53 protein-coding genes (1 of these 53 running past the window's edge) are annotated in these 57307 nt (G+C 56.4%); 30 read left to right on the top strand and 23 right to left on the bottom strand.

Annotation, left to right across the window (positions count from 1 at the left end; all coding sequences use genetic code 11):
- A protein-coding gene (locus ACEWL3_RS10495) for a 4Fe-4S dicluster domain-containing protein (RefSeq protein ID WP_386183293.1) crosses the window boundary here: on the bottom strand, window positions 1-1802 show its 5' portion. The gene continues 1402 nt to the left of window position 1, outside the view; only the first 1802 of its 3204 coding nucleotides appear in the window; its start codon is at window positions 1800-1802; its stop codon lies off the left edge, out of view.
- Between the two features lie 123 nt (window positions 1803-1925).
- On the opposite strand from ACEWL3_RS10495, the gene ACEWL3_RS10490 reads away from it, so the two are divergent.
- Both ACEWL3_RS10490 and ACEWL3_RS10485 read left to right on the top strand, forming a co-directional pair.
- Window positions 1926-2141 carry a hypervirulence associated TUDOR domain-containing protein gene (locus ACEWL3_RS10490; RefSeq protein WP_386183482.1) on the top strand — a complete coding sequence of 72 codons (216 nt, stop codon included), beginning with the start codon at window positions 1926-1928 and terminating at the stop codon, window positions 2139-2141.
- A 5-nt stretch (window positions 2142-2146) separates the two neighbouring features.
- Window positions 2147-3112, top strand: a complete 966-nt coding sequence (locus ACEWL3_RS10485) for a DNA topoisomerase IB (RefSeq protein ID WP_386183295.1) — start codon at window positions 2147-2149, stop codon at window positions 3110-3112.
- A gap of 20 nt (window positions 3113-3132) precedes the next feature.
- Here ACEWL3_RS10485 and ACEWL3_RS10480 read toward each other — a convergent pair whose 3' ends face one another.
- A complete protein-coding gene (locus tag ACEWL3_RS10480) occupies window positions 3133-4488 on the bottom strand; it encodes an MmgE/PrpD family protein (RefSeq protein ID WP_386183297.1) in 1356 nt (451 codons plus the stop codon).
- 227 nt (window positions 4489-4715) lie between these two features.
- On the opposite strand from ACEWL3_RS10480, the gene ACEWL3_RS10475 reads away from it, so the two are divergent.
- Both ACEWL3_RS10475 and ACEWL3_RS10470 read left to right on the top strand, forming a co-directional pair.
- Window positions 4716-5639, top strand: a complete 924-nt coding sequence (locus tag ACEWL3_RS10475) for an aminotransferase class IV (RefSeq protein WP_386183299.1) — start codon at window positions 4716-4718, stop codon at window positions 5637-5639.
- Between the two features lie 24 nt (window positions 5640-5663).
- Entirely contained in the window at window positions 5664-6776 is a 1113-nt protein-coding gene (locus tag ACEWL3_RS10470) for a pyridoxal phosphate-dependent aminotransferase (RefSeq protein WP_386183301.1), read from the top strand.
- Between the two features lie 6 nt (window positions 6777-6782).
- Here ACEWL3_RS10470 and ACEWL3_RS10465 read toward each other — a convergent pair whose 3' ends face one another.
- The 6 genes from ACEWL3_RS10465 to ACEWL3_RS10440 all read right to left on the bottom strand — a co-directional run bounded on the left by ACEWL3_RS10465 (window position 6783) and on the right by ACEWL3_RS10440 (window position 12881).
- The gene (locus tag ACEWL3_RS10465) at window positions 6783-7787 is read right to left on the bottom strand and encodes an ABC transporter ATP-binding protein (protein WP_386183303.1); all 1005 of its coding nucleotides are present in this window, start codon (window positions 7785-7787) and stop codon (window positions 6783-6785) included.
- Window positions 7784-8812 (bottom strand): Gfo/Idh/MocA family protein, encoded by a 1029-nt coding sequence (locus ACEWL3_RS10460; RefSeq protein WP_386183305.1) that lies wholly within the window; start codon window positions 8810-8812, stop codon window positions 7784-7786. Before ACEWL3_RS10460 ends, ACEWL3_RS10465 begins: the two co-directional genes overlap by 4 nt.
- A complete protein-coding gene (locus ACEWL3_RS10455; protein WP_114879581.1) occupies window positions 8809-9648 on the bottom strand; it encodes a carbohydrate ABC transporter permease in 840 nt (279 codons plus the stop codon). The genes ACEWL3_RS10460 and ACEWL3_RS10455 overlap by 4 nt, the downstream gene beginning before the upstream one ends.
- 11 nt (window positions 9649-9659) lie before the next feature.
- Window positions 9660-10586: a carbohydrate ABC transporter permease gene (locus tag ACEWL3_RS10450; protein ID WP_386183308.1), complete on the bottom strand. Its 927-nt coding sequence runs from the start codon at window positions 10584-10586 to the stop codon at window positions 9660-9662.
- Between the two features lie 127 nt (window positions 10587-10713).
- A complete protein-coding gene (locus ACEWL3_RS10445; protein ID WP_386183310.1) occupies window positions 10714-11967 on the bottom strand; it encodes an ABC transporter substrate-binding protein in 1254 nt (417 codons plus the stop codon).
- A gap of 32 nt (window positions 11968-11999) precedes the next feature.
- On the bottom strand, window positions 12000-12881 hold the full coding sequence (locus ACEWL3_RS10440) for an N-acetylmuramic acid 6-phosphate etherase (RefSeq protein ID WP_386183312.1): 882 nt from the start codon (window positions 12879-12881) through the stop codon (window positions 12000-12002).
- 218 nt (window positions 12882-13099) lie between these two features.
- Between ACEWL3_RS10440 and ACEWL3_RS10435 the strand changes: the two genes are divergently transcribed.
- The 11 genes from ACEWL3_RS10435 (at window position 13100) to ACEWL3_RS10385 (ending at window position 24629) form a co-directional block, all read left to right on the top strand.
- Window positions 13100-13867, top strand: a complete 768-nt coding sequence (locus ACEWL3_RS10435) for a GntR family transcriptional regulator (RefSeq protein WP_386183314.1) — start codon at window positions 13100-13102, stop codon at window positions 13865-13867.
- Window positions 13864-14895 (top strand): SIS domain-containing protein, encoded by a 1032-nt coding sequence (locus ACEWL3_RS10430; RefSeq protein WP_386183316.1) that lies wholly within the window; start codon window positions 13864-13866, stop codon window positions 14893-14895. The genes ACEWL3_RS10435 and ACEWL3_RS10430 overlap by 4 nt, the downstream gene beginning before the upstream one ends.
- The gene (gene nagA, locus ACEWL3_RS10425) at window positions 14892-16055 is read left to right on the top strand and encodes an N-acetylglucosamine-6-phosphate deacetylase (RefSeq protein ID WP_386183318.1); all 1164 of its coding nucleotides are present in this window, start codon (window positions 14892-14894) and stop codon (window positions 16053-16055) included. The genes ACEWL3_RS10430 and nagA overlap by 4 nt, the downstream gene beginning before the upstream one ends.
- 101 nt (window positions 16056-16156) lie before the next feature.
- Window positions 16157-17110, top strand: a complete 954-nt coding sequence (locus ACEWL3_RS10420) for a sugar-binding transcriptional regulator (RefSeq protein WP_386183320.1) — start codon at window positions 16157-16159, stop codon at window positions 17108-17110.
- 109 nt (window positions 17111-17219) lie between these two features.
- Entirely contained in the window at window positions 17220-18536 is a 1317-nt protein-coding gene (locus ACEWL3_RS10415; RefSeq protein WP_386183322.1) for an ABC transporter substrate-binding protein, read from the top strand.
- A 131-nt stretch (window positions 18537-18667) separates the two neighbouring features.
- The gene (locus ACEWL3_RS10410) at window positions 18668-19534 is read left to right on the top strand and encodes a carbohydrate ABC transporter permease (protein ID WP_114879572.1); all 867 of its coding nucleotides are present in this window, start codon (window positions 18668-18670) and stop codon (window positions 19532-19534) included.
- A 13-nt stretch (window positions 19535-19547) separates the two neighbouring features.
- Window positions 19548-20378 (top strand): carbohydrate ABC transporter permease, encoded by an 831-nt coding sequence (locus tag ACEWL3_RS10405; RefSeq protein ID WP_114879571.1) that lies wholly within the window; start codon window positions 19548-19550, stop codon window positions 20376-20378.
- A 12-nt stretch (window positions 20379-20390) separates the two neighbouring features.
- Window positions 20391-21395 carry an ABC transporter ATP-binding protein gene (locus ACEWL3_RS10400; protein WP_386183325.1) on the top strand — a complete coding sequence of 335 codons (1005 nt, stop codon included), beginning with the start codon at window positions 20391-20393 and terminating at the stop codon, window positions 21393-21395.
- Window positions 21392-22165: an L-iditol 2-dehydrogenase gene (locus ACEWL3_RS10395; protein WP_386183327.1), complete on the top strand. Its 774-nt coding sequence runs from the start codon at window positions 21392-21394 to the stop codon at window positions 22163-22165. Before ACEWL3_RS10400 ends, ACEWL3_RS10395 begins: the two co-directional genes overlap by 4 nt.
- A 1-nt stretch (window position 22166) precedes the next feature.
- The gene (locus ACEWL3_RS10390; RefSeq protein ID WP_386183329.1) at window positions 22167-23642 is read left to right on the top strand and encodes a mannitol dehydrogenase family protein; all 1476 of its coding nucleotides are present in this window, start codon (window positions 22167-22169) and stop codon (window positions 23640-23642) included.
- A gap of 51 nt (window positions 23643-23693) precedes the next feature.
- A complete protein-coding gene (locus ACEWL3_RS10385) occupies window positions 23694-24629 on the top strand; it encodes a carbohydrate kinase family protein (RefSeq protein ID WP_386183331.1) in 936 nt (311 codons plus the stop codon).
- A gap of 101 nt (window positions 24630-24730) precedes the next feature.
- On the opposite strand, the gene xylA is transcribed toward ACEWL3_RS10385, so the two are convergent.
- From xylA to xylF, 4 genes are all read right to left on the bottom strand, one after another.
- A complete protein-coding gene (gene xylA, locus ACEWL3_RS10380) occupies window positions 24731-26032 on the bottom strand; it encodes a xylose isomerase (protein WP_386183333.1) in 1302 nt (433 codons plus the stop codon).
- 66 nt (window positions 26033-26098) lie between these two features.
- On the bottom strand, window positions 26099-26848 hold the full coding sequence (locus tag ACEWL3_RS10375; protein WP_386183335.1) for an ATP-binding cassette domain-containing protein: 750 nt from the start codon (window positions 26846-26848) through the stop codon (window positions 26099-26101).
- The gene (locus ACEWL3_RS10370) at window positions 26848-28140 is read right to left on the bottom strand and encodes a sugar ABC transporter permease (RefSeq protein ID WP_386183337.1); all 1293 of its coding nucleotides are present in this window, start codon (window positions 28138-28140) and stop codon (window positions 26848-26850) included. Before ACEWL3_RS10370 ends, ACEWL3_RS10375 begins: the two co-directional genes overlap by 1 nt.
- 150 nt (window positions 28141-28290) lie before the next feature.
- Window positions 28291-29319 (bottom strand): D-xylose ABC transporter substrate-binding protein, encoded by a 1029-nt coding sequence (gene xylF, locus ACEWL3_RS10365; RefSeq protein ID WP_386183339.1) that lies wholly within the window; start codon window positions 29317-29319, stop codon window positions 28291-28293.
- Window positions 29320-29521: 202 nt separating this feature from the next.
- Between xylF and ACEWL3_RS10360 the strand changes: the two genes are divergently transcribed.
- Both ACEWL3_RS10360 and ACEWL3_RS10355 read left to right on the top strand, forming a co-directional pair.
- On the top strand, window positions 29522-30796 hold the full coding sequence (locus ACEWL3_RS10360; RefSeq protein ID WP_386183341.1) for an ROK family protein: 1275 nt from the start codon (window positions 29522-29524) through the stop codon (window positions 30794-30796).
- A complete protein-coding gene (locus ACEWL3_RS10355; RefSeq protein ID WP_386183343.1) occupies window positions 30793-32277 on the top strand; it encodes a CRTAC1 family protein in 1485 nt (494 codons plus the stop codon). Before ACEWL3_RS10360 ends, ACEWL3_RS10355 begins: the two co-directional genes overlap by 4 nt.
- Here ACEWL3_RS10355 and ACEWL3_RS10350 read toward each other — a convergent pair.
- Window positions 32274-33599 (bottom strand): cytochrome-c peroxidase, encoded by a 1326-nt coding sequence (locus tag ACEWL3_RS10350; protein WP_386183484.1) that lies wholly within the window; start codon window positions 33597-33599, stop codon window positions 32274-32276. The two genes, ACEWL3_RS10355 and ACEWL3_RS10350, sit on opposite strands and share 4 nt — an antisense overlap.
- Window positions 33600-33815: 216 nt before the next feature.
- Here ACEWL3_RS10350 and ACEWL3_RS10345 point away from each other — a divergent pair, with 216 nt between their 5' ends.
- Window positions 33816-34598 carry an inositol monophosphatase family protein gene (locus ACEWL3_RS10345; RefSeq protein WP_386183345.1) on the top strand — a complete coding sequence of 261 codons (783 nt, stop codon included), beginning with the start codon at window positions 33816-33818 and terminating at the stop codon, window positions 34596-34598.
- Here the strand turns inward: ACEWL3_RS10345 and ACEWL3_RS10340 are convergent.
- The 6 genes from ACEWL3_RS10340 to ACEWL3_RS10315 form a co-directional block, all read right to left on the bottom strand.
- Window positions 34586-35659: an ABC transporter ATP-binding protein gene (locus tag ACEWL3_RS10340; RefSeq protein ID WP_386183347.1), complete on the bottom strand. Its 1074-nt coding sequence runs from the start codon at window positions 35657-35659 to the stop codon at window positions 34586-34588. The genes ACEWL3_RS10345 and ACEWL3_RS10340 overlap by 13 nt on opposite strands.
- A 9-nt stretch (window positions 35660-35668) precedes the next feature.
- Entirely contained in the window at window positions 35669-37882 is a 2214-nt protein-coding gene (locus tag ACEWL3_RS10335; protein WP_386183349.1) for an ABC transporter permease, read from the bottom strand.
- Between the two features lie 2 nt (window positions 37883-37884).
- Window positions 37885-38907 carry an ABC transporter substrate-binding protein gene (locus tag ACEWL3_RS10330; RefSeq protein ID WP_386183351.1) on the bottom strand — a complete coding sequence of 341 codons (1023 nt, stop codon included), beginning with the start codon at window positions 38905-38907 and terminating at the stop codon, window positions 37885-37887.
- A 95-nt stretch (window positions 38908-39002) separates the two neighbouring features.
- Window positions 39003-39596 (bottom strand): histidine phosphatase family protein, encoded by a 594-nt coding sequence (locus ACEWL3_RS10325; RefSeq protein WP_386183353.1) that lies wholly within the window; start codon window positions 39594-39596, stop codon window positions 39003-39005.
- A 54-nt stretch (window positions 39597-39650) separates the two neighbouring features.
- Window positions 39651-40763: a Gfo/Idh/MocA family protein gene (locus ACEWL3_RS10320; protein ID WP_386183355.1), complete on the bottom strand. Its 1113-nt coding sequence runs from the start codon at window positions 40761-40763 to the stop codon at window positions 39651-39653.
- Between the two features lie 7 nt (window positions 40764-40770).
- Window positions 40771-41481, bottom strand: coding sequence for a GntR family transcriptional regulator (locus ACEWL3_RS10315; RefSeq protein ID WP_386183357.1), 711 nt, complete (start codon window positions 41479-41481; stop codon window positions 40771-40773).
- Window positions 41482-41594: 113 nt separating this feature from the next.
- On the opposite strand from ACEWL3_RS10315, the gene ACEWL3_RS10310 reads away from it, so the two are divergent.
- The 6 genes from ACEWL3_RS10310 to ACEWL3_RS10285 are packed head-to-tail and all read left to right on the top strand — an operon-like array spanning window position 41595 to window position 47116.
- Entirely contained in the window at window positions 41595-42749 is a 1155-nt protein-coding gene (locus tag ACEWL3_RS10310; protein WP_114879553.1) for an LLM class flavin-dependent oxidoreductase, read from the top strand.
- Entirely contained in the window at window positions 42749-43639 is an 891-nt protein-coding gene (locus ACEWL3_RS10305; RefSeq protein WP_386183360.1) for an aldo/keto reductase, read from the top strand. Before ACEWL3_RS10310 ends, ACEWL3_RS10305 begins: the two co-directional genes overlap by 1 nt.
- Window positions 43640-44155, top strand: coding sequence for a flavin reductase family protein (locus ACEWL3_RS10300; RefSeq protein WP_386183362.1), 516 nt, complete (start codon window positions 43640-43642; stop codon window positions 44153-44155).
- Complete coding sequence (locus tag ACEWL3_RS10295) at window positions 44155-44736, top strand: TRAP transporter small permease (RefSeq protein WP_386183364.1); 582 nt, start codon at window positions 44155-44157, stop codon at window positions 44734-44736. Before ACEWL3_RS10300 ends, ACEWL3_RS10295 begins: the two co-directional genes overlap by 1 nt.
- On the top strand, window positions 44737-46026 hold the full coding sequence (locus tag ACEWL3_RS10290; RefSeq protein ID WP_386183366.1) for a TRAP transporter large permease: 1290 nt from the start codon (window positions 44737-44739) through the stop codon (window positions 46024-46026). It begins immediately after the preceding gene.
- Window positions 46027-46057: 31 nt separating this feature from the next.
- Window positions 46058-47116 (top strand): TRAP transporter substrate-binding protein, encoded by a 1059-nt coding sequence (locus ACEWL3_RS10285; RefSeq protein WP_386183368.1) that lies wholly within the window; start codon window positions 46058-46060, stop codon window positions 47114-47116.
- Between the two features lie 67 nt (window positions 47117-47183).
- On the opposite strand, the gene ACEWL3_RS10280 is transcribed toward ACEWL3_RS10285, so the two are convergent.
- On the bottom strand, window positions 47184-47654 hold the full coding sequence (locus ACEWL3_RS10280; RefSeq protein ID WP_386183370.1) for a tetratricopeptide repeat protein: 471 nt from the start codon (window positions 47652-47654) through the stop codon (window positions 47184-47186).
- 21 nt (window positions 47655-47675) lie between these two features.
- Between ACEWL3_RS10280 and ACEWL3_RS10275 the strand changes: the two genes are divergently transcribed.
- Complete coding sequence (locus ACEWL3_RS10275; RefSeq protein WP_386183488.1) at window positions 47676-48980, top strand: cytochrome-c peroxidase; 1305 nt, start codon at window positions 47676-47678, stop codon at window positions 48978-48980.
- 18 nt (window positions 48981-48998) lie between these two features.
- On the opposite strand, the gene ACEWL3_RS10270 is transcribed toward ACEWL3_RS10275, so the two are convergent.
- The 3 genes from ACEWL3_RS10270 to ACEWL3_RS10260 all read right to left on the bottom strand — a co-directional run bounded on the left by ACEWL3_RS10270 (window position 48999) and on the right by ACEWL3_RS10260 (window position 51909).
- On the bottom strand, window positions 48999-49769 hold the full coding sequence (locus ACEWL3_RS10270) for an ATP-binding cassette domain-containing protein (RefSeq protein WP_205389825.1): 771 nt from the start codon (window positions 49767-49769) through the stop codon (window positions 48999-49001).
- Window positions 49769-50788, bottom strand: a complete 1020-nt coding sequence (locus ACEWL3_RS10265; RefSeq protein ID WP_254693292.1) for an ABC transporter permease — start codon at window positions 50786-50788, stop codon at window positions 49769-49771. The genes ACEWL3_RS10270 and ACEWL3_RS10265 overlap by 1 nt, the downstream gene beginning before the upstream one ends.
- 101 nt (window positions 50789-50889) lie before the next feature.
- Window positions 50890-51909 (bottom strand): sugar ABC transporter substrate-binding protein, encoded by a 1020-nt coding sequence (locus ACEWL3_RS10260; RefSeq protein ID WP_386183373.1) that lies wholly within the window; start codon window positions 51907-51909, stop codon window positions 50890-50892.
- A gap of 170 nt (window positions 51910-52079) precedes the next feature.
- On the opposite strand from ACEWL3_RS10260, the gene ACEWL3_RS10255 reads away from it, so the two are divergent.
- The 5 genes from ACEWL3_RS10255 (at window position 52080) to ACEWL3_RS10235 (ending at window position 57300) form a co-directional block, all read left to right on the top strand.
- The gene (locus ACEWL3_RS10255; RefSeq protein WP_386183375.1) at window positions 52080-53270 is read left to right on the top strand and encodes an ROK family transcriptional regulator; all 1191 of its coding nucleotides are present in this window, start codon (window positions 52080-52082) and stop codon (window positions 53268-53270) included.
- A 98-nt stretch (window positions 53271-53368) separates the two neighbouring features.
- On the top strand, window positions 53369-54793 hold the full coding sequence (locus tag ACEWL3_RS10250) for a circularly permuted type 2 ATP-grasp protein (RefSeq protein WP_386183377.1): 1425 nt from the start codon (window positions 53369-53371) through the stop codon (window positions 54791-54793).
- A 1-nt stretch (window position 54794) separates the two neighbouring features.
- Entirely contained in the window at window positions 54795-55736 is a 942-nt protein-coding gene (locus tag ACEWL3_RS10245) for an alpha-E domain-containing protein (RefSeq protein WP_386183379.1), read from the top strand.
- A complete protein-coding gene (locus tag ACEWL3_RS10240; RefSeq protein WP_386183381.1) occupies window positions 55737-56534 on the top strand; it encodes a transglutaminase family protein in 798 nt (265 codons plus the stop codon).
- Window positions 56535-56568: 34 nt separating this feature from the next.
- Window positions 56569-57300 carry a proteasome-type protease gene (locus tag ACEWL3_RS10235; protein WP_386183383.1) on the top strand — a complete coding sequence of 244 codons (732 nt, stop codon included), beginning with the start codon at window positions 56569-56571 and terminating at the stop codon, window positions 57298-57300.
- Window positions 57301-57307 lie beyond the last annotated feature (7 nt).

Genomic DNA, 57307 nt, shown 5'->3' with positions numbered 1-57307 from the left:
TGGTTGGTTATGCGGTACGTGGCGCATTTCTGACTGTCGGATTTCCAGATTTCATAGCCGTTGAACATCTTTTTCGGTCCGGCAGTGATCGCACCAGAGGGACATTCACGCGCGCATTTGTTGCAGGCTTCGCAGAATTTCTGCAGGCCAAAATCGATGGGTCTGTCGTGCGTCATCGGCAGGGTTGTCGTGACCACGCCGGATTTCAGGCGCGGTCCGAGGAACGGGTTCAGGATCACCTCGCCGATGCGGCTGACCTCACCCAAACCGGCAAGCAACAGCAGCGGCGGTTGCAGCACATCGCCGTCCATCACAGTATGTGCTTTGGCAGGATAACCCAGATTGCGCAGGTGCTGTGCGATCACACCGCCCAGCATCGAAAACCGCAGATAGGCGCGCATGGATTGCGATACTGCAATCCAATCATCGCCTGATGATCCTTCCATGGTGTCGAACCCCTGATCGATGATCATGCTCAGCGCCTGATCATGGGGCGGCGTGATGGGGGTGCCGGTGGCGTCATGGCTGTACCATGTCCAGTCGGGACAAGCTGAAAGGCCCGCGGCATCTGCCCCCAGAAAATAGCTGGTGGCCTTGAGGTTGGCGGCGTTGCGGGCGGGGTCAAGCTGTGCTGCGTCAGGGGCAACGGTGCCGTCCTGCAACAGAATGAGCGCGCCCAGCAGGCGGCGTTGCGCGGCGGAGGGTGCGGATTTGACCACGTGATGGCCGCCCTTCATCGCATCCTGAACCTTTGGCCCCATGTCACCAAACTGTCCGCGCGCAAACATGTCGGTGCGTTTCGGGATACGCGGAACGTTGGGCGCGTCGATGTAGGTGGTGGGATTGTCGACCCGCTTGAGATCCTCAAAGGGGTGCGGTCCGGCGGCAAAATCACGGCTGGCATAGGGATCATGGCTGCGCGCGTGCACGCCGCCGTGGGAGCCAAGTTGCCAATGCGGTCCTTTGAGCGCGGACCACGGCTGATCCTTCATCGGGGCCAGCGGCAGGTCGGGGGCCAAAGCCATGTCCGTGCTCACCACGGCAAGCCCGAAGCCTATGCCGATCCAAGGCGCGCTGATTGCAGCGTTTTCGCACACAGCCAATCCTGCCGCCACGGCCAGTTTGCCCAGATGCACGTCGGATGTGGTGGCCGAATGCACCCGCGCATCAAAGCCCAACTGGCGGATGTATTCGCCAAGCACCGTGGCGTTTTCAGTAGCACGCAGGCAGGCGCGCTGGGCTTGGGCGTTGATAATCCAGTCGCTGCCCGGTTCCCCTATGCGTGGATCACGGGGGAACGCGGTCAGGATCACCAGCGCATGGGTATGAGCACCAAGCGGTGGTACAGGTGCGGCGGCCGCATCGCGCAAATTGGCCATGATCACATCAACACCAGCGGCAAGCGTCTTGGTCTGGCGGGTTTTCAGGTCGTTGGCCAACTGGTCCGTTTCGCGATTGCGGCGCGGCGTGGCCAGTCGGGCGTCATCCGGCAAAGCGCAGATCCCCATCATTGAGGCGTCGTTGTAATAGCCAAATGCCTTGAGGTGATTGGCGCGTGTCACCGGGTCACCGGGAATATTGGCCCGCGCCGGGTTCACCTTGCCGCTACGCAGCACATCCATCATGGCCTGAAACGGCCCCATCGCATTTACGATGCTCTCAGGTTGATCAGGTCGGGCAAAGCTTATGGTGGGGAACGGCATTTCAGGCAGGCGCATGTGCGCCTGACCAAGCCTGTGCAAACGTTCCATGGGATAGCCGCCCATATGAACCGGGCGCGATCTGGATGAGAAAATCTTCATCCTGCAGACGTGCCATAGGCCGCTGAAAAATGCCAGACAGCGTGGCTGGATTAAATCATATCGGGAACCAGAGCGTTTGGCGGCGCGTTGCAAAACAGGATCATGTAAATGAGGGGAACTGTGATGGCTGACTTTGGCAAAGGCGACAAGGTCGAATGGGACTGGGGCGACGGTACCGCAGTGGGCACCGTTGAGAAAACCTATGACGGCAAAGTCACCCGGACATTGCAAGGCACTGAGGTCACGCGCAACGGGTCAGTCGATGATCCGGCACTTTATATAGAGCAGGAAGATGGCGCAGGCGTGCTCAAGCTCTCCTCCGAAGTCCGCAAAGGATAGCGGGCGTGGTGCCAAGTGAGCTGATCTACGTGAGCGATGATCAACCGGGGATCACCCGGCGTAAGCGCGGGCGCGGGTTTAGTTATACGGCACCGGACGGCACCACGATCGCGCAAGGCGCTGAACGCAGGCGGCTCGAGGCTTTGTCGGTGCCGCCCGCCTATGAAGACGTCTGGATGTGCGCGTTGCCCAATGGTCATCTGCAGGCGACCGGGCGCGATGAACGTCGGCGCAAGCAATACCGCTATCACATGGAGTGGACCGCAGCACAGGCGGAAACCAAGTTTGCAGGTCTGGTGGGTTTTGGTCGTGTATTGCCCCGCATCCGCCGGCGGGTGATGCGCGATCTCAAGGGCGATGCAGGCGAGCAGAGTTTCGCATTGGCAAGCGCTGTGGCGCTGATTGATCGGACAGCGATTCGGGTGGGCAACCCGGATTACACCCGCGAAAACGGCAGCTATGGGGCGCTTACGTTGCGGAGCAAACATGTAAATTTGAACGGCAATACGATTTCTCTGCGGTTCACTGCCAAGGGGGGCAAAAAAGTCCGCAAGCAGATGACTGACCGCACACTGGCGCGGATATTGGACAAGGTGAACGATCTCCCCGGTGCCGAGGTGCTCAGCTGGCTCGATGATAATGGCACACCGCAGAGGCTCAGTTCCGCCGGATTAAACAACTATCTCGCAGACGCCTCCGGGCAGGATGGCATTACCGCCAAGACCTTTCGCACATGGACTGGTACGTTGGCCGCGTATGAGGTGGCAGAGAAAGGCGCGGCCACGATCAAAGCGATGGCAGAGGCCGCAGCCGAGCGGTTGCACAACACGCCAACAGTTGCGCGCAACAGCTATATCCATCCGGCAGTTATTGATCTGGCCGGGGACGAGGTTTCGATGCCGAAGGTGCGCAGTGTGTCTGACCTTTACGCCTCGGAAGAGCGGATGCTGGCCTTTCTGAAGGATCAATAACAGCGCGCAGGATCAACCTGCTACGGGGCGTCTTTCAGATGATCGAGCAGCGTTGAAAACGGCGTGGTGCCGTCTGTCAGGGACAGGCAGGCATCGCGGATCGCTTCTGCACGTTGCTCGCCCAGGACAGGCACAGCGAACGACATGTATTTTGCGATGATGTCGCCTGCGTCAAACGGGCGTTCCGGTCCGCCGCGCGCATGCACATCGCCCGAAGTCAGGACGCGTCCATCTTTCAGCGTCATTGTCACATCGGCCCAGCGGCCCGCTGGAAAACGCGCCTCGTGGTGCGCGGCCTCCTGCATCTGCGTTCGCGCAACAAGGTTTGCGACAACCGGATCAGACAGACCATTGTCCGAGATATGCTCCAATCCAATCGCCCCATGGGCGACCATCGTCGCCACGGCAAAGGGCAGGGAGTATTGTGCCTTGGATGTCGTGTTGGGCATCGTCGCAAAAAGCTGTACGGCATTGTGAAAGCTATGAATTTCGATCTTGTCGACCTGATCAGCGGTCACGCTGCCTGCCAGACAGATTTCAAGCGCGGCATCAATGGCCGCATGTGCCCACCGACAGATTGGATAGGGTTTGATGTATTGGTGCTTGACCTGCCAGAATGTCCCAAGATCGGCCCAATGGTTCGCGACCTCAGCCGCTTCGACGGTGATTGCCGGTGCGCCGGTGAACCCGATCTCAGCCATGATCAGCGAGGACACTCCCACCAGCGCGCCCATGCCAGAGCCATCGTGCAACATGGTTGGGTTGGCAATCTCGCGCATCATCTGGCTGCGCGGTCCGTGGTATTCGGCAATGCCTAGCGCCTCGCGCAATTGAACGGCGGACGTGCCACGCAACCGCGCGCCAAGTGCAGCGACGCCAAGCGCGTTCCATGCGCCGGACGTGTGGTAATCGGGCGTGGTGGCGTGCAGTGCAATGCCCGCGCGTCCGGCGATTTCATAGCCGACCACAAGAGCCGCCAGCGCGTCCACGCCGCTCAGATTGGGGATGCGTTGGGCAAAGGACACAAGTGCGGGAACCACGGCCACACCAATGTGGCCTTTCGTCGGGTTATATCCATCGTGCCCATCAAGATTGTCGATCTGACTGGCCGTGGCAAAGGCAGCGCCGGCAAGGCTGGCGTTGCGCCCGTCAAACATCATCCACGCCGTATCATGAGGATCGGCCGCCCCATAGAGCCGTCGCGCGGTTTCGCGGGCCAGAACGCCTGCCTCCATCGGGGTGGCGGCGATGGCGATGCCAAGCGTGTCGAGCAAAAGCAGCGCGGCTTGTTTCATGACAGAGGCCGGGATGCCGTTGCTGTCAGTGGATCGGATGAAGGCGTCAATCGCAGGTGGCAGCGTGGATGAAGTGGCCATGGCAGATCCTTAAGGCTGGCGGGTCTGGGTTTGATGATAGAAACCGGAACTGGCAGCCCACCCGGAAAAAACGACATTTCAGCGCGATGCCTGTCGCGGACTGGTTCTGACGACCGGTCCGTTGCCGGTTAGGGTGGGGCAAAAATTGATCATTTTGATTTGCCCTTGGTTCGGGCATCTATGCGGGTAAAGTCAGATCGGCCCCAGCAAAAATCAGAAAGCAACATATGACTGACCATAAAACCACCCACGACGCGGATGCAGATATCCGCAACCGCGACATCAAGATTTATGTAAACGGGGACATCGTGCACCGCGATGCGGCCAAAGTGTCGGTCTATGACGCGGGCTTTATGCTGGGTGATGGGATATGGGAAGGGATGCGGCTTTATCACGGGACATGGGCATTTTTCGACGAACACATGGACCGGTTTTTCAACTCGTGCAAAGCCATCGCGCTGAATGTTGGCATGGACAGGGCGGGCATAATGGATGCGCTGACCCGCACGGCAGCGGCGAACGACATGACCCATGATGTGCATTGCCGCCTGATGCTGACCCGCGGCATCAAGGATAAGCCGTTTCAGCATCCCGCGCTCAGCACCTCGGGCCCGACACTGGTGATCATCATGGAACATTCAAAGCCCGTGGATCGGTTGCAAAGCGCCGGTATCCGGCTGGCAACGGTGCCGCAGGTGCGCGGGTTGCCGCATGCGCAAGACCCCAAGCTGAACAGTCATTCCAAGCTCAATTGCATCATAGCCTGCCTTCAGGCCGAGGCGGCGGGCGCGGATGAGGCATTGATGCTGGACCCGCATGGGTTTGTGAACACCACCAACGCCTGCAATTTCTTCATCGTGCGGCGTGGTGCCGTTTGGACCTCGACGGGGGATTATTGCATGAACGGCGTGACGCGCCAGAAAGTGATTGATTTGTGCCGCGACAACGACATTCCGATCTATGAAAAGAACTTCTCGCTTTATGAGGCATACGGCGCGGATGAGGCGTTTTTGACAGGGACGTTTGGGGCGCAGACGCCGGTGGCTCAGATTGATGGCAAGCCCATCGGTGATGGGGACCGGCCTTTGACCAAGATCATTCAGGGCCTCTACAAAGACCTGATCGCGCAGCATGTGGGCGGTGCTGTGTGATCTGCAAAACGACAGGACAGTGAGATGAGCACAGACGGAGTGACCACAGCCAAACCGCAGTCATATCTTACACCGCTGGTAGTGCGCGGGCGCATTGAAAGGCCGCAGCCAAAAGGACTGCCAACCGTCAATCTGGGCTACAATGAACTGCCTTACGGGCCGACGCCCTTGGTTGCCGCTGCGTTGGACAAGGCCGCGCAGAATGTGAATGCCTATGGTGGTGCGACCTGTGACGCGCTGCGCGCGGCTTTAGCCCGGGCCAATGGTCTGGACGCAGATGACATCATCTGTGGTAACGGGTCCGAGGAATTGCTTGACGTGATCGCCCGCAATTTCGCGCGCGCGGGTGACGAGGTTCTGATCTCGGCTTACGGATATATCCAGTTTGAAATGACCACCCGACGGCAAGGGGCGGCGTTGGTCAAAGCACCTGAGACCAATTTCACCACCGACGTTGATGCGATTTTGTCGGCGATCACGGCGCGGACAAAACTGATCTTTCTGGCCAACCCGAACAATCCAACAGGAACGGTATTGCCGTTTTCAGAATTGGCAAGACTTGCGCTGAACACCCCGCCACATGTCGTGCTGGTACTTGATCTGGCCTATTGTGAATTTGACGGATTTGACAGCGCTGCGGGTGTTCATGATCTGGCCAAAGCATACGATAATGTCATCGTCACCCGCACCTTTTCCAAAGCTTATGGGTTGGCGGGCGCGCGCGTCGGGTGGGCGCAGGCACCGCGCCAGATGTTGCCGGGGTTTTATGCTGCGCGGGGTATGGCGAGTGTAAACGCACTGGCGCAGGCCGCGGCCCTGGCGTCGCTGGCCGACATTGACGTGGTACGCGACCGGGTCGCTGCATTGGTCCTGGAACGGGAACGGGTCGCGGTGTCCTTGGCGGCTTTGGGTATCAGTGCCCTGCCCAGTGGCACCAACTTTCTGCTGGTGTCAATCGATGGCGCAGATGCAGAGGTGATCGAGGCGCTGGTTGTGCATTTCTTTGATGATGCCGGGCTGATTGTGGGGCGTACCCGCGAGGCAGGACTGGAAACATTCCTGCGCTTTTCGCTTGGCACGCCCGCACAAAACGACCTGCTTTTGCAAAGCGCCGCACGGTTTATGGCGGCGCTTTGAGGAATGCTATTTCTTGTTGATGCGTTTGCCATCGGCATCAAAATGGAATGTATGTGCCGGATCAAAACCCAGCGTCACCGCATCCCCGACATTTGCCATATGCTGCCCAAATAGGCGCACGGTCAGCGTTTCATCCTGGTCCGTGGTGACAAGCAAGTTGGTGTCGCCGCCCAAGCGCTCCACATGGGTGATGCGCCCCTTGATCTGACCATCATCAGTCAACGCCAGATGTTCTGGCCGCACGCCCAGGGTCGTGCCCTGTGGCAGGCCAGCCACTGAACGGGTCAGGAAATTCATTGAGGGCGATCCAAGGAAACCTGCAACGAATTGATTGGCAGGATTGTTATAAAGCTCCATCGGGCTGCCGGTCTGTTCGACACGTCCGTCGCGCAGCACGACGATCTTGTCCGCCAAAGTCATGGCTTCGGTTTGATCGTGGGTTACATAGATCATCGACGCACTGAGCTTGCGGTGCAGATCAGCAATCTCGATCCGGGTGTTCATCCGCAGTGCGGCATCCAGGTTGGACAGGGGTTCGTCAAAGAGGAACAGTTTGGGTTCGCGCACAATCGCCCGGCCAATGGCAACTCGCTGGCGTTGGCCACCCGACAGGTCCGAAGGTCTGCGATCGACATAGGCGGTCAGATCGAGCATTTGAACGGCTTTGTTCACCCGTTCGTCAATCACGTCCTTTGGCTGCTTTTCCTGCTTGAGGCCAAGCGTCATGTTATCGCGCACCGTGAGGTGCGGATAAAGCGCGTAAGACTGGAACACCATCGCGATGCCACGCTTGGAGGGGGCAGTGTTGTTCACCACATCACCGCCGATGGCCACGGTGCCAGAGGTTGCATCCTCAAGCCCCGCAATAACCCGCAAAAGGGTGGATTTGCCACAGCCCGACGGGCCGACAAAGACAACAAATTCACCGTCTTCTACGACCAGATCAATGTCTTTGAGGACTTTGACAGAGCCAAAGGATTTACAGATTTTCTCAAGTTTCAGAGCGGTCATTTGCGTTCTCCCAGAGTAACGGGTTGGCCGGTGCGGATGCTTTCGTCAGCGGCAAGACAGATCGCCAGCGATTGCACGGCGTCATTCATGTGGCGGGTCAGGTCGGTGTCATCGGCGATGGCGTTCACCATATAGGCCTGTTCGGTATCACAGAGTTCCTGGTGCCCCGGTTCATCAGGCATTTCGATCTCGCGATCGCCCGCCGGGGTGTGGACAAGCAGGGTCCCGACGCGGGTATGGCCATCAACATCATCGGATGCGCCTTTGTCGGCATCGCGGATCGACACGGACCCCTTCGGCGACACCACGTCTTTCACAAAGAAGGCGGTTTCGGACATCATCGGTCCCCATCCAGCCTCGTACCAGCCGACAGATCCGTCCTCGAACACCACCTGAAGCTGGCCGTAGTTGTACATGTCGGGGGCAATTTCATCCGAGAGGCGCAGGCCCATACCGTTGACACGCATAGGTTTGGCATCGGTGATCTGGCACATCACGTCGACGTAGTGCACGCCGCAATCCACCAACGGCGAAGTGGTTTGCATCAGCGCCTTGTGGGTTTCCCATGTGGGGCCATCGGATTGCTGGTTCAGGTTCATCCGGAATACGAAAGGACCACCAAGATTGCGGGCCTCGGCAATCAGGCGCTGCCACGAGGGGTGATGGCGCAGGATATAGCCGACAACCAGCTTTCGGTTGGTCTGCACAGCCTTGTCTACCACAGCCTGAGCATCGGCCACGGTGGTTGCCAGCGGTTTTTCTACAAACACATGCGCGTTCGCGTCCATCGCAGCGATGGCATATGCCGCGTGGCTGTCGGAATAGGTGGCGATGCACACGAGGTCGGGTTTGGTTTCGGCCAAAGCAGCATGGTAATCGGTATAAACCGGATACCCTTGCAAGTCAGGATGATCGACTGTGCCGGATCGGTTAACCAGCCCGACAATCTCTGCGTCGGGGTGGTTGTGGTGGGCCAGCGCATGGCTAAGCCCCATGTTGCCCAGACCGGCAATGAGAACCCTCATTTCACCGCCCCTGATGTGATGCCGCGGATCAACTGACGCGAGAAGATCACGTAGAGCGCCATGACCGGCAGGATGGCAAGCGACAGGGCAGACAGAACCGCGTTCCAGTCGGTGACAAACTGCCCGATAAAGACCTGCGAGCCGAGCGTTAGCGTTTTCACTTCTTCGGCAGGCGCAAGGATCAGCGGGAACCACAGGTCGTTCCAGATCGGGATCATGTTGAACACCGCGACCGTCGCCATGGCCGGGCGCACCAGCGGCAGGACAAGGCGGAAAAAGATGCGGTATTCTGACAGGCCATCAATGCGGCCCGCGTTTTTCAGATCGTCACTGACCTGGCGCATGAATTCGGACAGGATGAAAACAGCCAGCGGCAAACCCTGAGCGGTATAAACCAGGATCAGCGCCCAAAGCGTGTTCACCAGCCCGGTTTGCACCATCATTTCAAGGATTGCGACTGTGCCGATGCGGATCGGGATCATGATGCCAAGCGCAAGGTAAAGCCCCATCACCATGTTGCCCTTGAACCGATACTCGGCCAGCGCAAAGGCGGCCATTGCGCCAAAGAGCAGGATCAGGGTGAGCGAGCCCACCGTCACAATCATCGAGTTCTGAAAGTAGAGGAAAAAATCGCCCTGCTTCAGCACTGTCTGATAGCCGATGAGTGAAAAGCTGTCTGCGTCGGGCAGGGACAGGGGTTCGCGAAAGATTGCTTTGCGGGTCTTGAAGCTGTTGATCACAATCACAAAGACCGGGAAGAGCGCGATCAGTGTATAGAGGATCAATGCGCCGTGAGCGGCAAAGGTGTTGAGGCGGTTCTGACGTGCGGTGTTCATTTGCTTTCTCCTCAGAACTGGTAGCGGCGCATGCGCGACTGGATGCCAAAGAGGTACAGACATACCCCCACCAGGATGATTGCAAACATGGCTGACGCGATGGTGGATCCCATGTGCGGATCACCCAATTGCAACTGAAAGCCAAAGAAGGTGCGGTACATGAAGGTACCCAGAATATCGGTGCTAAAATTCGGTCCGGCCAGCGCGCCCTGGGCGGCATAGATCAGATCGAAAGCGTTGAAATTGGCCACAAACGTCAGGATCGAAATGATGCCGATGCTGGGCAGGATCAGTGGCAGCTTGATCTTCCAGAATGCGGCCAGCCCGGTGATGCCTTCGACCTCGGCGGCCTCCAGAATCTCATCGGGGATCGACAGCAGCGCGGCGTAGATCAACATCATCGGGATGCCGACAAATTGCCAGACCGAGACCAGCGAAAGGGCGGTAAGCGCGTATTCTTCTTTGCCCAACCAAGGCGCATAAAGGAACTTGAGGCCAATCGAGTCCAGCATATCCGGCGCAATGCCCCAGATCGGCGACAGGATCAGCTTCCATGCAAATCCGACAATCACAAAGGACAGGATTGTGGGAATAAAGATGGCAGAGCGGTAAAATGCAGCAAAGCGCAGGCGCGGGTGGCTGAGGATCGCGGCAAGGGCCACACCGATGGGGTTCTGCACCAGCATATGGACGATGAAGAACCAGAAGTTGTTGCCAAGCGCATTCCAGAATTGGCTGGACCAGACGGTATCGCCGAACAATGTGCGGAAATTCTGAAGGCCGACGAACACGCGGCTCTGGTCAACTTCGGTGAAAAGCGACAGGCGCAATGTGTTAAAAAGCGGATAAATCATCACTGCCGTATAAATCAACACGGCTGGGGCCAGAAAAACGGCGATGTGCCAACGGGTCCGGCGCTTGGGTAGCTCATGTGACATGGGGGAATCCTACGGTTGATGACTGCGTGGGGGTGAGTTCGTTCCGCGCCGGCCAACGCGCCGTCGTGAAACCACTGATCAAAGCGGTGGCTGCCCCAAAGATGTTCAACCTTTGGGGCAGGTCGTCTTACTTTTGTGGGTCGTACCAGCTGGCAAGGCCATCCTGCAGACGCTTGCCCGCGTCTTCAGGGGTTTCTTCGCCCTTGATCACCTGGACTGAAGCATTCCATGTTTCGTTTTCGAGGTTTGGCGTGCCGCGTGACAGGACCTGATAGGTGGACCGGATCGAGCTTTCACATTCGCCGCGCCATGAGATGAACTCTTGTGCGAGCGGATCTTCGAGCGCGACCTCGCCGTTGGACAGCGGGAAGAAACCGGGCAGGGCGTTTGCATAAAGTGTCGCAAATTCAGTCGAGCCAACCCAGTTCAGGAAGGTTTTGGCCGCCTCAGGATGCGCCGTTTTTGCATTCATGCCGATGCCGATGTCGGTGTGATCCGAAATGTAGCATGTGTCGCCCGCAGCTTGGACAGGCGGATAGAACGCGCCCATTTCGAAATCAACAAGGCTGTTGAACCCAGACACTTCCCATGATCCCGCTGGATAAATCGCAGCGCGGCCAAGGGTGAAGATGTTCTGGCTGTCAGGATAGGTCTGCGCCTCGTAACCGTCACCCAGATACGGACCCCACTTTGCCAACTGGCGGTAAGGGGCAACCCATGCCTCGTCGGTCAGCTTCTGGTCGCCTGCCAGCAATGCAAGACGACCTTCTTCACCTTTCCAATAATTTGGACCGATGTTGTTATAGCCCATTGTGGCGGCTTCCCACTGGTCGTTGGTGCCCATCGACATCGGAATATATGTACCGTCTTCCTTGATCTTTTCGAGCACTGCAAAGAATTCGTCTTCGGTCTTCGGGACTTCAAGACCCAGCTCTTCAAAGGCGTCCTTGTTGTAGATGAAGCCGTGGATCACCGAAGCCATCGGCACACAGAACTGCTTTGAGGCGTCATCGGTGCTCCATCCGGACTTGGCGACGTCGGAAAAGTTCTTCATGCCTTCCAAATCTGTTACATCGGCCAGATGTCCGGCCTCAAACAGCGCCAAAGACGCGTCAAACGGGCGGCAGGTGATGATGTCACCAGCGGACCCCGCGTCGAGCTTGGAGTTCAGCACAGCGTTGTATTCTGCAGGTGCGGAAGGGGTGAATTTGACTTTGATGCCGGGGTTTTCAGCCTCAAATGCAGGAATGATTTTGTCCTGCCAGATGGCAAGATCATCATTGCGCCAGCTTTCGATGGTCAGCGTGACATCTTCGGCAAAGGCGGCACCCGTCAGCATGGTTGTGGCCAGCAGCGTGGCGGTGAAAGTATGTTTATTCATTTGGTTTCTCCCTTTGGTGGTCTCAGTTGATCTTAGTCGTTTCGTGCCAGGCAGGGGCCAAGGTGCCCCTTGTGGACTTTCAATGCCTGTTGCGCCTGAACAGGGTCCAGACCCGAGGCAATCAGGATGGCAAGCTTCACGTTGCCGTTGGCCGTTTCGAGCGCGGTTTGCGTTTTTTGGTCCGTCACACCTGCGATGGTACGCACGATGCCTGCGGCGCGTTCGCGCAGCTTGGCGTTGTCGGCGACCAGATTGACCATGCGGCCTTGATACACATGGCCAAGGTGCAGACCCATGAGGGTCGATATCATATTCAGCGCGACTTTTTGTGCCGTCCCCGCGCCCAACCGGGTGGACCCGGCAAGCACCTCTGGCGGGGTGTGAATGCAGATCGCAATGTCCGCGATGTTGAGCAGGGGCGTGTCAGGATTATTGGCAATGCCGATCACAGATGCCCCGCGCGCGGCGGCTTTTTCGGCGATGGCAACCGGGAAAGGCGTTGATCCGCTGGCGCTGAGTGCGATGAGGCAATCGTTTTGCGTGATATCGGTGGCAATTGCATCAGCTTGGGCTGTGTCATCCTCGGTCTGGCCAGGCATGTGACCGTCCGCAGGGACACCACCTGCCATGTGCAGGCGCAACTGATCGGCGCAGATACCAAAAGTGCCGGGCAATTCACAGACATCGGCCAAAGCCATCAAGCCTGAACTTCCTGCGGCGGCATAAATCAGCGTTCCACCAGACGCGATGGTGTCCGCCATGATCTGAGCGGCACGGGTGATGGTGTTGGTTGCCCCTGCGACGGCCTGCACGGCCGCGACCTGACCGTCGAGCATCATCTTCGCGGCCACGTCGGGACCGACTGCATCGATGGCAGGGTGATCTGGCAGGTTTTCTGTCTGGCGCAGCAGCATGCGATTCTATCCTCTTTGGAAATACCATACCTTTATAATACCATTTGTCCAGAATTTAGTTTGACAGCCGCAAATAACGATGTTTTTCTGACAATTGGCCTTCCTTTTTTGAGAAAGGTATTATAAAGGTATCGTATGTTCGATTCCATTGAAGCAATGTTCGCTGCCGGAGTTTCCATTTTTGTGGGGTGCCTGACGTGTCTGAAAGGGGTGCGCGTATGAATGTCCCCGAATTTCTCGACCCGGCGCTTTGGCTGCGACCCGATGCGGGTCCACGCTATGTTCAATTGCGTCAGCGGCTGACAGACGGCATTCACCAGCGGATCCTGAAACCCGGTGCGTCATTGCCGCCTGAACGGATCATCGCGACCATCACGGATCTGTCGCGGGTGACGGTGCGCAAAGCAATCAAATCGCTGGCTGAAGATGGAATCGTTGTTCAGAAACAAGGGTTCGGGTCTTTTGTGGCGACAGATACACCGCAGATCGAGCAATCCCTGTCGCGGCTCACATCCTTTACCGAGGATATGACCAGACGCGGCATGGCCTCGACCAGTGTTTGGCTGGAACGGGGGGTGTTCATGCCCTCGCCCGACGAAGTGGTGGCGCTTGGGATGTCGCAGGATGCATCCGTGTCGCGGGTCGCGCGGTTGCGTACGGCAGATGGTAAGCCGATGGCAATTGAACGGGCGTCGTTGCCCACAGCAATTTTGCCAAATCCGCTAGAAGTGACCACCTCGCTTTATGAAGTTCTTGAGGCAACCGGCCTGCGCCCGGTGCGCGCACTTCAGAAAATTTCAGCGATCAATCTGGGGCCTGCGGATGCAGAGCTTCTGGCGGTAAACGAAGGCGAGGCGGGCCTGCGGATCGAGCGGACCTCGTATCTGGCAGATGGCCGTATCGTCGAATTCACCCGATCCATTTATCGCGGCGATGCCTATAATTTCGTGGCAGAGCTGCGCCTTGCAAAGGAACCAGAGACATGAGTGCCAGCCAAACCCAGATGCGCCAGGAGGTGCTGGAAATCCCGCAAGCTGCGGCGCGGCTTCTGGACAATCAAGGCGATGCCGTGCGGGCCGCAGCCGATGCGCTTCGCGCGCGCAACCCCGGATTTCTGGTCAGCGTGGCCCGCGGTTCATCCGACCATGTGGCGACCTATTTGAAATATGCTTCCGAATTGTTAAGCGGGACGCCGATCGCATCGGTGGGGCCGTCAATCGCGTCGGTTTATCACCGCAAGCTGAACCTTTCGGGCAGCGCATGTCTGTCGGTGTCTCAATCTGGACAAAGCCCGGATATCGTCGAAATGGCGCGGATGGCGCGCGCAGGTGGTGCGTTGTCGATTGCACTCACCAATGATCCCACGTCGCCTCTGGCACAGGTCAGCGACCATACCTTGTACCTTGAGGCCGGACCGGAACTGAGCGTGGCGGCGACAAAGACCTTTGTGAACTCTGCAGTTGTCGGCATTTGGCTCTTGGCTGAATGCGCGCAGGATGCGGCGCTTTTGGCAGCGATCCATGGCTTGCCTGACCATCTGGAAAAGGCCGTGCGCCAAGACTGGAGCCAGGTTATCGACGCGCTGGGCAGCCGCAATTCGCTCTTTTGTCTGGGCCGCGGCCCTGCTTCTGCGATCTCGAATGAGGCGGCTTTGAAATTCAAGGAAACCTGTCAGTTGCACGCGGAATCCTATTCTTCGGCTGAGGTCCTGCACGGGCCGGTGTCGATTGTGGACGCGGGATTTCCAGTGCTGGCGCTTTGCGCAGCGGATGAGGCGGAACTGGCTTTGGCGGGTGTCGCGGACCAGATTGCAGACAAGGGTGCGGCGGTTTTTGCCACCACAGATCAGGTCAAGAAGGCGACAGCATTGCCGACCGTTCGGTCCGGGCATGGCCTGACCGATCCGATTGCACTGATCGCGAGTTTTTATGCGATGGTTGAGCAGGTCGCGACATCGCGGGGCATCAATCCGGATGCACCAAGGCACCTAAAAAAGGTAACAGAAACCGTATGACAGCGCGTGAAACGGCCCTGATCGGGGCAGACATTTATGATGGCCTGACGGTGCACAAAGGTGCTGCACTTATGGCGCGTGCGGATGGGTCGGTTGCGGTTGTTTCATCACAGGATGTGCCAAAGGGTTGTGCCACACGGCAACTTGACGGCGGTATCATTGCGCCGGGATTTGTGGATTTGCAGGTAAACGGCGGCGGCGGCGTGATGTTCAATGATGCCCAAACCGTCGAAACATTGCAGGTCATGGCCGAGGCCCATGCAACGACGGGAACGGCGGCCTTGTTGCCCACGTTGATCACCGATACCCCCGAACGGACCCGAGCGGCAATCGATGCGGTGGCGCGCGCCATTGACGAAAAATTGCCGGGGATCATCGGAATCCATTTGGAAGGTCCGCATCTGTCAGTGGCCCGCAAGGGAGCGCATGACCCCAGTTTGATCCGTCCGATGACGGACGCGGATATCGCTGTGTTGCTGGACGCCGCAAACCGATTGGCAAATGTGATGCTGACGGTTGCACCGGAAAATGTGCGGGACGATCAAATCTCTGCACTTGCCGACGCCGGGGTGATTGTGTCGCTGGGTCATACCGACGCCAGCTTTGACAGCTGCATGTCGGCATTCGACGCCGGTGCATCCTGTGCTACGCATTTGTTCAACGCAATGAGCCAGCTTGGCAACAGGGATCCGGGGTTGGTCGGTGCCGTCCTGACACATCCCTCGGTGAGTGCGGGGCTGATTGCCGATGCTGTTCATGTCCACCCCGCCACGATGCGGGCGGCGCTGTCGGCAAAATCCGGGGTAGCCAAAGATGGACCGGGTCAGATTTTTCTGGTGACCGACGCGATGGCCACGGCGGGATGTGACATACAGGAATTCACGCTGAACGGGCGTATTGTGCGGCGCGAGAAAGGCCGATTAACACTCATGGACGGCACGCTGGCCGGGGCGGACGTCGATTTTGGGCGTGCGATTTCAGTGGTGATGGATCAGGTGGGTGTTGGCCTGCAGGATGCCGTTGCGATGGCAACAGCGCTGCCCGCGCAATTATTGCGTGATGACATGGGGTTCGGGCGAATTGATGGGCTGGAAAAAGGCCTTGTTCATCTGGATAAGACCACCAGTCAGCCCCGACATATTGCATCCCTTTTGGCCTGAACGCGCCTGTCTAAAATCCGAAGGCGGTTGAAAAACAGTCTGGTTTCACGCATTCATGGCCGCCAAGGCGCACGTGCCGGGATACCTTCGGACTGGATCGCATGAAGTTAAAACCCAAAGTTGACGGATCAACGGATGACCTCGCCGCGCGGGCGGGGTGGATGTACTACCTTGCCGGGATGACACAGGGCCAGATCGCCGAAGAACTGGACCTGTCGCGGCAACGCGTACAGCGGTTGGTGGCCCGCGCGATTGCGGATGGTTTGGTGCATGTGCGGCTTGATCATCCCATTGCGGTCTGCCTGAACATGGAGCGTGATCTGAAGCGAAAATTCGACCTTCAGTTTGCGCGCGTTGCGCCATCTCTCCAGGATCGAGCAGATTCGTTTCGCTCGGTTGCCGCCGTTGGGGCAGGCGAGGTTGAACGGGTCTTGCTGCGACAACCGGATCTGACCGTGGCGGTTGGCACCGGGCGGACCCTGCGGGCCGTGGCGACTGAGATGACCGAAATGGAATGTCCGGGACACAGGCTTGTGTCGCTGATCGGCAATTCCAATTTTGACGGATCGGCATCGCTTTACGAGGTACTTCAGCGTTTTGCAGAAAAGATCGGCGCGCGGTATTATCCCATGCCCTTACCCGTGATCGCGACAAACCGCGAGGAGCGTGATTTTCTTCACAGCCTGCCACATGTTGCCCGGATCAGGGCGCTTGCCCATAACTGCGACGTGACCTTGGTCGGCTTGGGTGAGCTTGGAGCAAAGGCACCGATGGTCATGGATGGATTCATGTCCGCCGAGGCGATGGCCGAACTGGAGGCCGCCGGTGCCGTCGGAGAGATCGCCGGCTGGGCCTTTGATTCGGATGGGAGGTATATGATGGACCAGTCCGACGTATGCACCAGTGGTGTGCGTGTTGAGCCATCCGACAAGCCAAACATCGGCATCGCCGTAGGGGAAGCCAAATATCCCGGCCTGCTGGCGGCACTAAAAGGTAAATTGATCAACTGTTTGGTGACAGATGAAGCCTGTGCGGAGTATTTGCTGAAACACTGAAATCCCCTGCGGGTTGTGGTTTTCGATAATTTTGTTGACAAAATGCCGTCTATTTGTGAGTAATTGCTTAGGTAGTGGGCAAAAGCCCATATCTTAACGGGAGGATACCATGAAGAATTCACTCCGCGCCCTATTGGGTGCGACAGCTATGTGTGCAGTTGCCGGAACGGCATTCGCAGATGGCCACTCCAAAACAATCACCATCGCCACCGTGAACAACGGCGATATGGTGCGCATGCAGGGCTACACTGATATTTTCACCGAGGAGACCGGCATTGCCGTCGAATGGGTGACACTGGAAGAGAATACACTGCGCCAGCGCGTCACAACGGACATCACCACCAAAGGTGGCCAGTTCGACATCATGACAATCGGCATGTACGAGACCCCAATCTGGGGTGCCAACGGTTGGCTTGTGCCTCTGAATGATCTGTCCGCCGAATATGATGTGGACGACATTCTGCCTGCCATGCGCGATGGTCTGTCCCACGACGGCACTCTTTATGCAGCACCGTTTTACGGCGAAAGCTCAATGGTGATGTACCGCACAGACCTGATGGAACAAGCCGGTCTTGAAATGCCTGATGCCCCGACTTGGGAATTTATCCGCGAAGCAGCCGCTGCAATGGATGATCCTGAGAAAGACATCAACGGTGTTTGCCTGCGCGGTAAGGCCGGTTGGGGTGAAGGCGGTGCATTTATCACCGTGACAGGCAACTCATTCGGCGCACGCTGGTTCGACGAAGACTGGAACGCACAGTTTGATCAGCCAGAATGGGCCGAAGCGCTGAACTTTTATGTCAACCTGATGAATGATTATGGCCCGGAAGGTTATGCGACCAACGGTTTCAATGAAAACTTGTCGCTGTTCAACCAAGGCAAGTGCGGCATGTGGATTGACGCGACTGTTGCGGCGTCTTTTGTGACCGGCGACGATTCCACCGTTGCTGACTCAGTTGGTTTCGCTTTGGCACCGAACCACGAAGGCGTTGAAAAGCGCGCGAACTGGCTTTGGGCTTGGGCTTTGGCGGTTCCCGCAGGGACGCAAAAGGAAGCTGAAGCCAAACAGTTCATCGAATGGGCAACTGGTAAAGCATATATAGAGCTTGTTGCTGGCAAAGAAGGCTGGGCCAATGTGCCTCCGGGCGCGCGGACATCTCTGTATGAGACACCTGAGTATCTGGAAGTTCCGTTTGCTCAAATGACCCTGGACTCTATCAACGCGGCTGATCCGACCAACCCAACTGTTGATCCGGTGCCGTATGTTGGTATCCAGTTCGTCGCGATCCCCGAGTTTGCCGGTATGGCAACGGAAGTGAGCCAGGAATTCTCTGCCGCTTATGCGGGTCAGCAGACCGTCGAAGAAGCGCTGGCAAAAGCTCAGGCGATTACCAACGAAACCATGGAAGCAGCCGGCTACAAGTAAGCCACTGCCACCCAGAGCAGAGGGCGGTTCGCCCGCCCTCTGCCTTTCATTGTACTACTGTTTCCGTTTTCCAATACGACGTAAGGATGGGGCTCTGATCTTGCCGCCCATCAACGGAGGAGATGCATCCAATGGCCACCAAAGCTTCCCGATCCGCCGCCAGACTGATGATGGCACCCGCAGTGATCTTGCTCCTTGGTTGGATGTTGGTGCCTCTGATCATGACGTTGTGGTTCTCGTTCCGAACTTACTTGCCGCTGCGTGGCGGCGACCAAGGGTGGACAGGATTTGATAATTATGTCCGATTTGTAACATCAAGCGCCTTCTGGCCAGCTATTTACACGACGCTCATCATTCTGGGCGGAGTCCTGGCTATTACGATCGCTTTGGGCGTTCTTTTGGCGATCTTGCTTGATCAGCCGATGTGGGGTCAGGGCCCGGTTCGTATTCTGGTCATTGCGCCATTCTTTGTCATGCCAACCGTTTCCGCATTGGTGTGGAAAAACATCTTTATGGATCCGACAAACGGATTGTTTGCGCATCTGTGGAGGTTCTTTGGCGCGGACCCGGTCAGTTGGCTTTCAGACGCGGCGGTACCGTCGCTCATTTTGATTGTGTCCTGGCAGTGGCTGCCGTTTGCAACGCTCATCTTGCTTACCGCCATTCAGTCATTGGATAGTGAGCAGCTTGAAGCGGCTGAAATGGACGGTGCGTCACCGCTGTCACGCTTTTTCTACATCACCCTGCCGCACCTTAGCCGTGCAATCACCATTGTGGTCCTGATTCAGACAATCTTCCTTCTGGCAGTCTTTGCCGAGATTTTTGTGACAACGGGCGGCGCATTCGGCACCCGGACATTGTCTTACCTGATCTTCCAACGGGTGCTGGAAAGCCAGAACATCGGGCTTGGCTCTGCGGGCGGTGTTTACGCGATCATCCTTGCCAATATCGTTGCCATCTTCTTGATGCGCATCGTCGGCAAGAACCTAGATAACTGAGGGAGGACGGCACATGGCACGTTCAGTTACCAACCAACGCAAGGCGTTCAACACGACACTTGCCTGGATTATCGGTCTGCTGATCTTCTTCCCGATCCTGTGGACCATCCTGACCAGTTTCAAAACCGAAGCGCAGGCGATCTCCGATCCGCCGATCTTCCTGTTCTTTGACTGGACGACGGAAAACTACTCAACAGTGATGGAACGGTCGAACTACGGGCGTTTCCTGTGGAATTCGATCTTCATCGCGGGGGGGTCAACCATCCTTGGGATTATGATTGCGGTGCCTGCCGCATGGTCGATGGCGTTTGTTCCCTCCAAACGGACCAAGGATATCCTGCTCTGGATGCTCTCAACCAAGATGCTGCCGGCGGTTGGTGTTCTCTACCCAATCTATCTGCTGTTCATCAAGCTGGGTCTGCTGGACAATGTCTATGGTCTGACGTTTGTGCTGATGTTGATCAACCTGCCGATCATTGTCTGGATGCTGTACACCTATTTCCGTGAAATCCCTGGTGAAATCCTCGAAGCGGCGCGGATGGACGGGGCGACCCTGAAATCAGAAATCCTTTATGTGCTGACCCCCATGGCAATTCCCGGTATCGCGTCGACACTGCTGTTGAACTTCATTCTGGCATGGAACGAGGCCTTCTGGACCCTCAACCTGACAGCGGCAAAAGCAGCGCCACTGACCGCGTTTATCGCAAGCTATTCAAGCCCGGAAGGCTTGTTTTACGCAAAGCTCAGCGCGGCATCCACGATGGCTATCATGCCGATCCTCATCCTTGGCTGGTTCAGCCAGAAACAACTTGTCCGCGGCCTGACGTTCGGCGCGGTGAAATAGGGAACCTGACACATGGGACAAATTACGCTCAACCAAGTCACGAAAAGCTTTGGCGATGTGCAGGTTATTCCGCCACTGGATCTTGAAATCAACGAAGGCGAGTTTGTTGTTTTCGTCGGGCCATCGGGTTGTGGTAAATCCACGCTTTTGCGTCTGATTGCCGGTCTCGAAGACACGACGTCCGGAACGATCAGCATCGACGGCAAAGACGCGACGGATCTGCCGCCAGCCAAGCGCAGACTGGCGATGGTGTTTCAGTCCTACGCGCTTTATCCGCATATGTCGGTCCGCAAGAACATCGCTTTCCCGTTGAAAATGGCAGGCATGCCGCAGGATCAGATTGCAGCAAAGGTCGACCACGCGGCAGCAATCTTGAACCTTGCTGATTACATCGACCGTCGTCCTGGCCAATTGTCTGGCGGCCAGCGCCAGCGTGTTGCGATTGGCCGTGCGATCGTGCGTGAACCCGCGGCGTTCCTGTTTGATGAACCGCTGTCGAACCTTGACGCATCCTTGCGCGTCAACATGCGCCTTGAGATCAGCGAGCTGCACAATGAACTTGAGACAACGATGATCTATGTGACTCACGATCAGGTCGAAGCCATGACAATGGCTGACAAGATCGTGGTGTTGCAGGCGGGCAATATTGAACAGGTTGGCAGCCCGCTTGAGCTTTATCACCGTCCGCAGAATACCTTTGTGGCGGGTTTTATCGGGTCGCCGAACATGAACCTCTTTACCGGAGACGAGGCACAAAAACACGGCGCGACCACCATCGGTGTGCGCCCGGAACATATGCAGGTCTCCAAGACCGAAGGTCAGTGGAAAGGCCGCGTTGGCGTCGCCGAGCATCTGGGTTCGGACACCTTCGTGCATGTGCATGACACCGGGCTGGCCGAAATGGTCACTGTGCGGATCAGCGGCGATCTGGACGTGCGCCACAACGACACGATCTTTCTGTCACCTGACATGGACAAGCTGCACCGCTTTGACGCGCAGGGGCTGCGGATAGAATGAAGCGACTGGAAGGGCAGTCGGCGCTGATCACCGGGGCGGCTCGCGGGATCGGGCAAGGGTTTTCAGAACGCTTTCTGGCAGAAGGGGCCACAGTTGGCATCGCGGATATCAACCTTGATGCGGCCGAAGAAACTGCCCGCGCGCTTGGTGACGGGGCCTATGCGGTGCACCTGGATGTCAGCAGTCAGGACAGCATTGACGCGGCCATCGCTGCGGTTGTCACCAAGGCCGGAAAGCTGGATATCTTGATCAACAACGCAGCACTTTTTGATGCGGCTGAAACCGTCGATATCACCCGCGCCAGTTATGACAGGCTTTATGCCGTGAACGTCGCTGGTACGCTTTTCACGATGCAGGCGGCGGCGAAACAAATGATCGCCCAAGGTCATGGCGGCAAGATCATCAACATGGCAAGCCAGGCCGGCAGACGCGGCGAAAGCCTTGTGCTGGTCTATTGCTCGACCAAGGCTGCGGTGATCTCAATGACCCAGTCGGCAGGGTTGAACCTGATCAAGCACGGCATCAACGTTAACGCCATCGCGCCCGGTGTCGTGGACGGCGCACATTGGGACCATGTCGATGCGATGTTTGCCAAACTTGAGGGAAAAAAACCGGGTCAGAAGAAAGCCGAGGTTGCCGCATCTGTTCCTGCCGGACGCTTTGCCATGCCTTCGGACCTGACCGGCATGGCGGTGTTTCTCGCCTCATCAGAGGCCGACTATATCGTGTCGCAGACGTATAACGTCGACGGCGGACAGTGGATGAGCTGACATGACAATTCTGCTACGCCAATATTCTTTGGACGATCTGCCCGCTTGCGTGGGTCGACCGACCTATGCGCGTGATCGGTTGAGCGCGGGCATCTTGCATATTGGCATTGGCAACTTTCATCGGTCTCATCAGGGTGTCTATCTGAATGATCTGCTGAATGCCGGGGGTGATCCGGCCTGGGCCATTCGCGGCGCGGGGGTGCGTCAGCCGGATGCGCAGATGCGGCAAATGTTGTCAGAACAAGACTGGCTTTATTCCGTGGTCGAAGTGAACCATGAAACCTACAAGGCCGATATTATCGGCGCGATGATCGACTTTGTTGATGTCGCGCCAAAAGGCAATGCGCCCCTGATTGCGGCGATGACGGACCCAGTGACCAAAATCGTGTCGCTGACAGTGACCGAAGGCGGCTATTTCGTGGATGCCTCAACCGGCAGCTTTGATGTCTCACACTCTGACATTTCCGCAGATATTGCGAACCCTGCTGCGCCCAACACCGTCTTTGGGGCGATCCTTGCCAGTCTCGCGGCGCGGCGTGCGGATCGTGTACCGGCGTTCACCGTGATGTCTTGCGACAACCTGCCCGGTAATGGCGACGTGGCGCGTGCGGCGATCATGGAAATGGCCCATGCGCTTGATCCTGATCTGGCAAATTGGATCGCAGATAACGTCAGTTTTCCAAATGGGATGGTCGACCGGATTACGCCAGCCACGGGTGCGCGGGAACGCGACCTGTTGCGCGCCAAGTTTGGCATCAAAGACAACTTTCCAGTGTTTTGCGAACCTTTCCGGCAATGGGTGCTTGAGGATAAATTCGTCAATGGCCGCCCCGAGTTTGAGCGTGTCGGCGTCACCCTGACGGACGACATTCACGCCTTTGAGCGGATGAAAATCCGTCTGTTGAACGGGGGCCACGCGATTTTGGCCTATCCGTCCGCCTTGATGGGCATCGAATTTGTGCATGATGCGATGGGAAATGACCTGATCCGTAGATATCTGCGCAAAGTGTTGAGCCATGACGTTTTGCAACACGTAGACCCGGTGCCGGGGTTCACGCCTGCGCAATATCTGGAGTCGATCTGTGAGCGGTTTGAAAACCCCGGTGTGGCCGATACAACCACGCGGCTTTGTCATGATGGATCGAACCGTCAACCGAAGTTTGTCATTCCCTCCATCCGTGATGGTTTGGCGGCGGGGTATGTGCCAGAGGGGTTGGCGCTAAGTTCGGCGCTGTGGTGTCAGTATTGCAAAGGGCAGACGGATGCCGGTGGTGTCATTCCGGCTAATGATCCTGACTGGGACAATTTGCGGAACGCGGCGCGACGCGCCGAGGGTGATCCTGTGGCGTGGTTATCGCAAGAAGATATCTACGGGGGTCTCGGGCGTCATGAGGGGTTTGTTGCGGCGTTTGCATCGGCGCTGAATTCGGTGCAAACCAAGGGTACTGAAGACACATTGAAAACCTATTTGGCCTGAGCCCGTGCTTTTCGGAACACGACAGGCCTATGCGGCAAAAGGGGGCGGGCTATGATCATCTGTTGCGGTGAAGCATTGATTGATATGATCCCGTCCGTGGACGCGGCAGGCAAAGACGCGTTTACGCCGCATGCGGGTGGCGCGGTTTTCAACACCGCCGTGGCGCTTGGGCGTTTGGGCGCGCCTGTCGGTTTTGTGTCGGGCATTTCCACCGACCTGTTTGGTGACATGCTGCGGCAGGGTCTGACCGACAGCAACGTCGATACCGCAAATGTGGTGATGTCTGATCGCCGAACCACGCTGGCGTTTGTGACACTCAGGAACGGGCAGGCGAGCTATCTGTTTTTTGATGAAAACAGTGCCGGGCGGATGTTGGATGCGAAAGATCTCCCTGCCATTCCTGACGCAACCACGGCGCTTTACCTTGGCGGTATAAGTCTGATCAATTTGCCTGCTGCGGATTTCTATGTCGCCCTTGCGATGCGCGAGGCGGGCAGAAGGGTGATCATGGCGGACCCCAATATTCGGATGAATTTTGTCACTGACGAAACGGCATACCGCGCGCGTCTGGAACGTCTGATTGCCCACACCAACATCCTGAAAGTGTCGGACGAAGATCTGGATTGGATCGTCCCCGGCCCGCTGTCGATGCTGGAAAAAGCGGACATGCTGTTGAACGACGGGCCGCAGTTGGTGATCGTCACCCGTGGCAGCCAAGGGGCAACCGGGCTTTTCGGGACGGACGGTGTTGTTGAGGTGCCGGCACAAAGCACCACGGTGGCTGATACAGTTGGCGCAGGCGATACCTTTAACGCAGGTGTTCTGGCGCGGTTATCTGAGCAGGGTTTGCTGAGCACGGACGCCTTGCAAAACATCACGGGCGAACAGGTTGCCTCGGCTTTGGCAATGGGTGCAAGGGTGGCAGGCATCACCGTCAGCAGGCACGGGGCAAATCCACCCTGGGCGCATGAGTTGGGTGGCGCGTAAGGCGTGTCGCCTGAAAAATCTGCGCCAGCTATTACGGAGCCTGATCTAATGTTGCCCAACAAGGCCGACCCTGCGCCGCAGGTTGTTGGCGATCATGGGACTTAGAGATATCGGTTCACCAGATTTTCAAGCCGTTCCTGCCGTCCGGACTTTGGCTCAGGGTTGATGCCTTTTGCGACCACATGGTCATGGATTTTTGCAAGGTCGCTGGTCATCAGCGATTTGCCCGCATCGGTATCCCAGCCTGCGTAACGCGTATTGCGCGCGGCTTCGAGCGTGCCGTCCGTCAGCATGGCCGCTGCGGCCTTGAGCCCGGCCGCACAGGCGTCCATACCGCCCACATGTGCAAGGATCAGGTCCTCGGGGTCGAGGGATTGGCGGCGTAGTTTCGCGTCGAAATTTGTGCCCCCGGTGGTAAATCCGCCCGCCCGCAGGACCTCGTAAAAAGCCAATGCCATCTCTGGTACATTGTTGGGAAACTGGTCGGTGTCCCAGCCGGATTGATAGTCATTGCGGTTCATGTCGATGGACCCGAAGATCCCCAATTCACGCGCCAGTGCCAGTTCATGTTCAAACGTGTGACCTGCCAAAATGGCATGACCCTGTTCGATATTGACCTGCACTTCGTTCTCAAGACCAAAATCCTTGAGAAATCCGTAAACGGTTGCAACATCGTAATCATATTGGTGCTTGGTCGGCTCTTGCGGTTTGGGTTCGATCAGGATGGCACCTTTGAACCCGGTCTTATGTTTGTAATCGACAACCATCTGCAACATGCGGCCCGCTTGCTGGCGTTCGCGGCCCATGTCGGTGTTGAGCAGGGTTTCATAACCTTCGCGCCCGCCCCAAAGGACATAATTTTCACCCCCCAATTTGATTGTGGCATCCATGCAGGTCTTGATCGTCGCCGCCGAAAAGGCAAAAACATCCGGATCCGGGTTGGTGGCAGCACCAGCCATAAAACGGCGGTGTGAAAACAGGTTCGCGGTGCCCCAAAGCAGTTTGAGCCCGGTATCGTCCATCTTTTGGCCAAAGTAGTCGACAATTTCTTCAAGGTTTCTGGTGTTCTCTGCAAAGTCCGCACCTTCGGGGCGTACGTCGGCATCGTGGAAACAGAAATAGGGGACACCCAAAATCTGAAACATCTCAAAGGCCACATCCGCTTTCAGCTTGGCCGCTGCCATGGTGTCGTCAAACCACGGCCGTTGAAAGGTCTGGCCGCCAAAGGGATCGCCACCGGGCCAGGCAAAGGAATGCCAATACGCACAGGCAAAGCGCAGATGGTCCTTCATTGGTTTGCCCATCACCACTTCGTCAGGATTGTAGTGACGAAACGCAAAATCGCTGTCGCTGTCTATGCCCTGATAGGTGATCCTGGGGATACCTTTGAAAAAGTCAGTCATGGCACAGGTCCTTTCGTATTTTGATCGGGACGAGAACGACGAAACCAATTTGAGCAGGGTTTCGGATTACGCCGCGGCTTTTGGGTTCTTGCCCAGAATGATCATCGAGAGAATATCATCTTCGGTCACATCTTCTACCCGTTCAGTGCCAACCAGCTGGCCGTTTTTCATCACAGATACCCGGTCACAGAGTTCCATCATTTCGCGGGTGTCGTGGCTGATGAGGAAGATGCCCAGACCTTGTTTTTTCAGCTCGCCGATCAATTCCGCCACCATCGCGGTTTCATGAACACCAAGGGCCGCAGTGGGTTCATCCATGATCAGGATCTTGGCGTTGAAATAAACGGCGCGCGCAATCGCAACTGATTGCCGCTGGCCCCCTGACAGCGCCGATACCGGCTCTTTCAGCTTTTTGAAGTTTGGATTGAGACGCGCCATAATCTTGCGGGTTTCTGCCTCCATCCGGCTGTCATCAACAAAGCCAAACGGTGTCGTCAACTCACGGCCCAGAAACAGGTTGGACGCGGCATCAAGATTGTCGGCAAGGGCGAGCGTTTGATAGATCGTCTCAATATTGTAGTCGCGGCTGTCGCGCGGCGAATTGATCGTGGCGCGTTTTCCTTCGATCCAGATTTCGCCAGAATCCATCTTGTAAGCACCCGACAGCATCTTGATCAGTGTCGATTTGCCCGCGCCGTTGTGGCCCAATAGGCCCACGACTTCGCCTTCGTACAATTCGATGCTCACATGATCGACGGCTTTGACACCGCCAAATGCAATCGAGACGTTTTTCATTTCAACCAATGGCGTTGTCATTATTTCGCTCCCACTCGCTTGCGGTATTGAATGTCGATCCAGACGGCCAGCACCAAAACAGCGCCGACGACGATGTTCTGATAGGGCGCGTCTACCCCGACCATGGCCATGCCCGATTGCAGCGATTGCATGATCAAGGCACCGATGATGGCCCCGTAAATGGTACCAAGTCCGCCGGAAAGCGCAGTCCCGCCAATCACGGCTGCGGCAATCACCCGAAGTTCGTCAAGCGTACCGATATCATTTGTATGATAGCCCAGACGCGCTGATGCCACGATGCCCGCAAGCGCAGAGAGCACCCCGACCATCGCAAAGATTTTGACCGTCAGCAGGCGCGTGTTGATGCCCGAAAGTTCGGCCGCATCCGGGTTGCCACCGGTTGCAAAGATGTAGCGGCCCAGGCGGGTGCGCAGTGCGATCACGGTCATTACAATCGCAACAGCGATGAGAACGAGGACGGAATAGGGCAGGCCGTACGCAGCGACGCACCCTTCTGCGACCTCACATCCAAAAGTCGCGGGATCACGTGCAATAACCCGTTCCGGCACGGTGTAGGCGTTCAGTACTGCCACAAAGCCAAGGATCGCTGCGGCGATAAAGCCCATGACCAACATTTCTGCCCACGCGGGTTTGACTGGAAAACCATGTGATTTTTTTGTGCTGCGGCCCGACCACAAGGCATAAAGCGCTACGGCGGTTGCAAGCAGGCCCACGACCCAGCTCCAGAATGATCCAAGCGTGCCATTGATGCCGCCAAACAGAAGGAAGGTTTGGTCAAGGGGGCCGATTGTGGCACCGTCTGTCATCCACCAACCGACGTTGCGCCAGATCAGCAATCCGCCCAGTGTCACAATAAAGGCGGGGATCGCCTGATAACCGATCAGCCAGCCCTGGGCACCGCCGATGACAGCGCCGGTCAGCAGTCCAATCGCGATGGTGATCCAAGGGATCATGGGATGGCCCAGTTCCAGTCCCAGAATCTGTGGCAGCCATTCAGTCTGGGTCATTCCCATCACCGCAGTACAGGTCGCCAAAAGCGCGCCGACCGACAAGTCGATGTGGCGTGTCACAATCACAAAGACCATACCGGTGGCCATGATTGCGACTGAAACCGTTTGGATGGTCAGGTTAAAAACGTTGCGCGGGGTCAGGAAACGACCCTCCGTCAGTACGTTGAACACGAGACAGACCAGTACAAATGCACCGATCATCCCCAATAGCCGGGTGTCGACTTCCAATGATTGCAGGAAGCTGCGTTTTGACTGTGTTTGGGGGGCGTTTTGGTCAGACATGGGATGTCTCCATCGATATTCAGCGGCGATCAGCCAGAATGTTCAGGCTGACAATGTCCGTGATGCGAAATGGGCGAAGGGGGTGGACCCCGCCCGCAAGCGGGGTCCCGTGTTGGTCAGTCGAGCCGACCAAACGCTTCGTCAGTGCACTTAGTTACAGGGGGCTGGACCGTCTGATACGCCTTGGCAGAGTGCCTCGACCGTGATCCAGCCCGCATCCGTTACGACCGACAAGTTGGCCGCTGTGATCGGCACGGGTGCCAGGAACATCGAGTTCATTTCGGTGCCACCTGGTGAGGTCCATTTGGTTGAACCGTCAATGGTTGCCGTGCCATCAGCTGCCAAAGCTGCGGCAATCTCGCCTGCGGCTTTGCCCAGTTCACGCGCATCTTTCCAGACCGACACGGTTTGGGTGCCAAGTGCCACCCGGTTCAGTGCTGCGTGGTCGCCATCTTGGCCGGACACTGGAATGCCTTCCATGCCTTGGGCTGTCAACGCGGCCACTGCACCACCGGCGGTGCCGTCGTTGGACGCCACAACAGCATCAACCTTGTTGTCGTTGGCGGTCAGGATCTGTTCCATGTTGCGCTGTGCGTTCGCTGGCAACCAACCGTCTGTATAAGCCTCATCCACGATGGTGATCGCGCCGCTGTCGATGGCAGCCTGCAGCACTTCTTGCTGACCACCGCGCAGGAAGTCGGCGTTTGGATCGGTGGGTGAGCCCTTGATCATGACGTAGTTGCCTTCGGGCTGTGCTTCGAGCACGGCGCGGGCCTGCATCCGGCCAACTTCGACGTTATCGAACGTCAGATAGAATGCGCGGCTGTCTTCGATCAGGCGGTCATATGCGACCACTGGAATACCTTCTGCATCTGCGGCGTCAACGGCTGGGCCAATGGCGGCAGCATCTTGCGCCAGAATGATCAGCGCATCGGCACCTTGCGCAATCAGGCTTTCAACGTCTGACAGTTGCTTGGCGGAAGATGATTGTGCGTCGGCTGAAACGTAGGTTGCGCCAGCCGCCTCAAGTGCAGCTTTGATCGCAGCTTCGTCGGTTTTCCAACGTTCCTCCTGAAAGTTTGACCAGCTGACGCCGACGGTTACGCCGTGGCCGTCCGCAAATGCGGCGCTTCCGAAACCAGACACTGCGACCGCAGCCGCGATTACATATTTGTTCATTGTTATTCCTCCCATAGGTGTGTCCTCTGTATCAAACAGACAACGAGCCTTGCGACTCACTGCCCAGATTGCACATATTTAATTCAGTTTGCAAAGTAAAAAATAACCGAAATTGGAAAAAAACCACAAAAAGGCTTTCCAAACTTGGTTTTTGCCGTCAATATCCTCTGAAATACGCTGCGCAGGCTTGGATTAAATTCAAATGATGAAATATATAGACGACACAGGGACCAAGACCTCGAAACTGGCCGGGTGTGGCCCGTTATTGCAACGCAGCAAGGCCAGCGATGCACCGCTCAGACAGCAGGTATTCCAGCATGTAAGGGCCAGTGGGCGTGCCGCACGTGCCGACATTACGCGCGCATTGGACATCAGTGCAGGCAGTGCGACAACGCTTACCGCAGACCTGATTGCCTCTGGCATCTTGCGCGAAGTGGAGGATCAGGCGCGCGAACAGGCCCGCGGGCGTCCGCCCGTCGCATTGGAGGTCGTGCCGGATGCGGCGTTTGTGATCGGGATCAAAGTGTCGTCGAAACGGCATTCGGCCGTTTTGGCCGATTTCGCCGGCAATGTTGTAAACACAGCAACGGCTAAGTCATCTGGAAAAAGGCGCAGCGCTGCACAGTTGCTTGATGAAATCGCCGCTTTGATTGAGCTTGTGCTGAAAAATGGTGGAATGCGGGCTGCTGACATTGATGCGGTTGGCATCGGTGTGCCGGGCATCGTTGATCATGCCAGTGGGCTGATTATCTGGTGCTCTCTTTTGCAGGACACAAATCAAGACATCACTGCGGGGTTTGCCAAACGGTTCAACATGCCGCTTTTCCTCGATAACGACACCAACATGCTGACCCTTGCCGAATTGTGGTACGGCGATGGGCGCGACATGACCGATTTTGCCGTCGTGACAATCGAAAATGGCGTTGGCATGGGGTTGGTGGTCAACAATCAGCTTTACCGCGGGACACATGGCGTGGGACTTGAGCTTGGCCATACCAAAGTACAGCTTGATGGAGCGCTTTGTCGTTGTGGTCAGCGCGGATGTCTGGAGGCTTATCTGGGGGATTATGCCCTGACCCGAGAAGCCGCAACAGCGTTGGGGCCCGATGTTGTTGAAGGCAAAGACCCCGAGGCGTTGCTGGCGTTGTTGTTTCAACATGCAAAGGCCGGAAATTCAGCCGCTGAGACGATATTCAACCGTGCGGGTCGCTATCTTGCTGTTGGGCTGTCGAATGTGGCACAGCTTTTTGATCCGCCGTTTATCATCCTGTCTGGGGATCGGATGCAGTATGATTATTTCTATGCGGATGAGGTATTTGCAGAAATGCAAAAGCTGACGTTGTCTGATGTGCGCCAGCCCTGCAAGATTGTGGTCCATGATTGGGATGATCTGGTATGGGCACGCGGCGCGACAGCACCGGCTTTGGCCGCACTCACCAACACAATGGCCGGTGGTCTTGAGATGCCTGGCGCATGAAATACGCGGCATATCTCATGTGTCTGATGGCCTGGCCAGCCGTTGCTGATCCGAAATTTGTAAACAGATCGGATCAATTGCCGACCCATATTTATGATGGCGGATGGGAACATTTTGTCGGCGGTGGGTTGGCTGTTTTTGACTGCGATGACGACGGATTGGCGGACATTTTTGCGGCAGGTGGTGAAAATCCGGCAAAAATGATCCGCAATGAAGGCGACTTCACGTTCTCAGAGGTTTCCATTCCCAAGGTGGTGGGGGCGACCGGTGCCTATCCGATAGATCTGGACGCCGACGGTTTGATGGATCTTTTTGTGCTGCGCGTTGGTGCCAATCGCATCCTGAAGGGGCAGGGCGCATGCCGCTTCACCGATGCGACAGAGACGATGGGCATTCCGCCGGCAGACAGATGGAGCACCGCGTTCACTGCATGGTGGGAAGACGGCGCGGATCGCCCCACCTTGGCGATTGGCAATTATGTTGATCGGACCGACCCTGACGGGCCATTTGAGGCTTGCGATGACAATGTGATCCTGCGCCCCTCGCCGCAAGGATATGCCGAGAATGTTCTCACGCCCGGGTTTTGCCCATTGTCGATACTGGCAGCACGTGATGCGCGGGGCAGACCAACCCTGCGTCTGTCCAATGACCGGCACTATTACGTCAAGGGTGGCCACGAGCAGATGTGGGACATCGCAGACCATAGATATCTTGGCTCTGAGGACGGTTGGGAAAATGTCGCCCTATGGGGCATGGGGATTGCCAGCCGCGATTTGAATGCGGATGGCCGTGACGAAGTCATGCTGACCTCAATGGGGGATCAACTGTTGCAATTTGCTTTGCCGGATGGCCGCTATACAGCCGCAGATTATGCCATCGGAACCTATGCCCAACGCCCGCATGTTGGTGACGATGGGCGCCCCTCGACCGGGTGGCACGCTGAATTCGGCGATATTGACAATGACGGCCGCGCCGACCTTTTCATTGCAAAAGGGAACGTCGACCAGATGCCGGGCATGGCGACGCGCGACCCGAATAACCTGTTGATGCAGTCGAATGACGGCTCCTTTCATGAGGTGGCCGTGAGCGCAGGTGTCGCAACAACCGATCGGTCGCGGGGGGCTGCTTTGGTTGATTTTGATCTGGACGGGCGTCTGGACCTGATCGTGTCAAACCGCCGCGCTGCGCTTGAGCTATATCAAAATGTGACAGTGGAATTTGGCAACTGGATCACTGTGTCACTGCACCAGTCAGGCGGAAACCGCGATGCGGTGGGCGCAGTTATGACGGTGCGGTCGGCATCATCAACCCAAGCGCTGCAACAGGTGATTGGTGGTGGTCACGGTGGCGGTCAGATGTTGCCGCGCCACTTTGGATTGGGCGCTGACGTGAATGCGCAGATTGAGGTTGAATGGCCGGACGGCACCAGATCAACCCATCAGGCAATGGCGGGTGACCGGGTTCGTTTGACCAAACCCTAATCGACCCTTGGTACGGCCAATCCGCTGGGGACTGTTTTCGGGATACCCAAACGGCCTGTGATGGCCACCGGGTCCGTTAGCGTGTCAAGGAACGCCACCAGAGCGGCAATATCGCCGGGGGTCAGCGCGATGGGTTCGGCCTGAACTGCGACGGCGATTTGCCGTACCTGCACCGGGTCATCGAGCACTTTGAAATCCTCGGACTTGAAATTTGGGAGGACAGCCTGGGTGCGGTCATAGCGGGCCAAGCTTTCTGCCGGATTTGCGTGATCTTCAATAAACCGCGACAGATTGGTGTGCGCGCCCGCGTGTCCGTAAGGGGCGGTCAGAGCGATGTTACGCAAAGAGGGCGTGCGAAACGCAAAGCGATCTGTGGCGCGCCCGGTCACCCGAAAACGGCCCTCGTCGCGCTGATGGTCCTCGAACGTTGCGGCCTTGCCCGGCCCAATCTGTGGCGCGGCCATCGCGTGAAATTGGTGGTCGGTCAGAAATGGGCCGCCGTGGCAGGTGGCACAGCGCGCTGGCCCGAAGAAAAGTTCAAGACCGGCCTGTTGCTGGCCCTTTAGCGCGCGGGTGCCACGCAATACCTCATCAAAAGGCGCGGTATCGGAGCGCCATTCAAAGGCAATAAACGCCGCAATCGCATTGGCGATGTCCGTGAACGCAATTTCATCTGGCTGGCCGATATGAGGATAAACGGTGGCGAATTCGTCGGCATATGCGGGGAGTTCTGCTACGCGACGTGCCAGCATATCCCAAGCACCGTCCGGCCCGGTGATCCGCCCCTGCCGGACAAGGCGGGCAATGTCATTTTCGGCGTAGGAGCCTGCCATTTCATCACGGCTGAGGACCGGAAACATGGTCTGTGCAGCAAGAACAGATGCAAATCCGGTTTCCATATCGGCGTCCATCGGCGTGCGAATGCCACCGGGCCGGGTGGGATCCGCCTCAAGCCGACCATCGTGAAACAGCACGGTAAATTCGGTCGCTCCAAGGTTGAAGAGGCCGGGGGAATTGCGCGGAATACGGTCTTCGGGCAGGTTTTTGGGGTCTGCATGCCGATCGGGCCCAAGCCCGATCCCGCCATCGCCAAACGACAAAGACACGCCATCAGACGTGCCAAAATCGGGATGATGGCAGGTCGCACATGCCGTTTCCCGATTGCCGGACAGGATCGGATCGTAAAACAGAAGCTGCCCCAGCTTTGCCTCTTGCAGATCGACAGGCATGAATGCGGCATCATCGACCGGCGGCGGCAGGGTTTGCGCCGCGGCCAATGATACAATCGACAGAAATATCGCTGCGGCCAGTGGAAAATGCATTGATGGACCATGTTGGATAGGAGTGAGTGCGCGCATCAGCGCGCTTTGACGCAATATCACAGTTGCCATAATTCTGCGAGGCACCAAACCACCTTTTGCGACCAAAGATCAGAGCTGAAGCGGCATCTTTTCAACGTGGAAATCCTGATGAACCGCTGTAGTCTGATCACATTGGCATGCGCATATGGCGTCAGCCCAATCTAGGGAGCACTTGCTATGAATAACCGGGCGCAACAAGCCGTCGAAATCGCGACGGACGCTGGCGACTATGCGCTGGATTTTTTTAAACGTGTTGGGTCGTTGAAGATCGAAGACAAAGGCCATCAGGATTTTGTGTCAGAGGCCGACAAGGCGGTTGAGCTTTTGGTGCGCAAGGGCATTGAAGCGGCGTTTCCTGAGGATGGGATCGTTGGTGAGGAACATGCGCCAAAGCCGTCGGTTTCGGGATACACTTGGGTCATCGACCCGATTGATGGCACCACAAATTTCATCAACAACATTCCTGCCTGGACGGTGGTGATTGCGATTGTGAAAGACGACAAAACGATTGTCGGCGTGACCCGAGACCCCATTCACAACGAGACCTATCTTGCGGAACGCGGCAAGGGGGCATTTTTGAACGGCACACCGTTGGTCTGCCCGCCTGGCGCTGATCTCACACGCGGGACGGTTGGCACCGGATTTTCCAATCGGACCAGCCCGGACGGGGTCCGGCGCCTGATCAACGAGGTGCTCGATGCTGAAGGTGTATTTCACCGCAATGCCTCTGGCGCGCTTTCGCTTGCCTATGTCGCGGCGGGGCGGCTGCTTGGCTATGTCGAAGAACATATGAACGCGTGGGATTGTCTGGCAGGTCAGCTGTTGATTGCAGAGGCAGGGGGGCAGATTGAGCTGCAAAGCGCAGATGAGATGATCGTCAAAGGTGGGCGTGTCGTTGCAGGAAGTAAGGGGGTATTTGATGAATTGGTGCGGATCGCAGACGCCGCTTACAAACCCTGATCCTTGGGCAACAGAACCGGGCCGATCGCGTCGAGCCCAACGTTTATGGTGCTGCCAACGGCAAGCGGTTCATCGACGTTTTCACTTACCGCAAAGATTTCTCCAAAGCCTGCTTTCAGCGTATATTCCATACGGCTACCAACATAGGTTGCTTTTTCAACCTGCATCTCGATGCCATTGGCGGCCCCAAGTTTAAGACGTGTCGGGCGCACGGCAAGTTGTGCGGGACCTGACGACAGGCCGCGCGCGGGTAAGGTGTGTTTGAAACCAGCGATGTCAATTTCCGCGGTCTCGTTTTTTACCGAGATAACCTCGCAAGGGATGATGTTGGCCTCGCCAATAAAGTCGGCCACAAACCGATCTGCGGGGGCATCATAGAGCTGTCGTGGTGTCCCGATCTGCGCAATCCCGGCGTTGCGCATGACCACGATTTCATCTGATACCGCCAATGCTTCTTCCTGGTCGTGGGTCACATAAACCACTGTCAATCCAAGGTTCTGTTGAATTTCGCGGATTTCCTCGCGGACCTGACGCCGCAGCTTGGCGTCAAGGTTCGAAAGGGGTTCATCAAAGAGCAGAACTTGCGGTTCCAACACCAACGCGCGTGCCACTGCGACCCGCTGCTGTTGTCCACCTGACAACTCAGACGGCAACCGGTCGCCGTAACCTTTGAGACCGACAAGGTCCAACCCCTGCGCCGCGCGATCCTTAGTCTCGGATTTGTCAAAACCCGAAAAGCCCAAGCCGTAGGATACGTTTTCCATTACGGTCATATGCGGGAACAGGGCGTAAGACTGGAACACCATCGACACATCACGGTCGGTCGCGGGCAGCAATGTCACATCCCGGTCTCCGATCAGGATCGAGCCTTTGGTGGCCATTTCGAGCCCTGCAATCATCCGCAGCGTCGTCGTCTTGCCGCATCCCGACGGCCCCAGCAGCGTGACCAGCTTGCCCGCTTCGATCTCAAGATTGATGTTGTCCACGGCAACCACGTCTTTGCCATAAATCTTGGTGACATTGCGAAAGCTGACCGGCGACGCTTTGGAATTAATGCTCATTTCAGGTCCTCAAACATTGGGGTGCGATTGGGTCATGCGCCGCCCGATTTTTATGCGGCCAACCACTAATTGCATCAAAGTAACAACGCCCAGCATTACGAAAATCAGCGTCGTCGAATAGGCAATCGCAAGCCCGTAGTCGTTATTCTCAACCCGCCCAATGATATAGCTGGTGGCCATATCGTATTCGGCTGATACCAAGAAAATCACCGCAGAAATGGCCGTCATCGCGCGTACGAAACTGTAGACGAGGGCGGCCAGAATTGCCGGGCGCAGCAGCGGCAGAATGACCCGCCGGAATGTCTGCCAAGAATTTGCGCCAAGGGTCAGTGACGATTCATCCAGTGATTTATCAAGCTGCGACATCGACGCGATCCCGGCCCGCACACCCACCGGCATGTTGCGGAAAATGAAGCTGACCACCAGAATGATGCCGGTCCCGGTGATCTCAATCGGGGGCACGTTGAAGGCCAGAATATAACTTACCCCGATGACCGTGCCGGGAATGGCAAAGGACAACATCGTGCCAAATTCAAAGGCGTTCTTGCCTGCGAAGGTTTGGCGCGTCAGCAGATAGGCGGTGATCAACCCCACAATCGCGGTGAGTGGAGCTGCAATCGCTGCAATTTTTAGCGTGGTCCAAAAGCTGTCCCATGCGGCACCTGACCAACGAATGCCCGCATCCTCAAAGCGGAAAGAAAACGCGGTGACGTAGTGCTTGAATGTCAGCGTGTTGTTGACGCCCCACAGTTCCACCACTGAGCCATAAAAGATCATCGCATAGATCACGACTGTGAATGCGGCCCAGATCATCGCGAGGACAAGAACCGGGATCGACAATGCGCGCGGCATATGTGGATGCACGCCGCTGTCGCCCTTGCCCGATACGGTGGTGTAGCTCTTTTTCCCGAGCCAGAACCGCTGTGCGTAGAACGCGCCAAGCGTAAAGCAAAGCAGGACCATGGCCAGCACCGCCGCTTTGCCCTGATCATATTGTGCGCCGACGATGGCAAAGAATATCTCGGTCGAGAGCACGTCATAATTGCCACCCAAGACCAGCGGGTTGCCAAAATCGGCCATGCTTTCAATAAATCCCAGCAGGAATGCATTTGCTAAACCGGGCCGCATCAACGGCAACGATACCGTTTTGAACACCTGCCATTTTGATGCGCGCAGCGTTTGTGCCGCTTCCTCCATTGAGGGTGATACGCCTTCGACGACGCCGATCAGGACCAGAAAGGCGATCGGGGTAAAGGCCAGAACCTGCGCGATCAGAACACCAGGTAACCCATAAAGCCACCGTGTTGGTTGGGTGCCAAACAGTTCCGAAAAGTACACATTCACCGACCCCGAGAGGCCAAACAACAAGATCAGCGCAAGGCCAATCACAAAGGGTGGCGTGATGATCGGCAGGACAGTCAATGCCCGCAGTGCGCGTTTGTACCGGAACCCTGACCGGGTCACGACAAGCGCGAAAACCAACCCCAGTGCTGTGGTGAGAAACCCAACCATGACGGCCAAAAACAATGAATTCCACGCGACACCGCACTTTGCGCCCCAAAGGCAGCCAAGGCCCCAGAGCCTGTCATCAAAGAATTTCGAGGCAAAGACCGCAATGGAATATCCACCGTCTTCAGTGATGAACGCCGCTGTCAGCATCTTGGCGATGGGGAAGAAAACAAACACGGTTACGATCACCACAACGCCGCCAATCGAGCTGACAACGAAGACATCGCCATTGATTGCACCACGTGCGGCGATGCCTTGGGTGAAGAGGAACAGGAAGGCTGAGGCGACGATCAGTGCGCCATAGCCCATGCCGAATTGCCGGTCGCCAAGATCGCCATAAAGCGCCGAGGCCCATTCGAAGTTCCAACCGCGAATGCCAATTGCAAAGCCCTGCAAGATCAACCAGCCAAAGCCAAAGGCCCCGGCAAGGATCAGGATTTTCGCGTAAACAGGATCTGTCTTGCGCTTTTTTAGCACTGCAAATGGGGCCAGCAGAGGCACGATCAACGGGGCCAGCCACAGCTTTTCGCCTTGGGCAATCAGGAACGCGCCGGGGGCATAATCAGCGTCAAACGGATAGCCGTCCGTGAACCATTCAAACGTGAAAAAATCCTCCACCCCGTACCAGGGGAGGAGGAAAAAGCCGACCAACCCGGCGATGATCCAGAAGACCAGAACCGAGTTGGACGTTTGCTCAGATGTAATGGTGCGCATTTTTACTGCGGCAGCACAGACACCTCATCGTCCCACTTTTTCAACAACCGCTTGCGTTCATCGGATGAACCATAGGTCTTGAAGTCGTAGTCAATCAGTTTGATCGAACTCATGTCAGGTGCGCTTGGCGAGGTTTCCGCACCGACATTTGAGGGCACCTGAAACGCCTTCACCTGAAGGGCAAGATTCTGTGCTTCAGCGCTGAGCGCCCAGTCGTAGAACTTTTTGGCCTCTTCCATATTGCGCGCGCCTTCGACGATCGACATAGAGCCGATTTCATAACCAGTGCCTTCGGCGGGTGCGACCACCTTGACCGGGAAACCGGACACCGCCTGGGCCACAGCGTCGTGCATGAATACGATGCCGATTGTGGTCTCACCGCGCCCGGCGGCCTTGATCGGGGCAGAGCCGGATTTGGTGTACTGGTTGATGTTCGCGTGCAGGCCTTTCATGTAGTCAAAGCCGCCGTCTTCGCCAAATAACTGCACCATCGTCGCCAAGGTCGTATAGGCGGTGCCGGATGAATTTGGGTTCGCCATCTGAACGTGACCCTTATATTCAGGTTTGGTCAGATCGGCCCAGGACGCCGGTTCAGGCAAGTTGTTTGCGGCCAGCAGATCGGTGTTATAGCCATAGCCCAAAGCGCCTGAATAAATGCCAATGGTTCGGTTGCCGGCACTTTCAGCCTGAGAGATTGCCCAAGGATGCAATTGGTCACGCATGGGCGAAATATATTCTGCGGTCAGGCCTTCTTCTGCTGCCTGCAAATGCGGATCACCTGTGCCGCCCCACCAGACATCGCCCTTGGGGTTTGACGCCTCTGCCTTGATCTGTGCAAAGGTTTCGCCGGATGATTTGCGGGTCATCGCAACGTCGATCCCTGTTGCATCCTGAAAGCTGTTGGCCATCAACTGGCACCATTCTTCTTGCGCGCTGCAATAGAACGTCAGCTTTTCTGCCTGCGCGCTTCCTGCGGCTGCAAACGCGAGCGCGGACGCACCCAACATCAATTTCAGTGTGTTCATCGTAATTCCTCCCAGAGCTTTTTTCTTTTTGTGACCTTAGGTTAAGAACCGGCACGCGATCTGGCAACAGAATTGTGAAGGCGGCCGTTGGCGGTTCAACGGGCCTGTGCCGCCAAGGCTTCAATTGTGCGCCAACCGGAATTGGGTGTTTGATTGGCGTAGGTGAGTTCGAAAAATGACCCACCGCCCGGTGACTGATCATGGTTGCGGCTGATCGGCAGGTTCGCCAGATGACAATAGAGCAGGGTGCCAACCGCCCCGTGACCAACAAAAAGAATGTCACCGTCGGTCGCAGAGGGCAGGCTGTCAAAAAACGCGGCCACGATCCGCGACTGCGCCGCCCTCGCTGTTTCCCAGCCATGATAGCTGATCGTCGGATGGGAAAAGAATTGGTCCGCGGCGGTTTCAAATGCGTGGCTGGGCAAATAGCCGGTCGCGCTACGGTCGTTTTCATGCATGTCTTCGCGCACGATGATGTCGCATCCCAAAGCCTCGGCCAAAGGCTCGGCTGTTTCGCGCGCTTTGGTTTCTGCGCTGCTGATGATGGTCGTTGTGCCGGTCAATGCGCCAGAGCTGGCAAGCGACACCATGCGGGAACGGCCAAGGTCACTGAGCGACCATTTGCGCACATCCAGTTCAGGATCAATCAGGACCTGTGGATGGGTGATATAGCGTATCTTACCAAGCATGATCATCAATTGCTGAATGATGGCTGGCCGCACAAACCGTGATCTGCATCCCTCTCACTTTGCGAACCAATCAGCCAGTTCAACAGCTTTACCTGTCTGCGCACTTTGCTGGGCTGCAAATCCCATCAACACCGCTTTTTTGCCATCGTCGAGACTGACGCCGGGCGCATCAAGCTCACCGCGCACCAATTTCAGAAACAACTGGTGTTGATAAAAGGTCGATCCGTTGTGATCGCCTGCGTCGAGCAAAGCGGGATCAACAGGGATCGGGGTGGTGACCGGGCCGCGCGGGTCGCGGGGGCTTTCGATCAGCAAAGGCGTCGGTGGGGCACCCAGATGTTCCGGCCAGAACCGCCCCGGACCTGGCACCTTGGCTTCGAGCTTGCCCAGTGGCCCGACGGCCGAAATCTCTTCCTGAAACTCCGCGCCTTCCGCGAACATGCACAGATCCAACATCGCGCGCGCGCCGTTCTCAAAATCAACGATGACAAAGCCATTGTCGATGATATCTGAGTGCAAGCCATCGTAGGTCTCATCCAGATGGTTTACGTCCTGTGCAGCCGAGGCCATGATCCGCACCGGTTCTGCCCCGATCAGCAGCCGCATCAGGTCGAAGAAGTGACAACACTTTTCAACAAATGTCCCGCCCGTCTTGGCATTGAACCGGTTCCAATCGCCGACTTTGGTGAGGAACGGGAAGCGGTGTTCACGGATCGTCAGCATCTTGATCCCGCCGGTGGCCTGCACCACCCGACGAGCAAATGCAGCAATGGGCGGCATAAAGCGATATTCCATAGCGACCCAGACGGGGGCAGGGTAATTTCGCTCAAACTCTTTTAACGCGGCAAGATGGGCAATGTCGGTGAACAAAGGCTTTTCCACAAGAATGGGCAATGCGCGGATGGTCGCGATTTCGCAAAGCTGGTCCATATGGCAAAAGTTTGGACTGGTGATGACCAGACAATCAACATCGTCTTGGGCCAAGAGTTCGACCAGAGAGTTGACAGGCCGTGCGCCGGGGGCCGTTTCAAGGGCAGAGGCCGCCATTTGCGTGTCTGGTTCAAAGATCACTGTGACCCTTGCATTGTCCAGCAAAGCGATGTTGCGCAGGTGCTCGTGGCCCATCATGCCGCAGCCGATCATGCCGTATCTGATTGTGTTACCCATGAATTTCTCATTTCAACCGTTGAACGTATTGTGCCTGTTTGGTGTCAAACCACGTGCGCGAGTATTCGACCGGCATCGGTGCATCTGCCCAGCTGAGCCGTTCGATAAATCCAGTTGTTGTGGTGGGGCGCACCGGGAAAAGGGTGGGGGCCCAGTTGGGTACCGCGTCGATACTGACGTAATCTTCGGCGCGCGAAATCCACAGATCCAGCTTGGTGCGGTAATGATGATAAAGGGACTCTGACAACCCACCGGCGGTTACGATTCCCGCGCTTTGATCCAGCCAGATTTCTTCGATTGCGACAATTGTATCATTCAGATAGCGCAAACGGCGGATGCGGGTTGCTTTAGTTGATGTGCCAAATTCAGGCAGGTCGTCCGGTTTGGTCAGCAAGGCCACATCCAAGACATCCGCCCGGGGCAAGCCACCACCCTTGCGCAATTCGAGCCGGAACATGGCATAGACACTGTCGACCGCATCGCCCTGTCTGATGTAATTGCCAGACCCTTGTATGCGTTCCAGCAAGCCCTTTTTTTCAAGCTCATTGAGCGATTTTCGCAAGGTTCCGACCGATACATTGAAGCCCGCTGCCATCTCTCTCTCTGGTGCCAGACGTTCCCCGTTGATCAATCGCCCTGATGCAATTTCGCGCATCAGGAACTCGCTGATTTGCACAAACCGGGGCAAGGCGTGCGGTGGGTGGTCGGTATAGGCCATCAAAGGTCTGCCTTTCAGACAGGGCGCGGTTTGCGAAATTGATACACTATTGATCTACATCAATTCGGGTGCTACGCAATACTTAAGTGAGAACCAATGCGCGGAGAACCCTGATGTCTGTCGTCCCCATCACCTCGGCTGATCTGACCGCGACGGAGGTGTCCTGGTTTTCCGCGTTATGCTCTGATGATTATCAATTCCTGGGTGTCCCTGATGGTGCATTGCGATCCAGTTGGGAGCATTGCTCGAACATCGTGAAGACCGCCGAGGCGCAGGGTTTCCGAAATATCCTGTGCCCGTCATCCTATCAGGTGGGGCAGGATACGCTGTCGTTCGTCGCGGGCTGTGCGCCGATCACCGAAACGATCAATCTGCTTGCTGCTGTGCGCTGCGGCGAGATGCAGCCGATCATGCTGGCCCGGACATTGGCAACCCTTGATCACATGCTCAAAGGTCGGCTGACGGTGAACATCATCAGCTCAGATTTCCCCGGTCAGAAAGAAGACAGCGCTTATCGCTATCAACGCTCTCGTGAGGTGGTTGAGATCCTCAAGCAGGCCTGGACCCAGGACGAGATCAACCATCACGGTGAAATATACAATTTTGAAGGACTGACCACCGATCCGGTCAAACCCTATCAAACGGGCGGTCCGCTTCTTTATTTCGGAGGGTATTCGCCACAGGCTTTAGAACTCTGCGGACAGCATTGCGATGTCTACCTGATGTGGCCCGAAAAGATCGAAGAGTTGAAAGGCCGGATGCAGGCGGTCAACGCGGTTGCGCAAAGCCATGGTCGCACGCTGGACTATGGGTTGCGGGTGCACATGATCGTGCGCGACACCGAAGCGGAAGCCAAGGAATATGCCGATCATATCGTGTCCAAACTGGACGATGAATACGGCCGCATGATCCGTGACCGCGCGCTTGATTCCACCTCGCTTGGTGTGTCGCATCAGGCCAAGAACCGCGAGTTGGCGGACAAATTCGGTTATATTGAACCAAACCTGTGGACAGGTGTGGGCCGCGCGCGTTCGGGATGTGGTGCGGCACTGGTCGGGTCAACGGATCAGGTTTTGTCCAAAATCGAAGAGTATAAAAAGATGGGCATCCGCGCCTTCATCTTTTCGGGCTATCCGCATCTGGATGAAGCAGTGCATTTTGGCAGTCGCGTTTTGCCCCAGTTGGAAACCTGTTCTTTGCCTCAGGTCTATGGCCGGGTTCCCGCAAACACACCCATGACACCCCTTGGCGCTGGAGATCGTACATAATGGAACGCGTAGCCCTGAATAAAGATTTGAGCTTTAGCCGCATCATCTATGGCATGTGGCGCGTTGCGGACGACGCAGACACATCACCGAGCCATGTCGAGGCCAAAATTCAGGCAGCCTTGGATCAGGGCATCACGACCTTTGATCAGGCCGATATCTACGGCGGCTACACGGCTGAGGCGATTATGGGTGGCGCGCTGAAAGCCAATCCAGCGCTGCGTGCCCGGATGGAGATTGTCAGCAAATGCGACATCGTGGTGGATGCAGGGCGTCATGCGGGCGCGTCGGTCAAGCACTATGACACCTCAAAGGCGCATATCAACGCCAGCGTGGATGCATCGCTGGCTGATATGGGCACAGAGCATATTGATCTTTTGCTGATCCACCGTCCCGATCCGTTTATGGATCATCACGAAACCGGCGCTGCATTGGATGCTGTTGTGGCATCTGGCAAAGTGGGTGCCATTGGGGTGTCGAATTTCAAACCATGGGATTGGGAGCTGCTGCAATCAACGATGACCAATACACTCGTCACCAATCAGATTGAGATCAGCTTGGCTGAAATCTCTCCCTTCACAAATGGCGATCTGGCGTTTCACCAGCGGATTGGCACGCATTTGATGGCATGGTCGCCACTGGGGGGCGGATCATTGATGACCGGTCAGGGTGCTGTGGCAAAAGCGATGGACAAGGTCGCCGCCGATCAGGGCGTTGACCGTGCCGCCGTTGCCGTTGCGTTCTTGTTGGCGCATCCGGCGAAAATCCTGCCAGTGATGGGCACCAACAACATCGACCGCATCAAAGGCATTTCAGATGCGTTGAAGGTCAAGATGGATCGTCAGACATGGTTCAAATTGTACGAGGCGGCTTTGGGTTGCGAGGTTGCGTAAATGGCGGATGGAGGTTCAGAAATGATGATGCAGGCGTTCAAACCGGACCCCACGAACACCCGCGCTTTGCGTGACGCCTTTGGGCGGTTTGCCTCGGGCATCACCATTGTCACCGCAGCGTCAGACGATGGTCCGGTCGGGATCACCGCCAACAGTTTTTCTTCGCTGTCGCTGGACCCGCCTTTGGTGTTGTGGTCGCCTGATGCGAAATCGCGGCGGTTTCCGTATTTTGCCGCCGCAAAACATTACGCCATCCATGTGCTGGCGGTGGAGCAAGAAGCACTGTGCCACGGGTTTTCCAAATCTGCCTTTGCATTTGACGGGCTGGACATGAACATAAGCGCCAACGGCGTGCCGTTGATAAAAAATTGCCTTGCAAGATTCGAGTGCGAGCAGCGTATAGTATACCCCGGAGGCGATCATAAGATTGTTGTGGGGGAAGTTATGGCAGCAGAAATGCGCGATGGTGACGCGCTCACTTTCTTCGCGGGTCAAATCAGATCGTTAGAAGGGTAATGCTCAGCATCGTCACATATCTTGCTCATTTCAATCGGTTTGTGCTGCGCATCGGGCGCGGCGTCGGTGCGTTTGCAATGGCGGTGATGGTGCTGGCGATCCTGATACAGGTCGTCTTTCGGTATGGGTTCAACAACGCGTTGCCCTGGCCGGACGAGGCCGCGCGGTTCTGCATGCTGTGGATGACCGGACTGATGGCACCGACTGCGTTTCGCCGTGGTGGGTTTGTGGCGATTGATATGTTCGGTCGCGCGCTGCCATCCTCAATCGGGCAAGTGCTGAACCTTGTGCTGCTGCTGATCAGCCTGCTTGTGCTGATTGTTGCGGTTCAGATCGGTTGGAACGAGGTCACAGGATTTGGCGGTCGGTTCAAGACCGCGGCGCTTTATCTGCCCACATCTCTGGGGTTTGACACATGGTTTCGGATCCCGCGCTCTTGGATGATGGCATCGCTTCTGGTGGGGGTTGTCCTGCTGACGCTTGTGAACATCGAACTGATCTTGCGTGCTTTTTTCACGCTCCTTGGCAAGGGAGGCACCCTGCCGCCGGTTGCCTTTCGTGCCAAGACAGGAGCCGAGTAAATGCTGGTCTGGTTCCTGCCTGTTTTTCTGGTCTTTCTGTTGGTTGGTCTGCCGGTCTTTTTTGGCCTTTTGGCGGCTCCGGGTTTGCTGCTTTGGTTGAACGGTCAGGAAAAAGACATCACCCTTCTTTATCGTAATGTTTACAATGGTATGGACAGCTTTCCCTTGATGGCGATCCCATTCTTCATGCTGGCTGGTGAGCTGATGAACAAAGGTGGCATCACCATGCGTTTGGTCGAATTCTCCCAAGCGTTGATGGGTCATCTGCGCGGCGGCCTAGCCCATGTGAACGTGCTGTCCTCGATGCTGTTTGCCGGTCTGTCAGGATCTGCGGTGGCTGATACATCGGCACTGGGGTCGATGCTGATCCCCGCGATGGAAAAACAGGGCTATACCACCCGGTTTGCGGCGGCGATTACGGCGGCCAGTTCTGTAATTGGGCCGATCATTCCGCCTTCTGGCATCATGATCATCTATGCCTATGTCATGGGCGAAAGCGTGGCCGCGCTGTTTCTTGCGGGCATCGTTCCCGGTGCCATGGTCGGGATAGGACTGATGGTCATGGTCAAATTCATGGCCGACAGGTACGATTTCCCGGTTGCCAGCCGCAAGTATTCCTGGGGCGAACGGGGCCAGGCCAGCCTCAAGGCATTCTTTCCGCTGTTAACGCCAGTGATCATTCTGGGCGGGATCTTGGCTGGTGTTTTCACACCGACTGAAGCTGCTGCCGTCGCGGTCGCCTATTCCCTGATCATCGGGTTTTTCGTGTTGCGCACGCTGACCATAAAGGAAATCCCTGACATCCTGATCCGTGCTGGTCTGACGTCTGCTGTCGTCATGTTGCTGGTGGGGGCGGCGATGGCGTTCAAAACGGTGGTCAGCCTGAGCCATACCCCCGAACATCTGGCGGAATTTGTGCTGACGCTTTCCAAGGACCCGCTGGTCTTGTTGTTCCTGATCAACCTTCTGCTTTTTGTGGTTGGCATGTTCTTGGATGCCGGTCCTGCGATCATCATTCTGGGTCCGATCTTGGGTCCAATTTTTGTGAGCCTTGGTGTCGATCCGATCCATTTTGCCATCATCATGAGCGTGAACCTGACCGTGGGACTGGCGACACCGCCGATGGGACTGGTGTTGTTTGTGGCCTCCGCAGTGTCAGGTGAACGGGTCGAAACCATCTCAAAGGCGATCCTGCCGTTCTTGGCGGTTGAGGTCATAGTGATCTTTCTGATCACCTACATTCCGGCACTATCGATGACGATCCCGCGGTTGACGGGTTTCGCGAATTAACAAAAATAACTGAGTATCCAGGGAGGAAATCATGCTCAAGAATGCGATCAAATCACTCACCCTCGCGGCAATGCTTTCGGGCGCTGCCGTTTCGGCGATGGCGGCGGATTATAAAATCCGGGCGACCGCAAACTCCAATGAAAACGACGAAGATTATGATGGTCTGGTGGTGTTCAAGAACTACGTCGAAGCGGCATCGAATGGCGCGATCGAAGTGGAGCTTTTCATCGGGACCCAGCTTTGCTCAAATGGCGCGGAATGCCTGCAGGGTGTGGCAGATGGCACAGTCGATGTGTACATCTCCACGTCTGGCGGCGCGTCGGGGATTTTCCCTTATGTGCAGGTTCTTGATCTGCCGTATCTGATGGCAGATGACCGGATTGCCGAAAGCGTATTGTCGGGCGATTTTACCCGTAAGATGCGGGCCATGGCCCTTGAGGATTCAGACAATTCCATCCGTCTGATGACCATTGGCAACACCGGCGGCTGGCGCAACTTTGCCAATACAAAGCGCCGGGTGGCTGAACCTGCGGACATGGCGGGTCTGAAAATCCGCACTGTGGTTGCCGACTTGCCGCAAGAGTTGGTCAAAGCGCTTGGTGCGTCGCCAACGCCGATCCCTTGGCCCGAGCTTTTTACGTCTTTCCAGACCGGGGTTGTTGAAGGCTCCAAAAACGGCATTACTGACATCATGGGCATGAAGTTCCCCGATGCGGGTCTGCAATATGTCACGCTGGACGGTCACGCCTACATGGGTGCGCTGTGGTGGATGAACAACGAGAAGTTCATGGGCATGCCAGAGGATATGCGTCAGGTTGTGAATGATGGATTCTATGCCTTGCAGCAGGCAACCTTTGCGTCACCAAAACGTAAATCCATTGCGGCTTACGAGGAATTTGTCGCGGGGGGTGGTGACCTTTATGTACCAACACCAGAGCAAAAGGCCGCGTTCAAAGAAGCGGCTTCGCCTGTTTATGATTGGTTCAAAGGCAATGTCACACGTGGCGATGAGATTTTTTCCGCTTTGACAGAAGCCGTTGCCGCGGCTGAGGCGGATGTCAGTGCCGCACGGGCCGCTGACCTGAACTAGCCTTAGCGGTGATGATATCAAAATGGGCGGCAACGCCCATTTTCTTTGCCCGACAGTGGGGCATCCATCACCGAAACGGATACATCCAGACCTTGTAGTCAGCGATCAGGACATGCGCTTTATCGATCTCTTCGGGGGTCATCTTTTTGACCACCTCTTCCAGACTGATCGCGGCATCGGGGTCGCCGCCTATGGCCGAGAGTGTGTACCACATATAGGCCCGGACGAGGTCGGGCGCGGGCAGGCCGCGGCCAACCTCGTAGTACCAGCCGATCCCCGATTGCGCGCCGGGATGCCCCTTGAGGGACGCGCGCAGATACCATTCAAAGGCGCGCTGATCGTCGCGCGTCACGCCAAGGCCCATCGCGTACATCACACCGATCAACTCCTCGGCGTCCGCATTGCCGGACCGGGCCGCTGGCCACAGTGCCTCTTTGGCCTGGGCAAATTTACCCGCCTCCATCAGATCGCGCGCTGCTTCGATGTCAGCAAAGGCAGGCACCGCCATCAGCAGAAAACCCATCAGTATCTTGTGCATCTGCTTACTCTTTTCTGTCTCATGGCGGTCCCGGCCTATGCACAGACCGGACAGCAAATTGGGCCAGATGATTTCATCCAGTTTGACAGCAAGCAGGCTGCTCTGGGTCAGCTTCTCTTTTACGACAGAATCCTGTCGGGCAACAAGAATATTGCGTGTTCAACCTGCCACCACCCTGACCTTGGCACCGGCGACGGTCTGTCGCTGGGCATTGGTGAGGGGGGTGAAGGTCTGGGGGCGGGGCGGACCGCCGGGACAGGTGCCAGCCTCATCAAAAAGCGGATCCCCCGCAATGCGCCCGGACTTTGGAACCTTGGGGCCAAAGGGCTGACGGTGATGTTTCATGATGGTAGGCTGAGTGTTTCGGATGCCTATCCCAGCGGTTTTGATTCACCAGCTGAGGAATGGCTGCCCACAGGTTTCAACTCTTTGCTTGCTGCGCAATCGGTGTTTCCCCTTGTCGCGCAATTTGAGATGGCCGGAAACCCGCGCGAAAATGAAATTGCAGGTGCGGTGCATGACCGGATTGATGCAGCTTGGCCGATTTTGGCAAAACGCGTGCGGGTCACAGGTGATTATGGTGCACGGTTTGTCGATGCGTTCGCGCATATCGACAAGGGCGAGGACGTCACGATTGTCGACATCGCCAATGCACTTGCTGCGTTCATTGGCACCGAATGGCAAAGCATCGACAGCCCCTATGACCGGTTTCTGGCGGGTGATGGGACGGCGCTGTCGGATGCGGCGCGACGGGGCAAAGACATGTTTTTTGGCAAAGGCAACTGCGCAAAATGTCATGCGGGCCCGCTCTTTTCCGATCAGTCATTTCATGCGCTGCGCCTGCCGCCATTTGGGCCGGGTCGCACACGACGGTTTGATCCGATGGTCCGCGATGTTGGCAGGATGGGTGAAAGTGATGTGTTGGAAGACGCGTATCGGTTCCGCACGCCAATGTTACGCAATGTAGCGCTGACCGCACCTTATGGGCACAACGGCGCGTATCCGACGCTTGCGGGTATCATCCGGCACCATGTTGATCCTGCGGGATCATTTTCACGCTGGACGCCCGCCATGGCCGCACTGCCCGATGCGCCTGCGATCAGCGCCATCGACTTTGTTGTCTGGAATGATCGGTTGGAAATGGCACGTCACGCGGCAGCAAATGATCTTGTGCCAGTATCGATATCCGAAGAGGATATTGCAGACATCGAGGCCTTTTTGCACAGCCTGACAGGTGCTGCCGCGACCAAGGGGCGGCTTGGCATTCCTGTGTCGGTCCCCAGTGGTCTGCCGGTCGATCATGGGTCACTTGCAGGGAGCAATTGACCGGTTGACTTGGTGTGGTCACGCGGCCTCGGCTGGTGCTTCCTTTGCGCCGGTCATGAACGCAACGGCATCGGACATTGTGTAATCCTTTGGATTAATCACACACAGACGTTTGCCGAGCCGGTGGATGTGGATGCGGTCCGCGACCTCAAACACATGGGGCATATTGTGGCTGATCAGAATGATTGGAATGCCGCGCGATTTTACGTCCTGGATCAGCTCCAGAACTTTGCGGGATTCCTTTACCCCCAACGCCGCGGTTGGTTCATCGAGGATGATCACCTTGGACCCGAATGCGGCGGCGCGGGCCACCGCAACACCCTGACGCTGGCCCCCTGACAGGGTTTCGACCGCCTGATTGATGTTCTGAATTGTCATCAGCCCAAGTTCGGTCAGCTTTTCACGGGCCAGCCGCTCCATTTTCGGGCGGTCAAGCTTGCGGAACCATTTGCCCATGATCCCAGGATGCCGCAGTTCGCGACCCATGAACATATTGTCTGCAATCGACAGGGCAGGGGACATCGCAAGTGTTTGATAGACCGTTTCAATCCCAGCCTCGCGGGCCTGAATGGGGGATTTGAATTGGATCTCCTTGCCTTCAAGAAACACCTGACCCCCATCCGGGATAACGGCACCTGACACGGCTTTGATCAAGGATGATTTTCCCGCACCGTTATCGCCGATAACAGCCAGGATTTCGCCGGGCATCAGATCAAAATCACAATGATCAAGTGCGGTTACTTTGCCGTAGCGCTTCACAAGGCCGCGGCCTTTTAGAATAGGTTCCATTATGCTGCCACCTTTCTGATCCATTGATCCACGGCCACCGCCGCGATGATAAGAACGCCGATCAGCAGATAGGTCCATTGTGCATCAGCGCCCATCAGACGCAGGCCCAGCGTGAAGACACCAACGATCAGCGCGCCAAAAAATGTTCCCAAGATGGAACCGCGACCGCCAAAAAGCGATATGCCCCCGATCACTACCGCCGTGATACTTTCGATGTTCAAAAGCTGTCCCGATGTCGGCGAGACCGAGCCGATCCGGCCAATCAAGGCCCATCCGGCGAATGCACAGATCAAGCCGGCGACTGCGTAGACAGAGATGATCGTGCCCTTGACGTTTACGCCAGACAACTCCGCCGCTTCAGGGTCGTCGCCCACCGCATATACATGACGCCCCCAGGCGGTGTGTTTCAAAACATAGGCCAACAGGATCACCAACACGACCAGGAACACGACACCGACGGTAAACACCGCAGCGCCAACATTAAACTTGGCCCCAAGAAACTGGAGAAGTGCGGCGTTGGCTGCGATATCCTGACTGCGGATCGTTTCGTTGGCGGAATACAGAAAATTGGCCGCGAGCACGATTTGCCACATGCCAAGCGTTACGATGAACGGCGGCAATTTCATGACCGCAACAAGCCAGCCGTTTGCATAGCCGATGGCCGTCCCAGCCAGCAGACCGCACACCACCGCGATTTCAACAGGGATGCCATATCGGAAGGTAAATTGTCCCATGACAACGGATGAGATGACCGCAATCGCCCCTACGCTCAGGTCGATGCCCGCGGTCAGGATCACCAGCGACTGTGCCGCCGCCACGATGCCCACGATCTGCACCTGTTGCAGGATCAACGTTAAGGCAAAGGGTGAGAAAAACTTGGATCCCAGAAGAAAGCCAAACACAATGATGGAGGCCAGCAAAACGATCAATGGCACCAGTGCCGGGTTGGTATGCAGCCAGTGTTGGAGCGTGCCGACGATCCCCCGGTGGGGATCATCAAATTTTGCGATCCCGTCCATTTTTGTGTCTGCATTCGACATTGGGTCCCTCCCTTTAGCTTGAAAAGGGGCGGGCCAAGCCGCCCCTTTCATTCACGTTGGTCACTGACGCGTGGTCGATTTTAGCCCCAGCAGAGTTTCGTACCCTCTTCGGTGTCGATGCTTTCAACGCCTTCCACGGGTTCATCCGTGACCAGTGAAACACCAGTATCGAAGAAGTCTTTTCCCGGTGTCAATGCGGGCTTTGTACCGTCTTTGGCCCATGCTGCGATGGCCTCGACACCTTTGGATGCCATCAGCATCGGATACTGCTGAGAGGTGGCACCGATGACGCCGTCCTTGATGTTTGCGATGCCGGGGCAGCCGCCATCAACAGACACGATCAGCACGTCATTTTCACGACCGATGGATTTCAGCGCCTCATAGGCACCCGCAGCGGCAGGTTCGTTGATGGTGTAGACCACATTGATTTCGGGATCTTTGACAAGCAGGTTCTCCATGGCTTTGCGGCCACCTTCTTCGTTACCGGCGGTGACATCGTTGCCAACAATGCGGGGGTCGGTTTCATCGCCATTCACGTTGGGGTCGGCCAGATCGATCCCGAACCCCTGCAAGAAGCCCTGATCGCGCAGAACGCCAACAGTTGGCTGCGACACGGCCAGGTCCAACATCGCGATTTTCGCATTTGCGGCGTCATCACCCAGTTTGGCAGCGGCCCATTTGCCAATCAATTCACCGGCAAGGAAGTTATCGGTGGCGAATGTCGCATCAGCGGCATCAATGGGTGACAGCGGTGTGTCGAGCGCAATAACAACAAGCCCTGCATCACGCGCCTGCTGTACCGATGCAACGATAGAGGATGTGTCGGATGCTGTCAGCAAGATGCCTTTTGCACCATCCGCGATGCATGTTTCGATGGCTGCAACCTGGGTCTCGTGGTCGCCATCAATTTTGCCTGCAAATGATTTGAGCGTCATGCCAAGCTCTGCGGCTTTCGCTTCTGCGCCCTCTTTCATCTTGACGAAGAATGGGTTGGTATCAGTTTTGGTGATCAGGCAAGCGGTGACAGCGTGACCATCAGCGAAAGCAGCACCAGTCAGTGCAGTCATGGTAACGGCGGTTGTGGCGAGTAGTTTCTTCATGATGTCCTCCCAGACGTTGATCCGAATATCGGAGCGGCTATCCGCAGTATTCGCGGAACTCACCTAAAAAGAACTGATTCTTACCGCCACGTCAATAAATAAATAAACTTGATTTATTAATTCGATGTGTCATCTTTAACAGGTCGGACTTTGCATGTAAGGCCTCAGGAATGGATGGGTCGAAAATCAGAGCTCTTAGTGGTGGCGTCAACCAAAGTGGTTTGCGCGATCATAACGAACGCCTGCTTCTTTCGATGCTTCAGCGTAACGGTCCGATGCCGGGCAGCGATCTGGCGCGGGTTGCCGGACTGTCGCCACAGACGGTTTCGGTGATCATGAGAAAACTCGAGAAGGACGGGTTGCTGGCGCGCGGCACGCCTGTTCGCGGGAAGGTCGGAAAGCCTTCGGTCCCGATGATGCTTGCGGCGAATGGAGTGTTTTCACTTGGCGCAAACATTGGGCGGCGCAGTGCTAAGATCGTCTTGATGGATTTTACCGGCGTTGTCCGCGCTGAAAGATCGGCGTCGTTCCAGTATCCGCTGCCTGCTGAGATATTTTCATTCCTAAAGGAAGCCTGTGCTGACCTGACGAATGTGTTGCCAGAGAATTTGCAGGATCGCATTTGCGGCATTGGCATAGCCGCCCCTTTTGAGCTTTGGAACTGGCATGAAATGGTTGGTGCCAGCGCTGAGGAATTCGCGCTTTGGAAGGGTGTGAGTTTTCAGGAGGAAGTCGCCGCGTTTTCCGATTTGCCGGTCCATGTTGTGAACGATGCAACGGCGGCCTGCCGCGCAGAGCATATCTATGGGCGCGGCAAGGAATTCCGCGATTACGCCTATTTCTTTGTTGCCGCTTTTGTCGGTGGCGGGGTTGTTTTGAATCATTCGGTGTTTGAAGGGCATCAGGGAAATGCCGGTGCGCTTGGGTCATTGCGCAGTGTCGGGCCGAATGGTGAAAGCCGTCAGTTGATCGATATTGCTTCCATACATCTTCTTGAGGCGCGTTTGGTCGAAGTTGGTCTAGACCCTCGCGGTCTTTGGAGCAGCGACGACTGGAGCCCCTATGAACGCTATGTCGAACCCTGGATCAGGCAGACAGCGCAGGAACTGGCAAAGGCAGCGCTGTCCACCTGCGCGGTGATCGATTTTGAAGCCATTCTGATCGACGGTGGATTGCCGCCAGACGTCAAGCGCACCCTTGTTGAGCGCACCCGCCGCTACATCTCGAACCAAGATACGCGTGGCTTGATCCCCCCTCAGATCGAAGCAGGCGAGATGGGGCGCAAGGCGCGTGAAGTCGGGGCCGCTTGCGGGCCGATCTGGTCGCAATTTCTTTTGAAATCCAATGCTGGTCTGACGTGAAACGCTTAAAACTGCCTAATATTTAGGCAAGAAACCAAACCGGCCACTCATTCTGGCGTGATGATTGCCAACCCAAATCAAACCTCTAAGGTTGGGTCATGATCAAACCCACCTCTTTTTTCAGCGAAATGCACAGCAATGGTGCCGCCCGTCCGCCCTATGGGGAATACAACACCTGGTTTTCCGGTCAGAACAATGAGCGTCTGGCGAAGAAATCACAAGAGGCCGAAGCCTTTTTCCGCCGCACCGGGATTACCTTTAATGTCTATGGACAAAGTGATGCCGAAGAGCGTTTGATTCCGTTTGATCTGGTGCCGCGGATATTGTCGGGACGCGAATGGACGAAATTGTCCAGAGGGATCGAACAGCGGGTCGTTGCGATCAACGCATTTCTGCATGACATTTATAACCGTCAGGAGATTTTGCGCGCGGGCATCATCCCAACCGAATTGATTGCGCAGAACGATGCCTTCTTGCCGCAGATGATCGATTTCACCCCGCCTGGTGGCGTCTATACGCATATTGTTGGGACCGACATCGTGCGCACAGGCGAAGACGATTTTTTCGTGCTGGAGGATAATGCGCGCACGCCGTCTGGCGTCAGTTATATGTTGGAAAACCGCGAAACGATGCTGCAGATGTTTCCGGAACTTTTCAGCAGCATCAAGGTGCAACCGGTCAGTGACTATCCCAAGAACCTGCGCCGCTCGCTTGAGGCTTGTGCGCCAACATCTTGTTCGGGTCGCCCTCGAGTTGTTGTGCTGACGCCGGGAATTCACAACTCGGCGTATTACGAGCACAGCTTTCTCGCCGATCAGATGGGTGTCGAACTGGTCGAAGGGCATGATCTGCGGGTCGTTGATGGCCATATCGCCATGCGGACGACCCGTGGGTACAAAACCATCGACGTAATTTACCGCAGGGTGGATGATGAATATCTTGACCCGCTGACCTTTAACCCCACGTCCATGCTGGGCGTGCCGGGGATCATGGATGTCTACCGCGCGGGAAATATCGCAATTGCGAATGCGCCCGGTACGGGCGTTGCCGATGACAAAGCCGTCTACAGCTATATCCCTGAAATTGTTAAGTTCTACACCGGCGAACCGGCGATCCTGAAGAATGTCGAAACGCACCGGTGCTCTGAACCTGATCGGCTTCAATACGTGCTCGATAATCTCGCTGATCTGGTCGTCAAAGAGGTCCATGGTTCGGGCGGCTACGGCATGCTTGTGGGGCCTGCGGCGAGCAAGAAAGAACTGGCAGATTTTGCTGACAAGCTGCGCGCACGACCTGCCAACTATATCGCCCAACCGACGCTGGCCCTGTCCACTGTGCCGATCTTCAGCGAAAGTGGTCTGGCCCCACGCCATGTCGATTTGCGGCCCTTTGCGCTGGTCTCGCCCAAGGGGGTGAACATCACGCCTGGTGGTCTGACGCGGGTTGCACTGAAAGAAGGCTCTTTGGTTGTAAATTCCAGCCAGGGCGGCGGCACCAAAGACACTTGGGTATTGGAAGACTGACATGCTGGGAAAAACTGCAGGGGGTCTTTATTGGATGTTTCGTTCGCTGGAGCGGGCGGAAAACACTGCGCGCCTGATTGAGGCGGGGTTTCGGATTGCATTGACCCGGTCCACCAATGCGGAAGCGGAGTGGCGGTCCGTGATTGTGACGTCTGCAGCGCAGGCAAGCTATGAGGCGGGGCATGATGTGTACGACAGCGCGCAGGTGGTCGATTTCCTTCTGCGGGAATTGTCCAACCCCAGTTCGGTCGTCTCAGTCATAAAGGCGGCACGCGACAATGCGCGGCTGGTCCGTACTGCGCTGACCACCGAAGTCTGGTCGGCAGTGAACGAGACCTGGATGTTGTTCACCGATCTGTTGAAAGAGCCGATCCCGCAAACTGAATTACCCGCTGTTCTCGCCACCATTCGGCAGCAATCAGCGCTGGTGCGCGGCGCGCTCTATGGCACCATGCTGCGCAATGATATCTATGACTTCTGCCGTCTTGGCACCTATGTTGAGCGCATGGATAACACCGCGCGCATCATCGACGTGAAGTATTATTCGCTGTTGCCATCGCCGTCTTTCGTTGGCAGCAGACTGGACAATGTCCAATGGGAGACGATTTTGCGCTCCGTTTCTGCACACCGATCTTTTCGCTGGGCCGTTGAGGATGACTTTACAGCGCCCGCCATCGCTGAGTTCCTGATCCTTGATCGCCGCATGCCGCGATCATTGTCGCATTGCGCGAACCAGATTGTCGGATGCCTGTCGCATCTTGCTGAGGAATACGGTGGTCGCGAGGCATCGCATGAGCTTGCGGATGCATTAGACACTCGCCTCAGGAACAGAGATATTAATTCGATTTTTGAAGAAGGCCTGCACGAGTTCGTCGGAAGCGTGCTCGAAAAAACGGCGGATATTGCCGGACAGATTGAACGTGATTACAGGTTTATTGGTTAGATGGAACTTCAGATCAGTCATACAACCGAATATGCCTATGATGCCCCGGTAGATTACGCGTTGCAAAAAGTGCGTCTGCGGCCCTTGCCGTCAAGCATGCAGAACGTGCCCAACTGGTCGGTCGAGATTGCGGGTGGCAAGATCGAGACCAGCTATGCCGATCATTACGGCAATCATGTTGATCTGGTCAGTATCGAACGTGGTGCGCAAAAGCTGACCATTCGCGCAAGCGGAATGGTCGAAACCCTCAACAGTACCGGCATTCTGGGGCAGGTTTTCGGGCGCGCGCCTTTGTGGCACTTTCTTCAGCCAACGGTGCTTACAACTGCGGGCGACGCGATCAAGGCGTTGCCGCGTATCACGGGCAACACGGGGGCACAGTTGAGCGGTCTGCACGACCTTTCCGCCGCCATCCTCAAGGCCCTTCCCTATGAGTATGGCCGGACTGATGTGAACACCCCTGCCGAAGTTGCTCTGCAGGGCAGCCACGGTGTGTGCCAAGATCATGCACAGGTTTTTCTGACTGCGGTGCGGCTCTCTGGTATCCCGGCGCGCTATGTCAGCGGCTATCTGATGATCAACGACCGGGTCGAACAGGACGCAACCCATGCCTGGGCAGAGGCCTATGTGAATGACCTGGGTTGGGTCGGGTTTGACATTTCAAACGGGGTTTCACCGGACGAAAGGTATACGCGTATCGCCATTGGACGCGATGCCCGGGACGCCGCACCGATCGAAGGTTTGCGCATGGGTTCGGCGGATGAGACATTGATGGTATCTGTGCAAGTTCAGCAGTAAAGAGATCACGTCGACTCCATTTAGGTAGAAAAAGATGACTTACTGCATTGGCATGCGACTGGACCGCGGCCTTGTTTTCATGTCTGACACACGCACCAGCGCCGGCGTGGACAACTTTGCTGTCAGCAAGAAAATGTTCTCTTGGCAGGTCCCTGATGAACGGGCCATCACTATCATGACCGCTGGCAATCTGGCCACAACGCAGTCACTGATCAGCCTGCTTGAAGAACGCTCCATTTCCGAACAAGATCGTGATCCAAGCATCCTGCGTCTGCCAACGATGTTTCAGGTGGCGCGGCTGGTTGGATCAACATTGAAAGAGGTGATCACAAGCTCATCTCCAACGGGTCAGACCTCAGATGATCAATTTGGGGCGTCGGTCATCGTGGGCGGGCAGATCAAGGGCGGCAAGCCAACTGTCTTTATGGTCTATTCCGAAGGTAATTTTATCGAAATAACCGACGACACACCGTTTTTTCAGATCGGCGAAACCAAATATGGCAAGCCCATTCTGGTGCGGGCCTATGATTGTGAAATGGACTTTGCGGATGCAATAAAACTGTTAATGGTGTCATTTGATTCCACGGTAAAATCGAACCTGTCCGTCGGTCTGCCCTTTGATCTTCAGGTGTATGAAAACGACACTTTTACCTGTGATCGCACGACGCGGATCAAAAGTGACGATGCCATTTATCAGGAAATTGCATCGGGCTGGGGTGATGCCCTCCGAGACGCGTTTCAGCTTTTGCCGAGTTACAAGCTTTAAGTTGGCA

Source organism: Sulfitobacter sediminivivens, from assembly GCF_042611115.2.
Lineage (GTDB): Bacteria > Pseudomonadota > Alphaproteobacteria > Rhodobacterales > Rhodobacteraceae > Sulfitobacter > Sulfitobacter sediminivivens.
Note: the sequence above shows the minus strand (reverse complement) of the source record. Positions and strands in the feature narration are given on the sequence as shown.

Excerpts from the sequence above, each read along its gene's own strand:
- ACEWL3_RS10300 (WP_386183362.1), top strand. The coding sequence starts at position 43,640 with ATGGCGGATGGAGGTTCAGAAATGATGATGCAGGCGTTCAAACCGGAC.
- ACEWL3_RS10240 (WP_386183381.1), top strand. The coding sequence starts at position 55,737 with ATGGAACTTCAGATCAGTCATACAACCGAATATGCCTATGATGCCCCG.
- ACEWL3_RS10340 (WP_386183347.1), bottom strand. The coding sequence starts at position 35,659 with ATGAGCATTAATTCCAAAGCGTCGCCGGTCAGCTTTCGCAATGTCACC.
- ACEWL3_RS10315 (WP_386183357.1), bottom strand. The coding sequence starts at position 41,481 with ATGGCCTATACCGACCACCCACCGCACGCCTTGCCCCGGTTTGTGCAA.
- ACEWL3_RS10280 (WP_386183370.1), bottom strand. The coding sequence starts at position 47,654 with ATGCACAAGATACTGATGGGTTTTCTGCTGATGGCGGTGCCTGCCTTT.
- ACEWL3_RS10390 (WP_386183329.1), top strand. The coding sequence starts at position 22,167 with ATGACAATTCTGCTACGCCAATATTCTTTGGACGATCTGCCCGCTTGC.
- ACEWL3_RS10415 (WP_386183322.1), top strand. The coding sequence starts at position 17,220 with ATGAAGAATTCACTCCGCGCCCTATTGGGTGCGACAGCTATGTGTGCA.
- ACEWL3_RS10470 (WP_386183301.1), top strand. The coding sequence starts at position 5,664 with ATGAGCACAGACGGAGTGACCACAGCCAAACCGCAGTCATATCTTACA.
- ACEWL3_RS10405 (WP_114879571.1), top strand. The coding sequence starts at position 19,548 with ATGGCACGTTCAGTTACCAACCAACGCAAGGCGTTCAACACGACACTT.
- ACEWL3_RS10325 (WP_386183353.1), bottom strand. The coding sequence starts at position 39,596 with ATGCTTGGTAAGATACGCTATATCACCCATCCACAGGTCCTGATTGAT.
- ACEWL3_RS10350 (WP_386183484.1), bottom strand. The coding sequence starts at position 33,599 with ATGCATTTTCCACTGGCCGCAGCGATATTTCTGTCGATTGTATCATTG.
- ACEWL3_RS10480 (WP_386183297.1), bottom strand. The coding sequence starts at position 4,488 with ATGGCCACTTCATCCACGCTGCCACCTGCGATTGACGCCTTCATCCGA.
- ACEWL3_RS10490 (WP_386183482.1), top strand. The coding sequence starts at position 1,926 with ATGGCTGACTTTGGCAAAGGCGACAAGGTCGAATGGGACTGGGGCGAC.
- ACEWL3_RS10420 (WP_386183320.1), top strand. The coding sequence starts at position 16,157 with ATGAAGTTAAAACCCAAAGTTGACGGATCAACGGATGACCTCGCCGCG.
- nagA (WP_386183318.1), top strand. The coding sequence starts at position 14,892 with ATGACAGCGCGTGAAACGGCCCTGATCGGGGCAGACATTTATGATGGC.
- ACEWL3_RS10285 (WP_386183368.1), top strand. The coding sequence starts at position 46,058 with ATGCTCAAGAATGCGATCAAATCACTCACCCTCGCGGCAATGCTTTCG.
- ACEWL3_RS10255 (WP_386183375.1), top strand. The coding sequence starts at position 52,080 with ATGGATGGGTCGAAAATCAGAGCTCTTAGTGGTGGCGTCAACCAAAGT.
- ACEWL3_RS10385 (WP_386183331.1), top strand. The coding sequence starts at position 23,694 with ATGATCATCTGTTGCGGTGAAGCATTGATTGATATGATCCCGTCCGTG.
- ACEWL3_RS10290 (WP_386183366.1), top strand. The coding sequence starts at position 44,737 with ATGCTGGTCTGGTTCCTGCCTGTTTTTCTGGTCTTTCTGTTGGTTGGT.
- ACEWL3_RS10295 (WP_386183364.1), top strand. The coding sequence starts at position 44,155 with ATGCTCAGCATCGTCACATATCTTGCTCATTTCAATCGGTTTGTGCTG.
- ACEWL3_RS10310 (WP_114879553.1), top strand. The coding sequence starts at position 41,595 with ATGTCTGTCGTCCCCATCACCTCGGCTGATCTGACCGCGACGGAGGTG.
- ACEWL3_RS10330 (WP_386183351.1), bottom strand. The coding sequence starts at position 38,907 with ATGAACACACTGAAATTGATGTTGGGTGCGTCCGCGCTCGCGTTTGCA.
- ACEWL3_RS10360 (WP_386183341.1), top strand. The coding sequence starts at position 29,522 with ATGATGAAATATATAGACGACACAGGGACCAAGACCTCGAAACTGGCC.
- ACEWL3_RS10410 (WP_114879572.1), top strand. The coding sequence starts at position 18,668 with ATGGCCACCAAAGCTTCCCGATCCGCCGCCAGACTGATGATGGCACCC.
- ACEWL3_RS10440 (WP_386183312.1), bottom strand. The coding sequence starts at position 12,881 with ATGCTGCTGCGCCAGACAGAAAACCTGCCAGATCACCCTGCCATCGAT.
- ACEWL3_RS10265 (WP_254693292.1), bottom strand. The coding sequence starts at position 50,788 with ATGGACGGGATCGCAAAATTTGATGATCCCCACCGGGGGATCGTCGGC.
- ACEWL3_RS10400 (WP_386183325.1), top strand. The coding sequence starts at position 20,391 with ATGGGACAAATTACGCTCAACCAAGTCACGAAAAGCTTTGGCGATGTG.
- ACEWL3_RS10305 (WP_386183360.1), top strand. The coding sequence starts at position 42,749 with ATGGAACGCGTAGCCCTGAATAAAGATTTGAGCTTTAGCCGCATCATC.
- ACEWL3_RS10395 (WP_386183327.1), top strand. The coding sequence starts at position 21,392 with ATGAAGCGACTGGAAGGGCAGTCGGCGCTGATCACCGGGGCGGCTCGC.
- ACEWL3_RS10270 (WP_205389825.1), bottom strand. The coding sequence starts at position 49,769 with ATGGAACCTATTCTAAAAGGCCGCGGCCTTGTGAAGCGCTACGGCAAA.
- ACEWL3_RS10455 (WP_114879581.1), bottom strand. The coding sequence starts at position 9,648 with ATGAACACCGCACGTCAGAACCGCCTCAACACCTTTGCCGCTCACGGC.
- ACEWL3_RS10335 (WP_386183349.1), bottom strand. The coding sequence starts at position 37,882 with ATGCGCACCATTACATCTGAGCAAACGTCCAACTCGGTTCTGGTCTTC.
- ACEWL3_RS10435 (WP_386183314.1), top strand. The coding sequence starts at position 13,100 with ATGAATGTCCCCGAATTTCTCGACCCGGCGCTTTGGCTGCGACCCGAT.
- ACEWL3_RS10375 (WP_386183335.1), bottom strand. The coding sequence starts at position 26,848 with ATGACAACGCCATTGGTTGAAATGAAAAACGTCTCGATTGCATTTGGC.
- ACEWL3_RS10275 (WP_386183488.1), top strand. The coding sequence starts at position 47,676 with ATGGCGGTCCCGGCCTATGCACAGACCGGACAGCAAATTGGGCCAGAT.
- ACEWL3_RS10370 (WP_386183337.1), bottom strand. The coding sequence starts at position 28,140 with ATGTCTGACCAAAACGCCCCCCAAACACAGTCAAAACGCAGCTTCCTG.
- ACEWL3_RS10465 (WP_386183303.1), bottom strand. The coding sequence starts at position 7,787 with ATGACCGCTCTGAAACTTGAGAAAATCTGTAAATCCTTTGGCTCTGTC.
- ACEWL3_RS10450 (WP_386183308.1), bottom strand. The coding sequence starts at position 10,586 with ATGTCACATGAGCTACCCAAGCGCCGGACCCGTTGGCACATCGCCGTT.
- ACEWL3_RS10250 (WP_386183377.1), top strand. The coding sequence starts at position 53,369 with ATGATCAAACCCACCTCTTTTTTCAGCGAAATGCACAGCAATGGTGCC.
- ACEWL3_RS10355 (WP_386183343.1), top strand. The coding sequence starts at position 30,793 with ATGAAATACGCGGCATATCTCATGTGTCTGATGGCCTGGCCAGCCGTT.
- ACEWL3_RS10235 (WP_386183383.1), top strand. The coding sequence starts at position 56,569 with ATGACTTACTGCATTGGCATGCGACTGGACCGCGGCCTTGTTTTCATG.
- ACEWL3_RS10260 (WP_386183373.1), bottom strand. The coding sequence starts at position 51,909 with ATGAAGAAACTACTCGCCACAACCGCCGTTACCATGACTGCACTGACT.
- ACEWL3_RS10445 (WP_386183310.1), bottom strand. The coding sequence starts at position 11,967 with ATGAATAAACATACTTTCACCGCCACGCTGCTGGCCACAACCATGCTG.
- ACEWL3_RS10345 (WP_386183345.1), top strand. The coding sequence starts at position 33,816 with ATGAATAACCGGGCGCAACAAGCCGTCGAAATCGCGACGGACGCTGGC.
- ACEWL3_RS10245 (WP_386183379.1), top strand. The coding sequence starts at position 54,795 with ATGCTGGGAAAAACTGCAGGGGGTCTTTATTGGATGTTTCGTTCGCTG.
- ACEWL3_RS10460 (WP_386183305.1), bottom strand. The coding sequence starts at position 8,812 with ATGAGGGTTCTCATTGCCGGTCTGGGCAACATGGGGCTTAGCCATGCG.
- ACEWL3_RS10320 (WP_386183355.1), bottom strand. The coding sequence starts at position 40,763 with ATGGGTAACACAATCAGATACGGCATGATCGGCTGCGGCATGATGGGC.
- xylF (WP_386183339.1), bottom strand. The coding sequence starts at position 29,319 with ATGAACAAATATGTAATCGCGGCTGCGGTCGCAGTGTCTGGTTTCGGA.
- ACEWL3_RS10475 (WP_386183299.1), top strand. The coding sequence starts at position 4,716 with ATGACTGACCATAAAACCACCCACGACGCGGATGCAGATATCCGCAAC.
- xylA (WP_386183333.1), bottom strand. The coding sequence starts at position 26,032 with ATGACTGACTTTTTCAAAGGTATCCCCAGGATCACCTATCAGGGCATA.
- ACEWL3_RS10430 (WP_386183316.1), top strand. The coding sequence starts at position 13,864 with ATGAGTGCCAGCCAAACCCAGATGCGCCAGGAGGTGCTGGAAATCCCG.